We start from the raw sequence: 47,111 nt of genomic DNA, 5'->3' as shown, positions 1-47,111 counted from the left end.
AGCGGCATCGCAACATCCCTTCTTGCCGGACTGGCAGGTGGGATCATCGTGTCCTCACGCATGAAGGTCCTCGGCACCGGCGTCATGGTAGCCTTGGCCTTGATCCCTGCCATGGCGCTTGTCGGCATGGGCTTGGCGACAGGACTTCCGCATCTGATCCTCGGCGGAGCGTCGCGGTGGGTGGCGGAGGTACTCTGCGTCCTGGTGAGCGGCGGCTTGATCATCCTCCTCAAACGCAAGCTCATGTATCGCCGTGTTTCTGACTGATGGCGTCATCAGGCTGAGATCTTTTTCGCGGCATGAAAACCTATCGGTGATGGCGCAGGCCATGATTGACCGCCGTGCTATACTATTCGTGCCGGGGGGCGCTGAAGAAGTCGCCTTCCTTCATGCAGTGAGAAAGGGACCTGGCTTTGGTGGGACGTGAAAGGGAGCTATGGCTCTGCCTTTCTGGAGGCAACGCTCTCGGGGCCTATCATGCTGGCGCCTACGACGCGCTCTCGGCTGCGGGAGCGGCACCTATCCGCATCGCTGGCGCCTCCGTAGGCGCAATCATGGGCGCGATCATCGCGGGAAACGCACCGGAAGACCGCGTGGACCGCCTGCGCCAGTTTTGGGGTCACGCGGCTCAGTATGAGACTGCGCTCCCCATGGCCGGCGCTTTTTCTAGCCATCGTGCAGGGGAGTGGCTGTCGTTGTTGCAGACGCTTGCCTACGGGCGGACCGGCCTCTTTCACCGGACCCTCCCGAGCCTGCTGCCACTTTTGCCGGGCACCCGCTCTTCGGCATACCTGTTCGATACCTCCCCGCTCCGTAAGACGCTAAGTGAACTCGTCGACTTCGGTCGGCTCTCAGATGGCCCCGTGCGGCTTCTTGCAACTGCCGTAGACCTGGAAACAGGCGAGGACGTCACGTTCGACAGCCATTCGGGTGGGATAGAACTCGATCATCTGATGGCGAGTGCAGCCTTTCCCATCGCCTTCCCGCCGGTCAAAGTTGATGGACGTCTCTGCGTCGATGCCGGCGTCTCCGCCAACCTACCGATTGCGCCATTGTTTGCGTCCAACGATGCAGATGATGTGCTTTGCCTGGCGTTCGATCTAGTACCGGCTCGTGGCAGGGCACCAGACTCTCTCGATGACGCCGTGAAACGGGCGCAGGACCTGATCTTCGCGTCACAGAGCCGACATGCCTTGCAGGCTATCACAAGTTCGGCGACATCGGATTCATCGGCAAAGGCAGCGATTGTGCATATTTCCTATGATGGAAACGATCAGGAGATCGGCGGCAAATCTCTAGAGTTCTCTGCGCAATCCATTCGGCGTCGCTGGGCGGCAGGGAAAGCAGAGACCGAGAAGGTTCTCGCCCGATGGGCAGAGTTGAATCAGGGGGACGGCCTTTCGATCTTCCGTTTACAGGACGACCAAGTGAAGCGCCTGCGATGGGACAGTCCTCGTGGAGCGGCTAGCCCCACTTAGGCAGCGATCACGCTGCAGCGCGCTTTACCGTCTGTTACAGGTCGTTGTGAGGTCTGCTTTCGGCAAGTTTCAGAGCTAGTCTCCATGACTGACATGGCGGCGCGAAACGGCCGCAGCGGCACGCTTGATCGAACCGCGGACGATCAACCTGTCCGAAAGCTGGAGGAGTTGCGGCCTCCGGCCTATATCCGGTCTGAGGAAATGCAGCAGGGAAGAGTGAGCCCCCCATGAGCGTTGCCTTCGTCAAGGAAGAGAGTGCGGAAACGGCGGCGGAGACGTTGTTGCCGGACCGGCCGGTCTCGCCGCATCCGAACCTCGTGACGGAGGCGGGGCTGGAGGCGTTGACGCGGCAGCTGGAGGAGGCGCGCGAGGCTTATGGGGCGGCGAGTGCCATCGAGGACGTCAATGAGCGGCGGCGGCAGGCGGCGGGGCCTTTGCGGGATCTTCGCTATTTCACCGAGCGTGTGCGTTCGGCGCAGGTCGTGCCCGAGCCGTTGGCGTCGGAGGTCGTGGCCTTCGGCAGCACGGTGACCTTTTCGCGCGAGGACGGGCGGGTGCAGCGCTACCGGATCGTCGGCGAGGACGAGGCCGATCCCAAGGCGGGCACGATTTCCTATGTGTCTCCCGTCGCCCGGCAGCTGATGGGAAAGCGGGTGGGGGAGGTCGTTTCGGTCGCGGGGCAGGAGCTGGAGCTTGTTGTGATTTCCTGAGACGAGGCGGTGATGCGGTGACCCGGTGACGCCGGCGAGGCTGGAGTGGCGACGCTACAGCATCTTGGCGAGCATGGCGGCCAGTTGATCCTGGGAATAGGGCTTTGCCAGCCTCGCCACGTCGATTTCCACGCCCGACGGCAGGTCGGCATAGCCGGAGGCGAGCAGGATCGGCAGCCCCGGCAGACGATCCCGGGCGGCCTTCGCCAGTTCCGCGCCGGTCATGCCGGGCATGGAATAATCGGTGATCAGGAGGTCGAAGGTGGCGCCGCCATCGATCAGGGCGAGCGCCTCCTTCCCGGAATGGGCTTCCGTCACCTCGTGGCCGAGGTCGCTCAGCATGTCGGCCGAGCTCATCGCTATGAGCACGTCGTCGTCGACCAGCAGGATCCGCTTCGGCCCGGCATCGTCGCGCGGTCCGGCGGGGGCGACATCCGGCTCCTTGTCCTCGATCTGCGTGGTCGACACGGGGATCCAGAGCTCCGCCGTGGTCCCTTGGCCCGGCGCGCTTTTCAGCGTCAAACGACCATCCAGCTGCAGCGCCAGCCCGTGCACCATGGACAGGCCGAGGCCGGTGCCCTTGCCGAGTTCCTTGGTGGAAAAGAAGGGCTCGATCGCCTTCTGCAGCGTTTGCGCATCCATGCCCAGGCCCTGGTCGATGACCGAGAGAACGACATAGCGGCCAGGTGCCAGCGTCTCCGAGTCCGCCGGCTGGTCCGTATCCTTCAGCTCGATGCGGATCGTTCCGCCGTCCGGCATCGCGTCGCGGGCGTTGACCGCGAGGTTGAGGAGCGCGAGTTCCACCTGGTTGGCATCGGCCGACACGGGCGGAAGACGCTCGGGCACGGCCAGTTCGATGGTGATGCGGGGCCCCACCGAGTGCTGCAAAAGGTCCTCCATCTCCGTCACGAGGCCGGCGAGATCGACTGCGCCCACGTGAAGGTCCTGCCTGCGGGCAAAGGCCAGCAGCCGCTGGGTGAGCGAGGCGCCGCGCTGGGCGCCCTGGAGCGCGCCATCGATCAGCCGGGTCGCCTTCACGTCGCCGGCCACATGCTTGCGCAGCAGTTCCAGATTGCCGAGGACTGCCATGAGGAGGTTGTTGAAGTCGTGCGCCACCCCGCCGGTCAGCTGGCCGATCGCCTCCATCTTCTGCGCCTGGCGAAGCTGCTCCTCCGCCCGTTCCCGCTGGCTGACCTCGGCCAGCACGAGCCTGTGGGCCTCCTGCAGCTCGCGCGTCCGCTCGGCCACGCGCTCTTCCAGCATCTCGTTGAGATGCCGCTGCTGTTCTTCGGCCTGCAGCCGATCGGTGATGTCGGCCGAAACGCCCACGAGCTTGATCGGATGTCCGGTCCGGTCGCGGTAAAGCTGCGCCCGGATCTCGGCGCCGTGGACCGAGCCGTCCGGCCAGACGGTCCGGTAGGCGATGGCGTAGTCGGCTCCGGTCTCGATCGTGTTGCGCACCGCGTCTTTCATGCGCGCCACGTCGTCCGGATGGATGGCCTGCAACAGGTCATCATAAGTGAAGTCATCGTCGGGTCCGCGGCCGAAGATGGCCCGGCAGGTGGCCGAGGTGGTCAGGATGTTGGTGGTGAGATCGAGCTCCCACGTCCCGAGGCGGCCCGCCGCCAGCGCCGTTTGCAGGCGACGTTCCCCTTCGTCCAGGGCCTCCATGCGGGCGCTCGCCTCGTATTGCCGGCGTCGTGCCCGCATGGCGGAACGGCCGACACTGATGAAGGTCGTCGGGTGGAAGGGCCGCTCGATGAAGCTCACGTTGCCGAGGACGTCCGAAAGCCGCGCGGCGGCGGGGTTGCGCTCGGGGCCGCCGCCGCGGGCCGTTAGGATGATGAACGGAAGGTCGGACCAGCTCGGCTGCGTCTCGATCCAGGAAACGAGCGGACGCAGGTCGGCAGAGCGCAGCGCCTCTTCCGTCATCACTGCGAAGGCGACGTTCTCGCTGAGGTCCGCCACCAGGGCCTCCAGCGTCGGGGCAATCTTAGCCCGCAGCTCCGCTTCCTGCAGCAAGGTAGCAGCGATCTGCGCGTCGCGGCCGAGCGGAGCGTGGATCAGGCCAAACACATCGCGATCAGGAATTGGTGCCATCCTCGCCGAATTGTTGCAAAAGGGGTTGGCGGTCTCCCACGAAAACAGGGACGCCACGCAGGATCCCCTGGAATCCGGAAAGCGGTTCGCCGAGCGTCAGCCCCTTTGAGCCGATCTTGTATTCGCGGATCGTATCCTCGTGCTGCCCCATGCGCTTCTTGATTACCGAGATGGCCCGGCGAACCCGACCATCCGCCTCGAAGTAGCGCAGCAGGATAACGATATCGGCAAGGTAGGTCACATCCACCGGCGACTTCATGTCGCCGACCAGACCGTGCTGCGCAACCGTGATGAAGGTGTTGGCACCCTGCCTGTTCAGATACTGCAACAGTTCGTGCATGTGCAGGATGAGGGCGTTCTCCTCCGGCATGGAAGCCTGGTAGCCGTTGATGCTGTCAATGACGACGGTCTTGGCATCGAAGCTGGCGACCCTGTCGCGGACGCGCTGGGCAAACTCGCCGGGCGAGAGTTCGGCAGCGTCGAGTTGCTCGATGTGGATCAGGCCCTTGTCGCGCAGGGCTTCAAGATCGAGCTCCATCTGCTTCGTGCGAGCAAACAGCAGCCCCAGTTCCTCGTCGAAAACGAAGATCGCGGCGCGTTCTCCGCGTCGGGTCGCGGCTTCAACGAACTGGAGGGCAAAGAGGCTCTTTCCGGTGCCGGCCGGGCCGATCAGGAGCGTGCTGGAGCCACGCGCGATGCCGCCGCCCAGAAGGTCGTCGAACTCGCTGATGCCGCTCGTCAGCACGGACCGCTCGAACGTCAAGCGGTGTTCCAGGGCGCGCAGCCGCGGGAAGACCGCCACGCCGCCGGTCTTGATGATGAAATCATGATAGCCCCCGCGAAAGGCCTGGCCTCGGTACTTGAGAACCCGGAGCCGGCGACGCTCGGATCCGTACCCGGGAGCGAGCTGCTCGAGATGGATGACGCCGTGCACGACACTGTGGACGGTCTTGTCCGTGGCATCGGATGTCATGTCGTCCAGCAGCAGCACGGTCGCGTCCGAGCGCGAGAAAAAGTGCTTCAGCGCGAGGATCTGGCGGCGGTAGCGCAAAGAGCTCTGGGCCAAGAGCCGAATTTCGGACAGGCTGTCGATCACCACCCGGTGGGGCTTTACGCGCTCGAACGCTTCGAAGATAAGCCTGGTTGTTTCGCCGAGCTCAAGGTCGGAAGAGTACAGGAGGCTCTGCTGCTGTTCGGCGTCCAGTAGGCTTTCAGGCGGAACGAGCTCGAAGATCTCGATCTGGTCACCGATGTCCTTCCCGTGCGAGAGGGCACTGTCCCGCAGTTCTTCCTCGGTTTCCGAAAGGGTGATGTACAGACAGCGCTCGCCGATGCTGGCTCCTTCCAAGAGGAACTGCAAGGCGACCGTCGTTTTGCCGGAGCCGGGCGCCCCTTCGAGCAGAAAGACATGCCGGCGCGAGAGTCCGCCGGACAATATGTCGTCCAGTCCCTCCACGCCGGTCTTTGCTTTTGCACTTGAACTGTCTGTCATACTTCCTCCATGGCGGCCTCTGAATTAGAGTAGCTGCACTGGTTTTGGTAGAAGGAAGACGCGAAATCGACAGGATTCGTTCCGCGAGGCCGTGCCTTGGGCAGGCGCGACAACAGCCGGCATGGCCTGGATGGAGGCGCAAAGCTGTGGCCTCAGTCGCCGGAGCAAGACCGGCACTTTCGTCCGACCCTAGATCCCTGAGCCATCCAGTTCCTCTTCGTCCTGGCCCTCCCAGGCCGACGGCAGGAGGAGCGGCCCGTCATTGGCCGATGGCATAGGCATCCAGCATTTCAGTTCCGGTTCGGCATATTCGATGACCCGGCCGGGGGCGGAGTCGGAGGATCGCCAGGCATCTCCGCCGGACTGATCGGCTTTGGCCCAATAAACAAGATCGACAGCGCCCGGCCCCTGCTCGGAGGGGCGGATGGTGACGAGGATGCGGCTGCCATCCTTCGGTGCGGATCGCATCTGACGCCAGCGGCCCGGTTCTTCCATGAATGTCTCCTTGTGCGACGATGGCGGAGTTTCGCCTCGTGTGCGGCTTCGGTCAACGCGTCTGCCATGTGAAATATCCCGATCCGCCTCTGGTGCTCCTCGCCCGAAGGCTTTAGCTTCCGGCTTTCCCTTGTTCTCTTAATTGTTTGAGGCGTGTCATGGCCGAGCCTTCCCTGTTAGCCCGTCTTGTTGCCCTTGTGGGCGATGTCACCGTTGCCGTCCGTCATTCCCGCGATGGGGCGCGCGCGCCGGTCTACGGCACCGCGCCGGCCATTCCGGAGGCCAAGCCTCAAGGCAAGCTGCCGACCCTGAAGATGCCGACGGCGAAGGGCTGGGAGGGCGACCACAAGCCGACCGCCGCACCGGGGTTGAAGGTCAACGCCTTTGCGCGTGGGCTCGTGCATCCGCGCAACATGCATGTGCTGCCGAACGGCGACGTGCTGGTGGCCGAATCGATGAGCGAGCCGGACAAGCCGGGCGGCTTGTTCGACCATGCGATGACTGCAACGATGAAGCGCGCGCGGGCAGCCGGCGACAGTCCCAACCGGGTGACGCTGCTGCGCGATGCGGACGGCGACGGCGTGGCGGAGGAAAGCTATGCCTATATCGAGAACGTGCGCCAGCCCTTCGGCATCGCGCTGGTCGGCGACACGCTCTATGTCGGGGCGAGTGACGCGCTGCTCGCCTATCCTCACGAGCCAGGCGCAACGAAGATCACCCAGCCCGGCCGCAAGCTGATGGATCTCATTCCCGGCGGGCACTGGACGCGCAACCTGATCGCCAGCAAGGACGGCACCAAGCTTTATGTGGCGGTGGGTTCGCTCAGCAACATCGCCGAGGCCGGCATGGCGGTGGAGGAAAACCGCGCCTGCATCCACGAATACGACATCGCCTCCGGGCGGTCGCGCGTCTTTGCCGGCGGCCTTCGCAATCCGGTCGGCATGGCCTGGGAGCCGTCGCGGGACATGCTCTGGACGGTGGTCAACGAGCGCGACGGGCTGGGCGACGAGACGCCGCCCGATTATCTCACCTCGGTGGTGGACGGCGGCTTCTATGGCTGGCCCTTCTGCTACTGGGACCGGGTTGTGGACGACCGGGTGCCGCAGGATCCGGCCAAGGTCGCCTCGGCCCTACAGCCCGATTATGCGCTTGGCGGCCACACCGCCTCGCTCGGGCTCTGCTGGCTGCCGGAAGGGACGCTGCCCGGCTTTCCGGCCGGCATGGCGATCGGCCAGCACGGCTCGTGGAACCGCTCCAAGCTTTCCGGCTACAAGCTCGCCTTCGTGGCCTTCGAGAACGGCAAGCCGATCGGCATGCCGCGCGAGATCCTCACCGGCTTCCTGTCGCCGGACGAGAAGCATTCCTATGGGCGGCCGGTCGGGGTAGCGCTTGCCGCCGATGGCGCGGTGCTGATGGCCGATGATGTGGGTGATGTCATCTGGCGAGTCACCGGCGCGTGACATGGCGATCGGTCAGGCCAAGGGCCTGACCGTGTCCGCTTGACTCTATGCGCCTTCGAACCTCACCGTGACGCCGCGCTGGCGAAAATAGGCCTGCATCAGCTTGCGGCCAGAGCGGTTGCTCTGCGCGAGTTTGGCCGGGTCGAAGACGGCTTCCTTCTGGCCTTCGCGGGCAAGGGCTGCCTTCAGCGTCGCGATATGCATGTCCAGATCGGCATTGTCGTCTGCCAGCGATTGATAGATGCGGTCGGTGGCCTCGGCCACGGTCAGTTCGGTCACCGTGATACTCCTGTTGGTGTCGTGTGGCGGGCGCTTATCATGTTTTCGCCGGTTGCCATACGGGAAGGGCGATCGACGATCAGCGGAGGAGGCCGTCGAGGTCGAAATCGTCCCAGCCGGCGAGCGGCGGAGCCTCGTTCTTGGTGTTGCCCGCGGTGTCGGCTTTGTCCTTGCCCTTCTTCAGCGAGCGGGTGAGCTTGGCCTTGTAGGCGGCGCGCCGCCGGTTCTCGGCCGCCGTTTCCTTGTCGTGCTCGCGCCACTCGTCGACGGTGCCGTGGTCGAGCAGGTCCTTGACCAGCTTGGGATCGAAGACGTGGAAGGTGATCTGGCGGGCGCGGCCGCGCAGCTTGACAGTGCGGGTGCCGGCGCTTTCGAGGCGTCCGTCCTCCAGCCAGCGGTGGCGCTCGGTGGTGGAGATCGACAGGATGTCCTGGATCTCGCGGGGGATGACCGGGAGGTCTTCGATGTCGTCGAGCGCCTTGGAGACGCTTTCGGCGGTGCGGCGGAATTCAGCCTCGGCGTCCTCGGGCATGGAGAGCGTCAGGGTGGCGACGGTGTAGTCGAGAGACTTGCGCACGGAAACCGGCAGGCGGGCGCGGATTTCGAGGAGGATCCCCTTGGCGCGGACGAGCGACCCGAAGGTTGCCGCCGCCGGCAGGTTCCAGGTTTCGGTGAGCGCCGGGATGTCGGTGTTTTTCTTGCTCTTTGCCATCGCGGCAGCATGTGGCAATCGCGACGACCGGCGTCAATGGAGGAGGGGCCGCCCCGGGGCCTTGCCGGCACCGGAGCGGGAGGTCGTCGTGATCAGATGCCGAGGCCGCCGGCCATGGTAAGCTGCTGGCCGTTGATATAGCCGGCGTGCGGGCCGGCGAGGAAGGCGATGGTTTCGGAAACCTCCTCCAGCGTGGCGATGCGGCGGATCGGGTGCATGTCGAGGATGGCGTCGCGGTTCGGCAGTTCGCCGGAGACATCTGCCGCCATGTCGGTCGGCATGATGCCGGGCTGGATGACATTGACGGTGATGTTGCGCGGACCGAGTTCGCGGGCAATGCCCTTTGCATAGCCGGCCAGCGCCCATTTGGTGCCGGTGTAATCGGCGACGCCGGGGAAGACGACGTGGGAGCCGAGGGCGGAGCCGACGAAGATGATCCGGCCGCCATCCGACAGCCTCGGAGCCGCGGCGCGGGTATTTGCGATGGTGCCGAGCACGTTCACCTGCCACTGACGGTTATAGTGATCCCAGTCGAGCGACGGGTCGTCAACCATCTGGCCCTGGATGGCGATGCCGGCATTGTTGACGAGGATGTCGAGGCGGCCGGACTCGGCAAGCACGGCGTCGATGAGTGGGCGCGCGGAGGAGAGGTCGGCCTGATCGCTCTTGACGGCGATGGCGCGGGCACCTTTCGCCTTCAGCTTTTCGACCACGGCATTCGCCTTGTCGGCGGAGGCGGCATAGCTGATAGCGACGTCGGCGCCATGATTGGCCAGCGTTTCGGCAGTGGCTGCGCCGAGGCCGCGCGAGCCGCCGGTGACGAGGGCGACCTTGCCCTGGAGGAACTGGGATGTGTCTGACATGGGAGTGCCTTTTCTACAAATGGATTGAGCGGCGCGGAGAAGATGCGCCAATTAACGTAACGTCCATTACGATAACGAGCGGTATGATATTTGACCTTGGGCGTCAAGCGGTTTAATAATGGTCGTTATGAAACAGCGTGGATGGATCTGATGGGACGCCATCGGGAATTTGACGTCGAACAGGCCCTGGACGCGGCTCTCTGTGTCTTCTGGCGCAAGGGGTACGAAGGTGCGTCCTATGCGGATCTGACGGCGGCGGCGGGCGTCGAGCGGCCGGCGCTTTATTCTGCCTTCGGCAATAAGGAAGAGCTCTTCCGCAAGGCCTTGCAGCGCTATTACGAGCGGTTCCTGCACTATATGCCGGAGGCGCTGATGCTGCCGACGTCACGCGAGGTGGCTGCGCATATCCTTTACGGTGCTGTCGACCTCAACACGCGCTTCGACGATCACCGCGGCTGCCTTTACATCAATGGCGTTCTCGCCGGTTCGGACGAGGCCGAGCCGGTGCGTCAGGTGCTGATCGAGGGCCGTGCCATCGCGGAGCGCGAAATCCGCGAACGCTTCGAGCGTGCCAAGGCGGAGGGAGACCTGCCCGAAAGCGCCAGGCCCGATGCGCTGGCCGCATTCCTGATGGCGGTCACGCATGGGATTGCAGTGCAGGCCAAGGCCGGCTTCAGCCGCCAGACCCTGGAGGGGGTCGCTGAGCAGGCGCTGATGAGTTGGCCAAGCGCAGACAGCGGGCAGGGCGTTTGAAACGTTCGGCGAGCGATGATCCCCACGATGCCGATGCGGTGCGGTGTCCCGGTCGGGGCCGTTTCCTGGCTGGGGTGAAAGGCGCGGGCGGTAGCTCAAGGCATATCGTCTGTGAACAACCATCTTCCGCAGGCGCACAACGTCGGCATCCATGGTAGAGACCTCGTCCGTGCGGCGAGCGAGTCATCGCCGGCAGACTTGAGCATACGAGGTTAGGCATTGCAGGTCGGTATCGATATGGGGTCCGTGTCCGGGGGCGCTCCGGCCAAGCTCGATATCGAGGAGCTTCTGGCAACGCGCCTTCTGGTGCAGGGCAATTCCGGTTCGGGCAAGTCGCATCTTCTGCGCCGGCTGCTGGAGCAGTCGGCGCAATGGGTGCAGCAGGTCATCATCGATCCGGAAGGCGACTTCGTTACCCTGGCGGACAAATACGGACACATTGTTGTGGACGGTGACCGGACCGAGGTGGAGCTCATCGGCATTGCGACCCGCATCCGCCAGCACCGCGTCTCGTGTGTTTTGACCCTGGAGGGGCTCGATCTGGAGGAGCAGATGCGGGCTGCGGCAACCTTCCTGAACGGTCTCTTCGACGCCGACCGCGAGTTCTGGTACCCGGTGCTGGTCGTGGTGGACGAGGCGCAGATGTTCGCGCCTTCCGTCGGTGGCGATGTCTCGGAAGAAGCGCGCAAGATGTCGCTGGGTGCAATGACCAACCTGATGTGCCGCGGCCGCAAGCGGGGATTGGCGGGTGTCATTGCCACGCAGCGCCTCGCCAAGCTGGCGAAGAACGTCGCTGCGGAAGCCTCCAATTTTCTGATGGGACGCACCTTCCTCGACATCGACATGGCCCGTGCCGCCGATCTTCTGGGCATGGACCGCCGGCAGGCGGAGATGTTCCGCGACCTAAAGCGCGGCAATTTCGTAGCTCTCGGTCCCGCGTTGTCACGTCGGCCGCTGCCGATCGTGATCGGGCCGGTGGAGACGTCGGCGCGCTCCTCCAGCCCGAAGCTGATGCCGCTGCCGGATGCGCCGCAGGACGTCGAGGATCTGATCTTCACGCCCGATCCGGAGGAGTTCACGCGGCCGGTGGTACGGCGGGCGCCGCCGGCGCCCCGGCCGACGACGGATATTCTTTCAGAGCTGTCGCGCTCTGCACCGGCAGCCGGTCATCTGAATCCGGAGCCCGGCCGTCCTGCGCAGCCAGAGCTTTCGCCGGAGGAGCGGGAGGAGCGACTCAAGGCTGTGCTGTCCGAGATCATCGACGACCCGCAGGCCGGTTATCGAACGGACTCCGTACTTTACCAGGACTTCCTTGTCCGCGCCCGCATGCGCCGGCTCCCTGGCCCGCCCATGGGCATGAGCGAGTTTCGCCGGCGCGTGGCCATCTCGCGAGCGGGGGTTGACAAGGAAACGGCCGAGACGGTCGGTTGGCAAACTGCGCTCGAGCTATCGGTTCGCGTTTCCGACGACCTGCAGGGCGTTTTCCTGATGCTCGCCAAGGCGGCGCTGCTTGCCGAACCATGCCCCTCCGATCTGCGCCTCGCGAAGGCCTACGGGACACATTCCGCCCGCCGTGCCCGCCGCCTGCTCGGCTATTTCGAGGAGCAGGGGTTGATCGTGGTGCACACGGACTTCTCCGGCAAGCGTATCGTCGCCTTCCCGGATCTCGACGTCCAGACCTGCCCTGGGGCAGCGGATGCGGTGGATGATGAGCCAATCACGAGGCAAGACGCTGCGGAGTGAAGGCAGGCGTGCTTATCCGCGGCGTCTGAGACATCCAATGAGGCCCAAGCCCGCGGCGGAGCGTCCGCGGGCTTGCTCTTGGGTATTGGTCAACCGTCACCTCAGCCGGCCTGTTGCGGGTCATCGGGCCGAGAGGAGGGTCCTTGTCGGCTCTCGCTGTTGACAATCCCCCCAGTTCCCCCTAAAGACCCCGCCAGCACCGGGTGGCAACGCCCGGTGTTTCATTTGACATGTCCCGTGGTTTTCTCCGGACGCTTTCGTGAGAAACCTGTCAGGACTTCTAAAACGAAGTCCAGAGGAGGGCGTGTTTCCTTGAACCGGCTTGGCAACAAGCTGGTGCAACCTGTTGAGAAGGAAATACGATGAGCAAGCGCGCATCATCCAAGTACAAGATCGATCGCCGCATGGGCGAAAACATCTGGGGCCGTCCGAAGTCCCCGGTCAACCGCCGCGAATACGGCCCGGGCCAGCACGGCCAGCGCCGCAAGGGCAAGCTTTCCGATTTCGGCGTGCAACTGCGCGCCAAGCAGAAGCTGAAGGGCTACTACGGCGACGTCCGTGAAAAGCAGTTCCGCGCCATCTACGACGAAGCCAACCGCCGCAAGGGCGATACCGGCGAAAACCTGATCGGCCTGCTCGAGTCGCGCCTCGACGCGATCGTCTACCGCGCCAAGTTCGTTCCGACGATCTGGGCTGCTCGCCAGTTCGTCAACCACGGCCACGTGACCGTCAACGGCGTGAAGGTCAACATCGGTTCTTACCGCTGCAAGCCGGGCGACGTCATCGAAGTCCGTCAGAAGTCGAAGCAGCTGGTTTCGGTTCTGGAAGCTGTTCAGCTCGCTGAGCGTGACGTTCCGGACTACATCGATGCTGACCACAGCAAGATGACCGCCACCTATGTTCGCGTTCCGAGCCTTTCCGACGTGCCTTACGCCGTCATCATGGAACCGAACCTCGTCGTCGAGTTCTACTCGCGCTAATAAAGAAGGGCCCGCAGAGCGGGCCCCGTTCTCTGGCTTTGGCCGGAATTGAAGCCGCGTCAGCTCGACGCGGCTTTTTTCATGGCGCCGAGGGTCTTGTCGAGTGACTCTCCCGTTGCGACCGGCGCTTCCTTCGGTCCTTCGCCCATGCGGTTCCAAGCGTCGAGGCCGGCGATTTTATAGCCTTCCGCGAGGGTCGGATAGTTGAAGGTGTTTTCGACGAAGTAGTCCACCGTGCCCTTCAGATTGAGGACGGCCTGGCCGATGTGGACCAACTCCGTTGCGCCTTCTCCGACAATGTGGACGCCGAGGAGACGGCGCGTCTTGCGGGAAAAGATCATCTTCAGAAGCCCGGTATCAAGGCCCATGATGTGGCCGCGCGACGTTTCGCGAAAGTGCGCGATTCCTGTTTCATAGGGGATGCCACGCTCGATCACCTCCTCTTCCGTCAGGCCGCAGGTGGAGATCTCCGGCACGGCGTAGATCCCGTAAGGGAAGTATTGCGGCGGCTCGCTTGCCGGTGCGCCGACCGCATGGCGAGCGGCGATACGCCCCTGTTCCATCGAAGTCGAGGCAAGGCTCGGGAAGCCGACGACGTCGCCTGCGGCGTAGATGTGCGGCACCGAGGTCTGGAACGTCTCCGGGTCGACCTTCAGGCGACCGCGGCTGTCGGCTTCCAGCCCGGCGGCCGCCAGATTGAGAGTGTCGGTCGCGCCCATGCGTCCAGCGGCGAACAGGACCATCTCGGATTGGAGCACGCGGTGGTTGCTGAGCTCGATCCGACACTTGCCGTTCTCGTCCTTCTCGATCTTGTCGACAGTCTGGCCGAAGATCAGCTTCATGTTGCGGTCGCGCAGCTGGTAGGTGAAGTCCTCAACGATCTCCTTGTCGATGAAGTCGAGCATGCTCTGGCGGGGCTCCACCACGGTGACCTGCGTATCGAGGGCGCTGAAGATCGTGGCGTACTCGATGCCGATGACACCGGCGCCAACCACGATCAGCGAGCGCGGCACGTGCTTGATCTCCAAGAGTTCATCGCTGTCGATGATGGCGGTGCCGTCGAAGGGGATGTGGGTGGGACGGTATGGGCGCGTGCCGACGGAAAGAAGGATCGACGTGCCGCGGACATGCATCATCTCGCCATCGGTTTTCTCGATCTCGAGCGTGTTGGGGTCGGTAAACTGTGCAGTCCCACGAATGTGCTGGACGCGGTTGCGGGCAAACTGGTGTTCGAGAACCTCGACCTCGTGGTCCAGCGTGATCAGAAGCCGTCGGCGCAGATCATCGGCGCTGATGTCCTGTTTCACTCGGTAGGACTGACCATAAAAGCCGCGCTCGCGCCATCCGGACAGATTGAGAGCAGTTTCTCGTAGCGTCTTGGAAGGGATGGTGCCGGTGTGCACGGAGACTCCGCCGACGCGGCGCCCGCGCTCGATCACGAGGACGCTCTTATCCAGTTTTGCAGCCTGGATGGCGGCGCGGCGTCCGGCCGGTCCGCTGCCGACGACGATCAGGTCGTAGTGGTTCATGTTTGCTCCGCTTGGTCATTCCGGCGGCGCGCCGCCGCTGCTGCATAAGTATCAGGCTTGTCTTACGGTTTGATTGAGGCAACGGGAGGAAAACCGACGAAGGCGACGTTTGTTCGTCTGATGGTTGGCGAAGGGCAGGGTAGCCGCCTCAGATGAGCCTAAGGCCCTTAAGACTGGCGTGCCCGTCCTTGCCGATGATGATGTGGTCGTGGACCGTTATGCCGAGCGGCTTGGCCGTCTCGACGATCGTGCGCGTCATGTCGATATCGGCCCGCGACGGGGTCGGGTCGCCGCTCGGGTGGTTATGCACGAGGATGATGGCGGTGGCGGACAGCTCGAGCGCGCGACGGACCACTTCGCGGGGATAGACCGGGGTGTGATCCACTGTCCCGCGCCCCTGAATTTCGTCCCCGATCAGGGCGTTCCGCTTGTCGAGGAAGAGGATCCGGAACTGTTCGCGCGATTCATACGCCATGGCCGCGTGGCAATAATCGATGACGGACGACCAGGAGGACAGAACCTGCTTGCCGCGAAGTTCGCTTTTAAGCATCCGGTGAGCAACGGTCGAGACCAGTTTAAGGTCGAGGGCGACGGTTTCACCGATCCGATCCACCTCCTGAAGAAGCGAGGTGGGGGCACCGAAGACGCCTGCCAATGTGCCGAAGCGGTCAATAAGGGCTTTTGCGATCGGCTTGGTGTCGCGTCGGGGAATCAGGCGGAAGAGCAGCAGTTCCAGGAGTTCATAGTCGGCAAGGGCGCCATCTCCATTCTCCCGATATCGCGTCCTCAGTCGATCCCGGTGCCCGTGATAATGTGCCTGCTTGTCGTCTGCTTTGGCCGGCACGCCCCGCTTCAGGGTCGCCGACTTCGGCGTCTGCTCCGCAAAGAAGCCGCGTTCGTCCGGGCCCTCGTCCATGGCTGGCATTACGCCGTCATCGGGAGGGGCGGGACGATTGCTCATCGGCTATCTCTTCAGCGGCGGCAGGCCAGGCCGATCGAGGCCGGCTGGCGAAAGAGTGAAGACCTCGCAGCCGGTCGCGGTGACGCCGACTGCATGCTCGTATTGCGCAGACAGCGAGCGGTCACGCGTCACCGCCGTCCACCCATCCGAGAGAACCTTCACATGCGGCTTGCCGAGATTGATCATCGGCTCGATGGTGAAGATCATGCCTTCGCGCAGCTCCGGCCCTTCATCGGCGCGACCGTAATGGAGGATGTTCGGCGTGTCGTGGAACAGGCGTCCCACGCCATGACCGCAGAAGTCGCGGACGACCGAGCAACGTTCTGCTTCCGCATAGGTCTGGATCGCCTGGCCGATGGCACCGGTGCGTGCGCCCGGACGGACGGCCTCGATACCACGCAACAGGCATTCGTAGGTCACCTCCAGCAGGCGTTCTGCGGCCCGCTTGATCTGACCGACCGGATACATGCGGCTTGAATCGCCGTGCCAGCCGTCGAGGACATAGGTGACGTCGATATTGACGATATCGCCTTCCTTCAACGGCTTGGCATCGGGCATGCCGTGGCAGACGACGTGATTGATCGAGGTGCAGACCGAGTACTTGTAGCCCCGATAGTTCAGCGTCGCCGGTAGCGCGCCGTGCTCCATGCCAAACTCGAAGACGAAGCGATCGATCTCGTTCGTCGTGACGCCAGGTTTGACGATCGATGCAAGCTCGTCCAGGCAGCGGGCTGTCAGCAGGCTGGCCTTGCGCATGCCGGCAAAGTCATCCGCGCTGTAGAGGCGGATGGCGCCCGTGTTCTTGAGCGGCGCCGCCTCCGCGTCGATATAGTTCACCATTTGCTCTTTCTCGCGCTCTGTCCGTTCATAACGCACCCGGACGCAGTTCGTCTATTGTGACAAGGTCGGTAGCGACAACTTCCGAAGGCGACACTCGGCAGCGGAGTGCGTAGGCTTCCACGCCATGTTTTGCCGCGCGCCGGAAGGTCTCCACATAGGTCGGGTCAAGGTCTTCGCAAAGGCGCAGTGCGTCGCAGTCGGATCTCTGGATGACGTAGAGCATGACGGCGCGGTGGCCCTGCGAGACCATTCGAGCCATCTCGTCCAGATGCTTCGTGCCACGTTTCGTGACGGTATCCGGAAACTCCGCAAGCCCCGGCTCGCGGATGAAGTGCACGTTCTTCACCTCCACATAGGCATCGGGCCGGCCAGGCTCCGACAGAAGAAAGTCGATGCGGGAGTTCGTGCCGTACCTCTGCTCGCGGCGAAGGGTTCTGTAGCGATTGAGCGACGGCAGGAGGCCCGCGCGGATTGCCTCTTCAGCCAGGCGGTTCGGCAGCCCGGTGTTGATTCCGACCAGCGTCCCCTCCGCCTCCACCATCTCGAGCATGTGGCGGTATTTTCGCGTTGGACTGTCGTGGAGCGATAGCCAGATGCGGGAGCCCGGCGTCGTCAGCCCACGCATCGAACCGGTATTGGGACAGGAGCCGGTGATGGCAGTGCCATCGTCGAGGACGGCGTCGAAGAGAAAGCGCTTGTAACGCTCTACGAGGGTTGCAGGGACGAGCGGCGGGTGAAATAGCATTGACCGCGGCTACACCCGCTCCAGAACGAATGTGCCAGGCGCATCGCCGATGGCATTGAGCGCATCCCCGCCCGGTTTGCGAGCAGCCACGCGGGACCGGTTGCGCTTCTCGATCCAAGCATGCCAGTGCGGCCACCAAGACCCTTTCGTTTCACGCGCCTTCTTCAGCCATGCGTCGAACTCGCCGACCGGCTTTCCGTTTGTCCAGTACTGGTATTTCTGCTTTTCCGGCGGGTTGACGACGCCGGCGATATGGCCAGAGCCGCTCAGCACGAACTCGACACGCCCGCCGAAGAGCGAGGAGCCCTTGAAGACGGAACGAGGCGGCGCGATGTGATCCTCGCGGGTGGCCAGATTGTAGATCGGGATCTTGACGTCCTTCAGCGAGATGACCTCGCCTGCGAGCTTCATCTCGCCCTTGCTCAGCGTGTTGTCGAGGTAGCAGTTGCGCAGATAGAACGCGTGATTGGCGGCAGCCATGCGGGTGGAATCGGCGTTCCAGTAGAGAAGGTCGAAGGGCATCGGCTCTTTGCCCATCAGGTAGTTGTTGACGACATACGGCCAGATGAGCTCCGAGGCGCGCAGCATGTTGAAGGCGGTGGCCATTTTGGACCCGGACAGATAGCCGGTCTTGTGCATCTGCTTTTCGATCGCCGCCAGTTGTTCCTCGTCGACGAAGACTTTGAGGTCGCCTGCCAGCGTGAAGTCGACCTGGGTCGTCAGGAAGGTGGCGGAAGCGATCCGGCTGTTCTTCTGACGGGCATGGAGAGCGAGAGCTGCCGCAAGAAGCGTGCCGCCGACACAATAACCGATGGCATTGACCTTTTCCTCCCCTGTCGCCTTCTCCACCGTCTCGAGGGCGAAATCCAGCCCTTCGTCAATGTAGGCCTCCCAGTCCTTTGCCGCATGGCGGGTATCGGGGTTCACCCACGAGATCACGAATACCGTGTGGCCCTGGTCGACGCACCATTTGATGAAGCTCTTCTGCGGCGTCAGGTCCAGAATGTAGAACTTGTTGATCCACGGCGGCACGATCAGCAGGGGCCGCTTCAGCACGGTTTCAGTGCTGGGGTCGTACTGGATGATCTCGCACAGATCACTCTGGGCGATGACCTTGCCGGGGGTGAGAGCGAGGTTCTCACCGATCTTGAATTTGGTATGGTCGGTGTGCCGCAGGCGCAGTTCGCCCCCACCAGCCGCGACATCTTCCGCCAACATTCGCATGCCGTGGACGAGATTTGCGCCGCTGCTGGCCACCGTCTCGCGGTACACCTCCGGATTGGTGAGCGCGAAGTTGGCAGGCGACAGGGCAGCAGTCATCTGCTTCACGTAGAAGGCAGCCTTGTGACGCGTTTGTTCGTCCAGCCCCTCCGCTTCACCCACGAGCTTTTCAGCCCAGGACGCGGTAACCTGATAGGTCTGCCGAAGGAAGGCGAAGAAGGGGTTCTTGACCCACTCCTCGTGGGCAAAGCGCTTGTCGCGGGGCAGGTCTTCGGGTTCCGAAACCTCCTGTCCGGCGAACTTGGAGAGCGTTCGCGTCCAGATTCCCATGTAGCTGGAAAAGAGCAGCGACTGCGCCTCCAGCGTCCGCTTCGGATCCGAAACCCAATACTGTGCCACTTCCGAGAGCGTCTTCACCATGTCGGTGACGGGATCGGCCGAGGGATCGACAGGGTCTCCGGCCTCGCGAGCGTCCAGCCATTGGGATGCCGCCTGGCCGACGTGTTCGAGCGCACGCGCCAGGTTGACGGCGAGCGCAGCCGGATCCTTGACCATATAGGATTCGACGGACTGTGGGTCGAAGCCGGGAAAGCCCTCTTCGCCTGTCTGCTTCTCCTCCCTCTTGTCGGCCAACCGCTCCTCCGCAACAGAAATGTTCTTGTGGTTTGATTTCCTTTGTACATAGTGCCGGAAAATGCTTACAAGTGCCAGCGAATGACGCTGCAGGCGTCGACTTTTTGAACGCCGGAGAATGGTCGGGGACGATGGACGAACTGAGGCGTCGGGCGGCTACGCTGCCTATACTTCTGAGTGTTGCGACGATGCCTGTGCTGCTTGCGGGGTGCAACAGCTTCGCTCTGGATGATGGAATTCCCAACACGGCACCTCAGGCGACGGTCGTTTCCGCTGCCTCGGGTGCCGAGCGGCGCCCGATGGCCAGACGAGACACCGGCACCTATCCAACGTTCGACGGTCCTTTGACGGCCGCAAACACGCAGATTGCCGACGAAGAGGCAGCGACGACGGAGGCAGGGCTTTCGGCGTTGGCCAACGCTCGGGCCAATGGCCACGTCTCCGAAGCCGAGTACCAGCGGCGCGTGGCGGAACTGCGCAGGCTGGCGGCGCAGCACGGTGCCGAAGCCGAGGCGGACATCACCAATTAGCGCTTGCCTTTGGGCGGGTTTGGTTTCAAACCACGAAACGCCGATTTGGGCAAAATCCCCGCGCGGTCGCGTGCCGCGCGTGCTTCCACGGGGAGAGTCATGGAAGAGTTCCACAAGGTCCGCCGACTGCCGCCTTACGTCTTTGAACAGGTTAACCGTTTGAAGGCGAGCGCACGAGCGGCGGGTGCCGACATCATTGATCTCGGCATGGGCAACCCTGACCTGCCGACACCCAAGAATATCGTCGACAAGCTCTGCGAGGTGGTCCGTGATCCCCGCACGCATCGCTATTCCTCGTCGAAAGGCATCCCTGGGCTGCGCAGGGCACAGGCGGCCTACTACGCGCGGCGGTTCGGCGTGAAGCTCAATCCGGAGACGCAGGTCGTCGCGACCCTTGGTTCCAAGGAAGGCTTTGCCAACATGGCGCAGGCCATCACAGCGCCAGGCGACGTGATTCTGTGCCCCAACCCGACCTATCCGATCCACGCCTTCGGCTTCCTGATGGCGGGTGGCGTCATCCGATCGATGAACGTCGAGCCGGACGACAGCTTCTTCGGGCCCCTGGAGCGGGCAGTTCGCCACTCGATCCCGAAGCCGCTGGCGCTGATCATCAATTACCCATCCAACCCGACGGCCCATGTGGCGTCGCTGGATTTCTACAAAGACGTGGTCGAGTTTGCCCGGAAGAACGAGATCATCGTGCTTTCGGACCTGGCGTATTCGGAGATCTACTTCGACGAGAACAATCCGCCGCCATCGGTTCTGCAGGTGCCGGGCGCGATGGACGTCGCTGTGGAATTCACCTCCATGTCGAAGACCTTCTCCATGCCCGGTTGGCGCATGGGGTTTGCCGTCGGCAACGAGCGGCTGATCGCGGCGCTGACGCGTGTGAAGTCCTATCTCGACTATGGCGCGTTCACGCCGATCCAGGTGGCCGCGACGCACGCGTTGAACGGCGATGGTTCGGACATTGCCGAAGTGCGCAATGTCTACAGGCGCCGGCGCGACGTGATGGTCGAAAGCTTCGGCAAGGCGGGCTTCGAGGTGCCGCCACCGGCGGCGACGATGTTCGCCTGGGCGAAAATCCCCGAGAAGTTCCGCCACCTCGGATCGCTGGAGTTTTCCAAGCTTCTCGTCGAAAAGGCGGACGTGGCCGTCGCGCCGGGCGTTGGCTTCGGTGAGATGGGCGACGACTACGTGCGTCTGGCGCTCGTTGAAAACGAGCACCGCATCCGCCAGGCCGCCCGCAACATCAAGAAGTTTCTTTCCACGGCGGACGAGACCATGCACAACGTGATTTCACTCAATACCCGCCGTTAATCCATGCGGCCGCAATCGCGGCCGCCACTCCCCTTCAGTCCAGGAAGAATATTATGGCAGATGCCCTGAAAATTGGCATTGCGGGTCTTGGTACCGTCGGTGCCTCGCTGGTCCGGATCATTACCGAGCGGGCAGAGGAGCTTGCGGTCACCTGCGGCCGAGCCATCCAGATCAATGCTGTCAGCGCCAGGGATCGCAGTCGCGATCGCGGGGTGGATGTATCCGATATCGCCTGGTTCGACTCGCCGGAAAAAATGGCCGCTGAGGCTGATATCGAGGTCTTGGTTGAACTGATCGGCGGAGCGGAGGGGCCCGCCGACCAGGCGGTCCGGGCAGCGCTCGCACGTGGCCTTCACGTCGTGACGGCGAACAAGGCGCTGCTGGCGCAGCATGGTGTCGAGTTGGCGTCTCTTGCGGAGGAGAAGGGCGCACTGCTCAACTTCGAAGCTGCCGTCGCCGGCGGCATTCCCGTCATCAAGGCTCTGCGAGAATCGCTGACCGGCAACAAGGTCTCCCGCGTCTACGGGATCATGAACGGGACCTGCAACTACATCCTGACCCGGATGGAAAAGGAAGGCTTGACCTTTCAAGGATGCCTGACGGAGGCGCAACGCCTGGGGTACGCGGAGGCGGATCCGACCTTCGACATCGAAGGAAACGACACGGCCCACAAGCTTGCCATCCTGACGACGCTGGCGTTCGGAACCAAGATTGCTGCAGATCAGATCTATCTGGAAGGCATCAGCAATATCTCCATCCAGGACATCGAGGCGGCGGCCGAGCTCGGATACCGGATCAAGCTCCTCGGCGTCGCGCAAAGGACTGAAACCGGTGTGGAACAGCGGGTTCATCCGACCATGGTTCCCAGGGATACGGTGATTGCGCAGGTTGACGGCGTGACCAACGCCGTCGCGATCGAATCCGACATCCTGGGTGAACTGCTGATGGTTGGACCAGGTGCTGGTGGCGATGCCACCGCCTCGTCAGTGTTGGGGGATATCGCCGACATTGCAAAGAGCCGCCCGGGCGAGCAGCGGGTGCCCGTTCTCGGCACTCCGGCGAAGGCATTGGCGCCATACGTAAGGGCGCGAATGAGAAGCCACGAAGGCGGCTACTTCATCCGGTTGACGGTCGCTGATCGAACCGGCGTTTTCGCCAGCGTTGCGAGCCGTATGGCTGAAAACAACATCTCGCTTGAATCGATCGTCCAGCGCAGCACGTCTCGTGCAGGCGCGGCCGAATCGAAAACCATCATCCTCGTCACGCATGCCACCACGGAGGAGTCGGTGCGTAGCGCCGTTACTGCCATCAAGGCCGAGGCGTATCTGGCCGGCGAGCCGCAGGTGATACGGATCGAACGTCCAAAAGCGTTTTAGGTCGGAGCGCGCAGCGGTGGCGACAGAGGTAGGCAATCTGAGACGTGCGATCATGCTCGTCCGAAAGTGATTCCGTTGCAGGGGGCAATGAGGTACTAAGGCTGCATGACAGTCCGGCAGCTCCCCAGTATTCCGTCGGCCGACACACAGGTCGACCCGGTTCCCCGCGCGTTCCTGAACGTGGAACGCTCCGCCTGCGGACAACGCTGGGTCTCGCGTCTCGATCAAGCGGCGCAGAACCGGGCGCTTGCCATCTCGCAGGTCCATGGCATTCCTGATCTCGTCGCACGCGTGCTTGCGGGGCGAGGCGTGGAACTCGACAAGGCACTTGCTTTCCTTGACCCTACAGTCCGCTCCCTGATGCCGGAGCCGTTCACGCTGACCGACTGCGAGAAGGCGGCAAAAAGGCTGGCGGATGCAGTCAGGCGTCGTGAAAGGGTCGCGATCTTCGGCGACTACGACGTAGATGGTGCATCATCCTCAGCGCTTCTCTATCGGTTCCTTGTCCACTTCGGGGTCACAGCGGAAATCTATATCCCGGACCGAATCTTTGAGGGATATGGCCCCAACCCTGCCGCCATTCGTCAGTTGATCTCCAATGGGGCCAGCCTCATCGTCACCGTCGACTGCGGCTCCACCAGTCATGAAGCGCTAGCGGCGGCGCAGGGCGCAAACTGCGACGTGGTCGTTATTGATCATCACCAACTCTCTCACGCGCTTCCCCCCTGCCATGCGCTTGTCAACCCGAACCGGGAGGATGATCTGTCGGGGCAGGGGCATCTCTGTGCTGCCGGTGTAGCCTTCATGGTGCTCGTGGCGACCGCCCGGATGCTGCGGGAGCGGGGAGATCCGCGCGCGGGCTCGCTCGACCTCCTGCGCTGGCTGGACCTGGTGGCTCTCGCGACCGTTTGCGACGTGGTGCCGCTCAAGGGTCTCAATCGCGCATTCGTTGTGAAGGGGCTGATTGCGGCCCGCCACATGAACAATGCGGGGCTAAGTGCCCTGTTCAAGAAGGCGGGTCTCGGCGGTCCCGTGACGCCCTATCACCTCGGCTTTCTCGTCGGCCCCCGCATCAACGCCGGCGGTCGAATCAGCGACGCAGCCCTCGGCAGTCGGTTGCTGACGCTCGACGATGCTGCCGCGGCTGAGGAGATCGCCGGTCGGCTCGATGACCTCAACCGCGAGCGCCAGGCGATGGAGCAGGCGATGCTGGCGGAGGCCGAAGCCGAGGTGATGGCCGAATATGGCGACGGCGAAGCAGCCAGCGTGCTCGTGACGGCCCGCGACAACTGGCATCCGGGGATTGTCGGACTGCTTGCAGCGCGTCTGAAGGAAAAGTTCAAGCGCCCTGCTTTCGCCATCGCTTTCGATCCGTCGGGCAAGGGCACCGGCTCCGGTCGATCGATCAATGGCTTCGACATGGGCAAGATGGTGCGCGCTGCCGTTGACCAGGGCCTGTTGGTGAAAGGTGGTGGCCATGCCATGGCCGCCGGCCTGACGGTGGAAAAGGCGAAACTCGGCCTCTTGCGCGCATTCTTCGAAGAGGCTGCTGCGGAGGTTGTTCCCAGGCTCGTGGCCAGTCACGTGCTGAAGATCGACGGGGCGCTCTCCGCCTCCGGCGCAACGCTCGCCCTTCTCGATCAGCTGGAGCAGGCAGGTCCTTACGGTTCCGGCCATCCTCAGCCGATCTTTGCCATGCCGGCCCATCGGGTCAAGGAGGCACGCCTGATCGGCACCTCCCACGTGAAAGCCGTGCTTCAGGCGGCAGACGGTACCTGTGTCGACGCGATTGCCTTTCGAGCAGCCGAAACACCGCTTGGCAACCTGCTCCTGAACGGGCGCGGCAGCCAGCTGCATGTGGCAGGGTGTCTGAGCGGAGATCAATGGCAGGGAAACCGGCGCATACAGCTGCGCATCCTAGATGCCGCGCCGGCCGCTTAATCGTTAGATTTATGATAAGAAGTGGCACGCCCTAGGGGAGTCGAACCCCTCTTTCCAGAATGAAAATCTGGCGTCCTAACCGATAGACGAAGGGCGCGTGCGCGGTGTGGCGCCCTTATAGTCAGGGCTCAGATTCCCCGCAAGCGAGAATTTGCAGTTTCCGTCACAAAAAGACAAAAAACCCAGGTGGAAAAGAAGGAGTCGGCACGTTATGGCCGATCCGCAAGAGGCAGGTGATATCAATGACTTGAAGAAAGGAGATGGCACGCCCTAGGGGAGTCGAACCCCTCTTTCCAGAATGAAAATCTGGCGTCCTAACCGATAGACGAAGGGCGCGTGCGGTGAGCGCTCTTATAGTGGGGTGATTTGGAACCCGCAAGCGCGAAATCACCATTCTCTTCAAAAAAATGAGCGTTGAATCGCTGCCCGAAAAGCTGAGTTAAATCGCCTAAATTCAGCAGTTTAGCGGCGTTCCCTCGACCGTCCCGCAGGAGGGCGTGGCGGGCATTGCCCCTGGCGCCGGCGCGCTGAAGACACTGCCGGCCGTCGCGTTGACGCGTCCGGGAGCCGCTGCGGCGGGGACCGTTGCCGTGGTAGGGGGAGCGGCATTGGTCGCCGCGCTGCCGGAGAAGATGCTGACGCTGCCTGCGCGAATGCCGGTGGGCTGCGCGACAAGATCCGCGAAACCCGGCTCTGGCTGTGACAAGGATGCGTCTGCCGGGGAGCCGGATTCGGCAACGGAGGCGGCGGACACCAGGGCCGGATCCACGTAGCCGTTTGAGGCGGTGGTGCCTCCTTTAGCGAGCGCGCCGGCTGCCGAGGAGGCGGATTCGGCCCCGCTGGACGTGCCTTCTCCCTCCTGCTTGGTGCTGGTCGCGCATCCGGCCAGCGCCAGCGTGATCAGGCCGTGGACCAGCAGCTTGCGAGGGTGTCTTCTCTGCCGTGTCTTGCGCATTGTCGTTTCCCATCCGGCTGCATCGCGAATCGTCAGAGGACGGTGCTCCGGTCGCCGTGCAAGAGCAAGCGACCGGAGAGCGGATGCTACCAGCTGCCGGTGTTTTCCATGGAGGACCAGGGTTCGGTCGGCGCAAGGGCAGGGCCCTTCTGGAGGATCTCGATGGAGATTCCGTCGGGGGACCGGATGAAGGCCATGTTGCCGTCGCGCGGCGGGCGGTTGATGGTGACGCCATTGTCCATCAGCTTGCGGCAGTAGGCGTAGATGTCGTCCACCTCATAGGCCAGATGGCCAAAGTTGCGGCCACCCGTATAATCTTCCGGGTCCCAATTGTAGGTCAGTTCGAGGCAGGGAGCCTTGTGTTCGCGCGCCGCGGCCACGTCGTCGGGCGCAGCCAGGAAGATCAGCGTGAACCGACCCTTCTCGTTCTCTATCCGCCGGACCTCTTCGAGGCCCATAAGGTCGGTGTAGAATCGCATCGAAGCATCGAGGTCTTTCACGCGGACCATTGTATGAAGGTAACGCATCGCTTTGTGGTCTCCTTTCTGAGGAAGCTTTATGTGGCAGCCCACCAGTTCGGGACAAGCCTCAGAACATAGAAAGAACCGGAGAAATCCGAAGCGGGGACTTGCAATGGAGGGTTAGCAGGATGTTAATCTACCTTCCAGAATCAGTTGACCGAGGCTGTAGCGCGTAATCGAGGGGCCGACCCAAATGGCTGACAGGGTGTCATTGAAGAGCATGACCGAGATCGATGATCTCGCTGGCGAGCCTGTTGATCTGATCGAGATAACCGGCGTCGTCAAATGGTTCGACGTTGCAAAGGGGTTCGGTTTCATCGTTCCGGACAACGGAATGCAGGATGTGTTGCTTCATGTGACGTGCCTGCGCCGCGATGGCTACCAGACCATTCTTGAAGGCACGCGGATCGTTGCGCTCATTCAGCGGCGCGATCGCGGCTACCAAGCATTTCGCATCCTGTCCATGGATCAGTCGACGGCGGTTCATCCCTCGCAGATGCCGCCCGTGCGGACGCATGTACAGGTCACGCCGACGAGCGGCCTGGAGCGGGCTCTGGTGAAGTGGTTCAACCGCACCAAGGGCTTCGGCTTCCTGACGCGCGGCGAGGGGACGGAGGACATTTTTGTTCATATGGAGACGCTGCGCCGGTTCGGGTTGACGGAACTTCGACCGGGCCAGGTGGTGCTCGTGCGCTTCGGACCCGGCGACAAGGGGCTGATGGCTGCGGAAATACATCCTGACAATCCCAACCCCATCAGCAGGGCCCATTGATGACAATGCTTCCCTTCGTGACGAAAAGCGCCTTCATGGCGCTTTTTCTGTTCCTGGCGGGCGCAGTTTCGGCGCAACTGCATTTCGACCGCCAGGAGCTCCTCATCCAGACAAAGGACGGCAGGACGCACCAATTCGACGTCGAACTTGCCTTAAGCCCGCAGCAGCGGTCTCAGGGGCTGATGCATCGGGAGACAATGCCGGCTGACCATGGCATGCTCTTCGACTTCGGCGAGAGCCGTCCTGTCTCGATGTGGATGAAAAACACACCCTTGCCGCTCGACATGCTGTTCATCCAGCGCGACGGGATCATTTCGCACATCCATGAGCGGGCGGTTCCTTTCTCCGAGAACATCATCGATTCGCGCGGCCCCGTCGCCTATGTCCTCGAACTGAACGGTGGGCGCGCCGATGAACTCGGCATCCAGCCAGGGGACCGTGTTGTCAGCGAGCGCATCGACGCGGGGAAATGACGGCCGGACCGCTTCTCGCAGTAACCTTCGATTTTGCAGTTGCAGGCCGGTGGGGAAGCGTGTATCTCGCTCGTCATCGTGAGCACGGAGTGTAGCGCAGTCTGGTAGCGCATCTGGTTTGGGACCAGAGGGTCGGGAGTTCGAATCTCTCCACTCCGACCACGTTGTAGCCCTTGAAACGCTGAAGAGGCCGGTTTTCAGGGACTTAATGCCAACTTTCTGTTACAATCGACGTAACAAAACGGAAGTTGGAAATGCCTGCCAAACATCGTCACCTACTTGACCGCGATGGCCGATTCTTCGCCCGCATCGTTATCCCGAAAGACCTCCGGCCCTTCCTCGACAACAAGCATGAGCTTCGCGAACCGCTAGGCCCGGATCGTCGCACGGCTATCGCTCGACTGGCGACGGCTGTTGCTGGCCTACAGGCGCGGATCGCAGTTGCAGAGCGCAAGGCGCGACTTGCTAAGGGTGAGGCGGTCCGCCCTGGCCGTTATCTGCTTCCGGTGAATGAGATCGTGCTGAGGCGCTATAACGATCAACTCGCCTTCGATAGCGAGATCCGGAATTCTGACGCCCGATATGCGAATATGGAGCCGGATGATAGCTTAATCCCGGTTTATCGAGACGGCATTGCCGGCAAGCTATCCGACGAATCTCTCCGTATGTTGCTCGGTGACGTGATCGAACGCTATCGCGGCCTCGGCAACACCACCGCCGAATTCGGCACGACTGAATGGCGGACGCTGGCGCAGGCGCTTTGCGTTGCGGAGCTTGAAATTCTCGGTCGAGTGATGGAGCGGCATGAAGGCGACTTCACCGGGAAGCCTGAACATCCCGTTCTTGTGAAGGCGATTGAAAGTGATCCTGTTGCAGCTGAAGTCTCCGAGTCGGAATACAACCGGCTCACCTTCAGCGAGATCATTGAAGAGCAAGAGCGCGTAACGAAGATGGGGTTAGGCGGCTTCGAGAAATCGGAAGCGACGCTGAAGAAGTATCGCCAGACCGTCTACGACTTCGAACGTTTCCGGCGCTCCAAATACGCGGCGACCGTAACCCTTGAGGAAGGGGAGGCATGGCGTAACGCTATGCTTGCTGAGGGTAAGCTGTCTCGAAAGACGATCCGCGACAAGCTGGCGTCGATTCGCGCAATCCTCGCCTGGGGGCAAAAGCAGTGCCGGGGAAAGCTCTTTCCCAACACGCCCAGTAAGACACCCTTTGAGTTTTTGGAGATGCCGAACGCTGAGGTGAAGGACAGCGCCGAACGCACCTATTCGTTAAAGGATGCTCGGCACTTTCTAGAGTTCGCTCGAACCGCTACCCGCGCGAGCTTCCGCTGGATACCTTGGATTATCGCTCACACTGGCGCGCGTGTGAATGAGATCACGCCGCTAGAGAAGCGCGACGTTTTTGAAGTGGAAGGACACTGGTTCATTCATATTCGCGTCGGCGGCGGGCGTACGACAAAAACCCGAAAGGCTAGAAAAATTCCTGTTCACAAGGCGCTGGTGGCGGAAGGCTTCCTAGACTGGGTAAAATCACAACCGGATGGCAGGCTATTCCCCGGCCACAAGGACCAAGACAACAACCTTCGAGAATGGATTCATGAGAAGGTGTTTCCGGGCCGGAACGATCTGCCGCCGCCCAACCACGGGTTCCGTCACCTCTTTGAAGATGCCTTGTTTGCTGATGTGAGCCATAAGGCGGCACTCTACATCACCGGTCGTTCTTCAGGTTCATCGGCAGACGACTACGGCGGGAGCGACCTGCGGCTTATCGAGATAGCAAAGCAGATGGAGAAGGTTCGCGACATACTCTGAAAATAATCCTAACAAATAGGATTATTTTCAGTTGAGGGATTCACACGAGATTCCAGTCGTGAGATACTATTGTCCAAGTTGAGAAGCGAGGACGTGGTAGTTGAATCTTTCCCTCCCCAATATCCTGAAGAAAGCATTCGGCGCCTCGGCAGGTCAGAAAGCACTCCCGCTTAATGACCCTGCTTTGTCTGAAGTCTTTGGCGTCCGCCAGACCTATTCCGGTGCTGCCGTCACCAGTCGGACGGCTATTGCTGTCCCGGCTGTTCTTCAGGCTGTTAGGCTTATCTCTGAAACCATTGGCTCGCTTCCTTGCAAGCTTTACCGCGAGACTGAAGCGGGCAAGGAAGCAGCCAAGGATCACTCCGCTTATCGGATCACCCATCGCCGGGCGAACGAATGGACCGGTGCTGGCGATCTTCGCACCCGCCTGACTGCTGATGCACTGTTGCACGGCGGCGGCTTTGCCCGGATCGTGCGCTATCCAGATGATGGCCGGCCGTTCGAGCTTATCCGCATCAAACCTGAGAAGGTGACGCCTCTTGAAGACGATGTAACCGGCGCTCCGGTCTATCGTGTCTCTGAGGCGACCGACACCCGCGACTACCCGTTTTCCGAGATCCTTCACGTACCTTCATTCCTCGGCACGTCGCCACTATCTCACGGCCGCGAAGCTATCGGCATCGCATCCGTTCTTGAGCGCCACGCGGCCCAACTGTTCAAAGGTGGTGCACGACCGCCTGCCGTCATTCACCGTGAAAAGGCGATCCCTTCTGACGTTGCTGTAGGTGAAGCCAGCGTGAAGAGCCTTCGCGCCCGCTTCCAAGCATCATCTGCCAACGGCTTCGACGTGCCGCTGATCCTGGACGACGGTTGGCAATATCAGCAGATGGCCTTCTCTTCGACCGACAGCCAATTCCTCGAGAACCGCGTCGAACAGATCAACGAGATCGCCCGCATCTTCGGCGTCCCGCCGCACATGCTCTACCAGCTTGATCGGGCGACCTGGAGCAACGCGGAACAGATGGCCGCAAGCTTCCTTCAGCTTTGCCTCCGGCCGTGGCTAGACCGTTGGCAGGATGCTTACGCAACGGTTCTTCTGACTGAGGAAGAGCGCGACAGCCACTACTTCGAATTCGTCATCGATGACCTTCAGCGCGCCGATTCCGCAGCCCGCGCCGAAATCTTCAGCAAGCTTATCGCGGCCCGCGTCATGACGCCGAACGAGGTTCGCGCAGCAATGAATATGCCGCCGCTTCCTGGTGGTGATGAGCTTGCCAATCCCTACACCTCCAACAGCACACCGGCAGGCAATGAGCCGCCGAAGGGAGCAGCCTGATGCAGCACACCGCCTTTTTTGGTGATGGCGAAAAGACCTTCGCCTTCACTCGCGAGATGCTTCTGGAACTAGAGCGCAAGACCGGCCACGGCATCTTTGCGCTCTTTACCCGCATCCAATCTCGGCAAGCGTCCTTCGCCGACATGACCGAGACGATCCGGCTCGGCTTGATCGGTGGCGGTGCTACTCCGGCTGAAGCCGCCGCCCTGGTTAACACCTACGCTGTTGCGCGCCCGCTAGGTGAAAGCCTTGCTGTCGCCTTTGGCATCCTCACGGCGCTGTTCTTCGGTCCTGAAGAACCTGAAGGCGACAGTCAGGACGATCTCAATGAAGCCGTCAACGACGCCCCGAAGCAGGTGGCGGCATGACGGAACGGCTTGAAATCAAGGCGGCGCTCACGGTTGACGAGGCCGGCACTATCACCGGTATTGCTTGGCCTTTCGGCTCCCCAGATCGCGTTGGCGACGTGATCGAGAAAGGCGCTTTCACTTCCCCTGAAACCCTGCCGATGCTGTTCGCTCACGATCAGGGGCAGGTGATCGGCGTTTGGGACGAGATCAGCGAAACGGCCGAAGGCATCACCGTTAAAGGCCGCTTGCTTGTGGACGATGTAGAGCGCGCCCGCGAAGTGCGCGCCATGATCCGCAGCAAGGCCGTCTCCGGTCTCTCCATTGGTTTCGTCACTAAGGCCGCAAAGCCTCGCACTCGTGGCCGCACGATCACGGCCCTCAACCTTCACGAAATCTCAGTTGTCGCGGTCCCGTGCCATCCGGGCGCGCAAATCACTTCGATCAAAGCCGCCGATGGCACGGCACCACGAAAGGAAACCTCTGTGGAAAATGAACTTGAGAATGCACCGGAAGCCAATGGTGATCCGGTGATCGACCAAAAGGCTTTTGACGCCATGAAGGCTGATATCGCCACGTTGAAGGCGAAGCTCAACCGACCCACCGCCGCCATCAATAATCATCCGGCAGCCGCGAACGACAACGACCTGAAGGCTCTCGACATCGAACTGAAGCGGACCCTTCTTGAACAGAAGGCGCTCACCATCGCCGCGCCCGGCACCGGCTCCAATCTGGTCAATGACACGCTCATGACGCAGATCTTGGAAAAGCTCGGCAAGAGCAATCCGATCCGACAGCTTGCGAACTCTATCCAGCTAGACACCGGGCTTTTGAAGATCCCGCGTCTCGTTGATGGCGTGGCGCCCGGCAGCGTTACTGAGACCGGCACTAAGCCGGAATCTACACCTACTTTCGAGCAGATCAGCATCGAACCTTACGCTATGGGCGCACAGGTTCTTGTCTCCCGTTCGCAACTTGAAGATAGCGCTGTCAATCTTGTCGGATGGATCTCCAGCCATATCGCAAACCGGTTTGGCGAGCTGGAATCCTCATGGTTCGTGACTGGCAACGGCACCACTCAGGCCGAAGGAATTATGACCTCGACTGAAGTGCAGGAGATCCAGTCTGCCGCAGCAATCCTGGGTGTAGATGACCTTCTGGACCTGTTCTATTCGGTGAAGTCATCCTACGCCAACGCCGGCGCCTGGGTGATGAACCGGAAGACAGCGCGCCTTATTCGCGGCCTGAAGGATAGCGACGGTAACCTCATTTGGGAGCGCAGCCTTCAGGCAGGGGAGCCGGGCCGTATCCTCGGTCAACCGGTCTACATGGCGGATGACATGCCCGACCCGATCGCCGGTAACGCACCGATCATCTTCGGCGACTTCTATCGCGGGTATCTCATCACAGACCGCGTAGCCTTTGAGCCCTCCGTTGATTACGCGAAGTTCTCCGAGAATGACATCGTGCAGTTTGTCGGCCGCCGTCGCGTCGGTGGCAAGGTGGTCATGGGTGAAGCCCTGACGAAGCTGAAGCTGGCAGCCTAATCATGACCCTTCAGCGGCCCGGATACGAGGAAGTGACGATAGCTCACGGTGGTAGGACCGTAAGCCTTCGCCCGACCTTGCGGGCCGCTGTCGACCTGGAGCGACTTCACGACGGCTTCCCGGCTCTTTTCCGGCGCGTCGATGAATTCCACCTTGGCGCCATTTCTGAAATCATCTTGTCGTGTTCCTGTTCTCGGCAAGATGCGGCGGCTCTCGTGTTCGGCATTTCACGAGGGCCGCTATTTCCCTTCATGTTGGCGGCGCGTGAGCCGCTTGCACAGCTTTGCCGCTCATTCATGCCCGCGCCGGAGAAAACATCTGGAAAGGCTCCCGGCAATCCTTTGCCCTGGGCAGACTATTATCGTGAGCTATACCGCACCGCGACCGGCTGGCTTGGCTGGACTCCGGAAGTGGCCTGGAACGCGACGCCGACTGAGATCAACGAAGCAGCAGCCGGCAAGTTTGCCATGCTCCGCGCCATCCACGGCAGCGGCGAAGACGACAAGCCGATCCGTGATCCCCTCGCACCCGTCCCACCTGAGAAGGTGAGGGAAGGTATTGCTCGGCTCCGCTCCCTTTCAGGGAAGGCCCGCTAATGCCGAAGCCACCACGCCTTTGCAGTTGCGGCAACATCGTGCCGCACGACCAACGTTGCGAGTGCCAGCGCAAGCAAGATCGCGAGCGCAAGGCGCGCCATGACCGAAACCGAGCTTCAGCACGCGAGCGCGGCTATGACCATAGATGGCGCAAGGCCCGCGCCGAATACCTGACACTTCATCCTTACTGCCGGATGTGCGGCAAGTCCGCCTCCGTCGTGGATCACGTCATTCCGCACAAAGGCGACCCGCGTCTGTTCTGGCACCGCGCTAACTGGCAACCGCTCTGCCAGCCCTGCCACGACTGCCACAAGCAACGGCAGGAGCGCAGCCAATGACCTCACTGCTGAAGTCGGTCCCTCCGCTCCATAAGAAGCTCATGCTCGACAAGCCGCCTGCCAGCGTCGGTGAGGCCGTTCCCCTCAGTAAGGCCAAGCTCCCTGAACCTTCCTTCCATCTCCGGTGTCAGGTTGGCGCTCTCGTGTCTGTAGAGCGTCACGAGGCTGTTCCATTCGTTGTAAGTGAAGTCTCGCCTAGCAACCATGTCATGCCTCTCCCTATTGAACCCTTTGAAGATAGCACGGTTTTGCAATTCGGCGGCATTAGCCAAGCTGTTTCCGAGTGGGCGCTAGATTACGGGATTACACCCGGCATCATCATTGCTCGCCTTCAGTCGGGCGTGTCCGTTGCCGACGCAATCACCACGCCTATGCGCGTGGGCTTCGCTGGGCAACGCCTGCCGAAGTTCCACAAGCAGCAGATCGGTCGCCTCAAAGTTCGGCCCAACGCCACAAAGGCGAACCTTCACGTACACGACGGAAGATCACTCACCCTCGGTCAATGGGCGAAAGCCTACGGCATGACAAAGGGAACTCTTCGCAGCCGTCTTAGGGGAGGATGGACGCTAGAAGAAGCGCTGACGACGCCTATTCGTCCGCTTCGCAAGGCAGACACCGGCATGACTGCAGAGGGGGCGGGGGTATCTGCCGACTTTGCACCCTTTGAGGGGACCGGCGCGGGGAGCACCGCGCAAGAGACACCGAATTTAACTTTTTCAGGAAATGACGCATGAGCACCGTCTCACTTGCGCTTGCGAAGGCGCATCTCAACATTGATCACACTGCCGATGATGAGCTTATCCAGCACTACGCCGATGCGGCCGAAAGCTGGATCTCGGATTTCATCGGGAAGCCGATCACCGACTTCAATCCTGTTCCGGCATCGCTGAAGCAGGCCGTGCTTCTGCTGGCGGCACACTTCTATGAGAACCGCGAAGGCGTTCTTGTCGGCATCAGCGCCGCCATGATCCCGTTCGGAGTGCTGGACCTTATCCGGTCGCACCGTGAAGGCGGGGGCATTCTCTGATGACTAGCCAGAATGATGGCGGCCTAGGCAATGTCATGGCCGCGATGGATCGTCTGAAAGCGGAAGCTCGTGCTGCCGTGATGGAGTCCCTGACAAAAGGGGCGACACATATTGCTGTGACGGCGCGAACCTTCGCGCCCGTAGACAGCGGCGATCTTCGCGACAGCATCGAAGTCACACCTCCCGGCGCACACACACCGCCCTATAGCCAGCCGGGCGGCTCCCGCGTGGCAGGCGAGAATGAAGTCATTATCACCGCCGGCAATGAGGACGTGCGCTATGCACACCTTGTCGAATACGGCACCGCAAACGCTGAAGCGCAGCCCTTCTTCTGGCCTGCCTATCGCCTCAACGCCGCGAAGATCAAACGCAATGCCGCAAGCCTGTTTAAGCGCCGGCTCAAGAAGGCTTGGAAGCCATGATTGAGCCGACCCTTGCCCTACAGACGGCCATCCGCACCCGGCTTGTCACGAATGCGACGATCACGGCGCTTGTGCCGGCCGCTCATATCCGTGCAGGAAGCACCCGCCCGGACAAGACCCCGTGCATCATCATGAGCGACGGCAGCACGGCGCTCCACGGCCATGACTATACCGCACAACGCGCCGCCTGGGTCTACATGGACTTGCATGTTTGGACACTCGACGCTGGCGAGGAAGCGGCGAAAGAGATCGCTTTTACTGTCTCAAACATCCTCGACAAGCGACTTCCGATTGATGACGGCTATTGCGATCACTTCCGCATAACCTCTTCCCGGTTCCCGCGTGATCCAAACCCCGCTCACGGCCACGGCATCTTGTCGGTGGAAGCTCTTCTTCGGTGGGTTGTCTAATGCGTGCCGGGAAGCTTGATCGCACCATCATCATTGAACGGCAGACCGAAACCGTGAAGCCGTCCGGCGCGGTTGTTATCGCCTGGACGGAAGTTGCCACCATGCGCGGAGAGATCGTGCAGCAGTCGGCAACCGAGTTTCTGACGGGCTACGGCGAAGCTGAGAACGGCACCGTCATCTTCCGCATTCGCTACCTGCCGGGCATCACCACGAATGACCGCGTGAACTTCGGCGGCGTGATCTACGACCTGAAGGAGATCAAGGAACTCGGGAGGCGGCGCGGCCTTGAGCTTCGGGCGGTTGCCACGTCATGACGCATCTTCGCGGCGTGAAGCCAGCCATCGAACGCGATGGCAATCCTTTGAAGAAAGCACCGGCAGCACCGAAACACCTTTCGCCTTATGCCCGCGCCGAATGGAAGCGGATCATGCCTAGCCTTATTGAGCGCGCCATCATCACGGCAGCAGACCTTGGTGGCGTGGAGGACTATTGCCGCGCACGCGGCCTTGTGCGCGAGATCGAAGATGCTCTTCGCGCATCTGGCGAGATCGACCTGAAGCTTTGCCGTGCACAGGATAAGGCAATGCAGACGGCCCGGCAACTCGCCGCCGAATATGGCTTGTCGCCTGTCTCACGCGCTCGTGTCGGTAGTGCCGCAAATGACGATGACGACGACGACAACCCGCTTGCCATCGGTAGGAACCGGCAGTGAGCAAGAGCGCATTCCCGCATTGGATCTATGACGGCAGCCCTATTCCTGACCCGCTCGGCTATGGGCAAGATGCCGTCGATTTCATCCGCGCACTAAAACACCCCGCAAGCACCATCCCGAAGGGCAGGTTTCAGCTTTACGATTTTCAGGAGCGTATGACGCGCCGGATCTATGGTCCGCGCAACCCGGACGGCAGCCGGATCATCCGCACTGTTTTCCTGATGTTGCCGCGAGGAAACCGGAAAACCAGTATCGCAGCAGCCTGGGCGCTTCTCCATACCGTTGGCCCGGAAGCTCGCCAGGCAGGACAAGCTATTTTCGCCGCGTCCGACCGCGAACAAGCAGGCATCGGCTTCAAGGAGGCTGCGAACATCGTGCGGGAAGACAAGCGGCTTGTTCGTGCCACCCGCATCTATGACGCGCACAACTCCGCAAAGAAGATCATTTCTCGGCAGAACAAGGCCGAACTTTTAGCAGTCTCGAGCGACGGCGCGGCACAGCACGGCAAGACGCCCTCTTTCGTCCTTGTGGACGAGATCCACGCTTGGAAGGGCCGCGAACTCTGGGAAGCGCTGAAGTCCGGTATGGCGAAAGTTCCCGACACCCTCATGATCATAGCCACGACAGCAGGCCGGGGGCAGGAAACCATCGGCTTTGAACTCTATGACTATGCCCGGAAGGTTGCGACTGGCGAGATCGATGATCCTTCCTTCCTGCCGATCATCTTCGAAGCCGAACCGGGCGACGATTGGCGAGATGAGGACGTTTGGCACAAGGTGAATCCCGGCCTGAAGCACGGCTTCCCCGACCTCGGCGGCTTGCGCACCATGGCGCGGGAAGCAGAGCACCGCCCCGCCGAACGGTTCGCATTCCAGCAGTACCATTTGAACGTCTGGCAAGCGGCGTCCCGTGATCCGCTCTTTGATATGGCGGTATATGACGCCGGGCATGATCCTAACTTCGACCTTGGCGACCTGGAAGGATTGCCCTGCTATCTCGGCGTTGATTTGTCACGCTCCGGTGACTTGACCGCTATCGTTGCCGCCTTCCGGCACGAGGATGGCCGGATCTCGGTGCATCCTTGGTTCTTCCTGCCATCTGAGGGCTTGGAAGACAAAGCCAAGGTTGAGCAGGTTCCTTACATCCGGTGGAGCGAGGACGGCCAGTTAGACGTGATCGAAGGCCCGGTGATCGAACCGGACGTGATCGCCAGCAAGATCATCGATCTTTGCGGCACCTTCGACGTGCAGGAAGTCGTCTTTGATCCGTCGCTTGCCGGGCCGCTCATGTCGAAGCTGATAGATCACGGCATCAACGTCCTACAGGTTCCTCAGACGGCGAAGCACATGCACGGCCCGATTTGTGACCTAGAGCGCGTCGTGAATGGTCGCCGGATCCGGCACGGTGCGCACCCGATCCTTCGCAACCATTTTGACAGCGTCGTGGTGAAGCGGGCGACCAGCGCCAGCGAACTGACCACGATGCACAAGGGCACCCGCCACAGCAATCATATCGACGGAGCTATCGCCGCCGCCCTGGCTGTCTCACGCGCCGCCGCTGGTGAACAACGTGGCTCCTATCTCGACACCGCCAATTTTGAAGAACTCTGGAATGAGGCCGCATAGCCATGGACGACACACAACGCCTTCTGATCTCCCTTGAAGGGCGGTTCAACAAGTATGAGCGCGATCTAGACCGCACGAGGAACCGCACCCGCACCAACTTCCGGGCGATGGAGAAGCAGGCGGCGGATAGCGCTCGAAAGATGGACAGCGTCATGTCCGGCGCACTTAAGAGCTTCGGCAAGGGACTGATCGGCGGCGCTATCGGTGGCCTCGCCATCGGTGGCCTTGACCAGATCGTGTCACGTGTTGGTGACATCGCCAAGGGTATCGCCAGCATCGGCAATGAGGCGAAGCGGGCCGGTCTCAGCACCAAAGCTTTCCAAGAACTTTCTTACGTCGCGCAGCAGAACCGGATCCAAGTTGACGCGCTTGTAGATGGCATGAAGGAGCTAAACCTTCGTGCAGACGAATTCATTGTGACAGGAAAGGGTAGCGCCGCCGAAGCATTCCAGCGGCTCGGCTACTCAGCGCAAGACCTGAAGCGCAAGCTCCAAGACCCTTCCGCCTTGCTCGTGGAGATCATCGGCCGGCTTCAGCAGTTGGATCGGGCGGCACAAATCCGCATCGCTGATGAGATCTTCGGCGGAACAGGTGGCGAGCGCTTCGTTGAACTAATCGACCAGGGCGCTGAAGGCATCCGCCGCACGATCAAAGAGGCCAATGATCTCGGCATCGTTATGGATGATGACCTTATCCGGCGCGCCGACGAATTGGACCGGAAGTTTCAGGCCATCGGCACCACGATCAGCACCTATACAAAGCAGGCCGTGGTTGGCCTTGTCGGTGCAATGGATGACTTTCTAGACCAGTTCAACAAGATCGAAGAGCAGTCAGATCGGAACGTTCAAGATCAACTGCTAGACCTCTACAGCGACATTGCCGCTGAGAAGCAGAAGCTTGCGGACCTTCAGCAGATCAGCCTTGGCACGCCTGCCGACGTGATGAACATCACCGCTTCACAGAAAGAGATCGAACGGCTCACGGCTGAAGCTATGCGCCTTCGCGACATCCTGGATCGGCGTAACGGCTACAGCGAGGACTTCATCTATAAGACCGGCGAAGATGCGAAGTATGCGAAGCCGCCCCTCGACAACCTCAACAATGCTCTATCCGGCACCGGCAGCGCGGCAGGGGCAGGCGCGAAGGGCTTGGACAGCTTCGCGAGCGCCGTGCGGGCGCTGAAGGATGAGGTTCCCGATCTCGCCAACGGCCTAGCTCAACTCGACGCGCAAACCCGGATCGATCAAGCCTATCGCGCCGCACTAGGCCAAGCTCGCACCATGGGCGAAGTCTATCTCGCCAATGAGCTTCGCGGGAACGCCCTTTCGGCTGTTGCCGTTCGCTCGGCTACCGATGATCCAACCCGCTACCTGACCAACGTGCTCGCCTCCGGCAAGTCGCAGGCGCATATCAACGGCCTTGCCAGCACCTTCGCTGAGAAGCTGGCGAAGATGTTGGCTTCGATGCCCGACGACTTGAAGGGCAGCGTCACCATCAATTCCGGCTATCGCTCGGTTGAGCGGCAGCAGCAGCTTTGGCTTCAGGCTCTTCAGAAGCACGGTTCGCCAGAAGCCGCTCGCAAGTGGGTTGCACCGCCCGGCAATAGCCAGCACAACAAGGGGAACGCTGCCGACCTCGGTTATGGTTCGGATGCTTCCCGGCAGTGGGTGCATGGAAACGCTTCCCGGTTCGGCCTGTCGTTCCCGCTCTCGAACGAGAACTGGCATATCGAGGACGCTGAAGCTCGGCAGCAGATCAACACGCAGGAGATGGAGCGGAAGATTGCCGTCGCGACTGAGCAGGCGGATGCCTATCGTCAGATCACGACAGAGGCCCGGAACTTCATCCTTGGGCAGCAGACGGAACGGCAGGCGCTCGCATTGACGACTGATGCCGCCGCTAAGCTACGCTACGAACAAGCCATGCTTGCGGAAGCGCAGCGGGCGGGCATCACCCTAACGGACCAGCAGCGGCAGGAGATTTCGAAGCTTGCTGCTGGCATGGCAGGTGCTGAAGGCTCCGTGCAGTCTTACGTGCAGACGCAAGAGCAGGCAGCGGCAGCCGCGCAGTTCTTCGGCCAGCAGGCCGTCGATGCTCTCTCTGGCCTTCTGACTGGCACCACGACCGCCGAACAGGCTTTGCAGCAGTTGTTGCAGACCCTGGTGAAAGCAGCGCTTCAGGCGGCTCTCTTAGGGGAGGGGCCGCTTGCTGGCCTCTTGGGTGGCAAACCGAAGGCACCGACCGGCAGCGGCGGCAGCAGTAAGAAAGGGCTTGGCTCTATCCTCGGCGGCTTCCTCGGCTTCGAAAGCGGCGGCTACACCGGCCACGGCGGCAAGCATGAGCCGGCAGGCGTGGTGCATCGTGGCGAGTACGTCATGAGCAAGCGCGCCGTAGGTAAGATCGGCATCGGCAACCTTGAAGCGCTCCACCAATCGGCGCTGCAGGGTTATTTCGGTGGTGGTCTCGTTGCTGGATCGCAGTTCGCCTCGGCCGCGAAGGAAGCCAAGATCAACGACAACGCGCCGCAGATCACCATTTCCGCACCCGTAACGGTCAATGCGAGCGGCGGCACACCGGAAGCCAACGCTGATCTTGCGAAGCAGGTTTCCCGCGAAATGGAAGCGACGATGCGCGGCGTGGTCGTGTCGGAAATCCAAAAGCAGATGAAGCCCGGCAATCTCTTGAATGGCGGAAGAGGGCGGTAAGGGCCGCTTGCCAATGTTCCGCTTCGGAACTGCTATATCACACTTGGAAAAAGAAACGCCTGCCGTGTGTAAGACGACAGGCGTTAGACAAGAGAAACAACCACCGCTGTAAAGGTAATTGCATGTTTGATTATAGCAGAATCGCCGCTGCACTTCGAAGAAAAAACGGCGAGCCGGTAGATTTTGTTTTCGCGGAACTAGTCGAGATCGCGAAAGGCTCTTGTGCTTCTTCACGTGAAGCCAGCGCTGCCGATCAAGCCTCACTTTCTGAGCTTGAAGCCGTTGCTTTCGACGATGCACCAAAACCCGATTTTGCAACCAAATCGGACCCCTCAGATCATCCTCAAAGCCTTGTGGGGCACCGACTTCCGGCATCTGTTGATGTTGAGCCTATAGTATATACACCGCCCCAACACTCTACTAGCTCTACTAACTCCACCAGCTCCACCCTTCTCACCAACGCTACATCCTCACACCCGGTTAGCTCCACTACAGCGACACCATCCAACGGTAGCGCCGAAGGCGCAGCAAGGCCGAAGGCCGCGCAGGTCGAGCGAAGCGAGACAAGCACCACTGACCCGAAGGCCATCCGCCTCCAGACTATTCGGGAACGGGTTGCCAGCAACAAGGGTAGGGGAAGGCATAAGCCGCGCCACAACGCCGTTCGTTGCTTATCCGAAAGCTACACCCGAGACGAGCGGCGGCAGCGGACAGCGCTTCATATCAGCCTCTACCCGGCCTATGCCTTTAGTTTGCTTCTGTCGCATGAGCAGGCCGCTTACCTCTCAAATTTGAAGGACCGAGATCCGGCCCGTGCCTTTAGTCAGTCTTTCTACCGGAAATGCAGGAAAGTCCTCGGCAGAACCCTATGGCTGACGTTTCAGTTTGAATCCTCGGAAGAAGGGACGATGCACCTCCACGGCGCGATCATCCCCGAGGATGTGCACGAACCAACACTCCGGCTCATCCTGAAGCAGGCGGCTGGCGTCATCCATGGCCCGGCAGCAGCATTCCAGCTTGAGTGGAAGCCGCTTCGAGACCGCCACTGGTATACCTATTGTGTGAAGGCGGCAGCGCAGTCGGCTGAAGCTTTTGGCACTGACAAGCTCTACCACGCCTCCGAAGGCCTGAAGCGGGAAGCAATGGCCCACAATGACAAGCAGCGCCGCCTAGAGCGGGCTTATCCGCATCCGGCCCTCAGCAGACGTGCGAAAAGCAACTAGTTTGTTCGCGGTCGGCGCCAATGCTTTCCACAAGCTCGGCGGTGGTTGTGGAGATCGGCGTATCTACAACTCTGAGAGCGGCTGGCTGTTGACACTCCCCCTGGGTGCAAGCAGCATATTTGAAGTTGTCCCTCACTGATTCGATTTTCGTTTTGGTGAAAGGACCGACGATGAAGCAGCGCAGCAGGCTTTCCCTCAGCTTTGGCAAGTTCAAGGTCTCCGGCACTGGCTGGGCCATCGGCTTCGCTTTCCTCCTAGCAGTGATCGGTCTTCTCCGACCCCTGCTGATCTGGGCAGTGATCACCCTGGCACCCATTTGGCTCCCGGCTATTGGCATTGACGTTCCCATCGGATCACCGGCACTTGTCGCGTGATCTGCTGGCAGCCTCTTTCCGACGCGCTTCTCGCCACAGCCGAAGCTCCCGCATCACTCCCGGCACAACCGGAATGATCAGCCCCGCCAGCAACAGCCAGTCCATCTTGCTCATTTCGATCTCCTTCAACTGCATGTCGAGCGCATTGTAGGGGCCGAATGGTTGCCGTGGATTCTCGGATGTTGATAAGTCACCGGTGACTTACTATAACTATTTATAATCGTTGAATAATTTGTGTAGACGGCGATTCGCAAATCAGTCACAACGTCCCCGTCAACATACCTTTAGGACGGGTTGAAAATGCAAATCGAGACTACCGAAGTTTACCTGCCGACTGCCACCTATGACCGGCTTATTGCCGCCCTCATGACCGCACCACGGGAATGCGCCTGGACCGGCGCACCGGATGCCGACCAGATCAAGATCGCCTTAGGGGAGGTGGCGGACATATGGCCCGCTTCGATTGCGCCACAAGCCAATTGACAAAGCGCATGGTGTTATGTATAAGACACCAACACTAAAACCGCTGATAGGACGTTTATGGCACTCACGAACGCGGAGAAGGTCCGGCGCTACCAGCAGCGTCAAAAGGAGAAAGAACGTCGACTTCCTGACGCGACTGATGGTTTCTTGAAGAAGCCTTTTTCTGATGGAGATCGATGGTCTGCAATGGATTGGTATCTTGAGACGGCAGGCATAGCCATTCCTGATTATGCCGTTGCCGGCGACAGTGATCCGGAATGGAAGGAAGAGGACGGTCCTAACCGTGGCTCTATCGGCCGCGCCGAAAGGATCGTTGGTTTGCTGCTAGACGCGGCGGGCGCGCTGGCAGGACAAATCAACCAGTACAAGACAGACGAGATCAACGCCCGGATTACAGAGCTTGAACAAGCTGACCTCAATGATCCGGACGTAAGGAAACAGGCGTTGGCGGATATCGTGACGCTTACGAAGATCCGCGACCAGCTACAGAAGCAGGTCCGGTGGACCCTTCCACAGTGGAGGGTGAAGAGTGACTAGCTACGACAGGAGAGAAAATGAGTAGCACCCAAAACGAAGAAAGCAGCGTGGCTCGGTCGCCAAACTTCCCCACGCCGCTTTCCGTAAATCCCAACAGCAATGAAGCCGAAGGAGGCTCTATGAATACCACGGTCACAACGCCAGCCGCAATGCTCACTGAACAGGAGCTTTGGGAGCAGTTCTCACAGATGACCATCGAACGGCGGGACAATCTTTCCTTCGAGGCGAAAAGCTATCGGGTTATCGATCTTGTAGAGGATTGCGGCTTCAACGGTTTCATCTCGGACTTCTCGCAACACGTCGCTGCTGACATTGCCAATAGCGACAATCCGTCAAGTGAGCTTGATTGCTGGATTGATGACCTTGAATGCTGGCTGACAAGCCTCAAGCAAGTCAGCCACGATTTCGAAAGACTAAGGGCTGCGCACCAGTTCACGCCAGAAGAGCCGGATGGGTCAGCTGACGACGAGACCTATGCGAAGTGGGAACAGGCCGCGAATGAGGCTGATACAAACCCTCGCTATCGCTCACCTTCTACGCCCCTTGTTGGTATCCTATTGGAAGAGATCGCAAGCTTGCGAGCACGAGTAGCGGAGTATGAAGCCGTTCCTGGGGAGACCGCGTGATGCCGATTATCCCGATCAGAGAGACCGAAGAAATCGATCCGCGTCAGCTACTGGAATACGAGATCACGGAGATCATCAATGATGCCTTGCTCAGCCAAGAGGACATTACTCCGCTGGATGTCACATGGTCGATTCTCGCGGCTGTAGATCAGAGCGGGGTTTTTATCACGGCACCGCTTGCGTCTGCCGACGTGGAACGCGCTAAGTCCGAAAATGAGGCGGCAGAGCGGGCCGGCAAATACCTTGATCTTGACGCGCTCCCGAAGCGGGAAGGGGAACGGACTGTTGCCGATCTTCGGAAGGACGGCGGCACCCCTGAAGAGCGTGAAATCGTCCGGAGCGCGATCCGGGACACCAAGAGAGCGATGGACGAACAGGCCCTTCGTGGTCTTGGCCTGATGTGACTGTTAGCTGTTAGAAGGCCGCCGCCTTCCGGGGCGGCCTTTTTGCTATCGGTTACGTGGCGTATGATCCAGTCCACGGCCATAGATATACTTCTTCAGGCGGCATTCCGTCGTACAGCTTTGGATCAACGAACCCTACTTCAAACCCTGTGTCTCTCGATACGTGGTAGACGAATATGGTGTGATGTAGATCCTCATCAAAGATCGTGTGATACGTAACGCAGCCCACTATGAATTCTGGGATCTCACTCGATGTGTGATAGAATTCGTTAGTCATGGTGGTATGAAACATCCACCGCCGTTCAACCACGCCGTTGGGCGCCAGCATAATCCCATTGATCTTGAGGTGAGCACCGGACTCCTTTCTGAGATAGGAAACGGCTCCTCCTATCTCATCCAAGGACGCTGCGATCACATTAGTAGACACGTTGAGCGCTGGCGTTTTACCCGCGTTTTTATTTTCGATGACAATCGGTAGTCCCCAATTTCCATCCGGGTCTAGAGTGATATGGCTCATAGGCTTCACTCTTGAAACGATCCATGCCCGTTCAGAAGTTTCATTGGAAGTTCGCGTGATCTCGTTCGCTTCACGTGCTGCCTCGGCGGTTCCACGAGTTGCAAGTAACGTTTCTCTCACCCAGTAGAGACCGATAACGCTGAAGCCTACACCTATCATAGACGTCAAAAGCAGTCCAAAGGTCCAATCTGCTATTTCGCGATCAGACCCCCCATAAGGAGAGTTGTTGTAGTAGAGCTTAAGATTGACAGCATAGATTGTAAGTGCGGAAATGACGACAAAGCCGAGGAAAAACATCAGTGATACTAGGCGTCGCATTCTACAAATTCTCCACGATTCGACGCCGAAGTTACCGTAGTTATCGGGAATATGCACTCCGGTTCCCAATCCTCCCCCGTTGTTCCCAGGAGCGGCTGACGCTTAGAGAGATCCTGATTAGCCACAGTGGAAGGTTATCGAGTGGTGCGTCGCTCGCCTAGAGCTTACACGTCAGCCGACGGCATCTACTGGAAGATTTCGCGACTTTCGGTATTGATATAGATTCGGTTCGAAACCGTCGCTCCCCCGCAATAGGTGAAGTAGACCGGCTTTGGCTTGTGGGCCACGGAGCGGGTCCAACCACCCCAATAGTTAAGATCCTGCTCGGTGCAGGTGCCCTTCTTTACGAGCTTTGCCGATGCTGTTTGAAATGCTTCCTTATACCGGAGATAGTCGTCGGACTTGAGGATCGCCGGCGCGATCTTGGCCCGGTCGGCATCTGTGACTGTAGTGTCGGCGCATCCCGAAAGACCTAAAAGGCCCACTAGAAACGTTGATACCATCTTGTGCATGTGAAAGGCTCGCTTTGATCGCCACGATTTTCCAAAGGATAGCCTAGGTCTGTTAACGGCCCTTTGTCGCCTGAACTTAAATGCGTTCAGAGCGTATGTGCGGGGGAGGCGGAAGTGAAGGGTAGTTGCCTTTCCGCAGGATGCGGACTATATCCATGTCGAGAACGGAATGTTGGCTGTTACGGCGTTACAAAGAGCGGGAAGTAGTCGTTGTAATTCAACGAGCTATGGGAATTCGAATCTCTCCACTCCGACCACGATTTTCCCGCGAAATCTATGACGTCAGCGTTCCTGCGTAGCCAGGCCTTGCCCTGTGAGCACAGTGGGAAGTCCCTCAGGCCGTACGGTAACCTCGCGACTGCGTTCGCCTCAATGCGGCTCTTGGCGATGCTCCTCGCGGTAATGTTCGATCTGCGTCACCGTAAAGTAATAGACCCCAAGGCCTAAAGCCACTGCGACGAACGGCATTCCCAACAGAGCGTAGGCTGCGATCCAACTCATAGGAGCCTCCCTTACAGGTTTGCCCCCTCTCTGGCTCCATAACGGCCCTTCGTGGCTCACAGTTCCTACACTGTGCCGTGATGCGGATAACCGCTGCAGCGCCGTATTGCTTCCATGCCATTGACGCCCGATCTTGCCCTGCGGGCAATGCATCGCAGTACGTCCTTGCGCTAATCCCTCACCGAAGCTGGGGAATAGAAAGTGAAAAGAAATATGCCGAGCAACCCGACAACTGCTGTCGTTTCGAGAAGGAAAGCCAGGTCCAGGCCGTCCATCCGGATGTTCCCGTAGAACCCACGCCTGAAGAGAATCACCAGATGCGTGATCGGGTTCATCAGGACGTAGTCGCGGTAGGGCAGCGGTAGGCTGCTTGGGAGATAGAAAACGCCGGAAACAAGAAGCAGAGGTCGCATAAGGATGTCATAGAGCTTCTGGTAGATCGGATAGCGGGGAAAAAGAGATGCGTTCACCATCGCCACCGAGGCTCCCAGACACAAGCCTATCGCCAATGCCAGAAGGAGCGGTTCCCAGTTCAGATAGATCGGCTGTCGCGTCGTTAGGACGAGTGGACCCAGGATGATCGTGGAAACGACAACGAAGGTCATCGCCTGCAGAAACAGCCTGGCAACGAGTGGGTCGAAAGGCGCCACCACGGGGTAGGTGAGGAGGTTCTTGTTCGCGCTGATGGCAGGTGTGGCATAATCGGCCGTTCCCCTGAACAAATGATAGCCGAAATACCCTGTCGCGAAGAAAAGGGTGAAGCCTCCGGGCAGATTGGTGCTTCTCGCAATCGCGTGGAACAGGATGCTCATCATGATGATGTATCCGAGCGGTTCTCCCAGCGCCCAGAAGTAGCCGCCGGGGCTTTTCCCGTACCTCGTAGACATCTCCCGAAGGCAAAATGCGCTCGCGATGCGCAGGTGAGTCAGGATGAAAGACAAGGGCAACTCGTTGCTTCAGGGAGATGACAGCGAGGTTTGCATAACCCTTCTGGCTCCTGAAGACAACGCGCAGCCTCAGAGAGGGGTGGCGCGTGACGGGGCAACCAATGTCGCGCCCTGCAGATCCATTCGGCGTCGTCGCAAACGAAATCTCATCCGCGGCGCTCGACGCACGGCTGCCGGGCATTTCTGGCGCCGACGCCGCTCTTCCGCTCCGCCTGCCCGGTCCTCCGATGCAGTCTGCTGTCTCGAGCGGTTCTCATTTGTTCTCTTTGCTTTCGCCAGGAATTGCCGCTATAGAGCCATCGATACGGATTGCTTTGGCCGGCTCGGGTCAGAGGGCGGGGTTCAACCCTTCCCACGCTGACGACGCGCCGGAGCCAGTCCGGCCATTCAGGGAGCGTCGTCGCGAATGTCCGCCAAGATTTATCGTCCCGCACGAAACGCCATGCAGTCTGGCAAGGCGAAAACCCATCTCTGGGTCCTGGAATTTGACCAGGAGGCGCCGCGACGGATCGATCCGGTTCTTGGATACACATCTTCATCCGATACCCGACAGCAGGTGAGGCTGACCTTCGAAACGCAGGAGCAGGCGGAAGCCTATGCCAAACGCGAAGGGATCGAGTATCGCGTCGTTCCGCCGAAGGAAGTGGTCCGGCAGGTCGTCTCCTATACGGACAATTTCCGGTACAACCGCATCCAGCCCTGGACGCATTGACCGGTTTTGGCGCCCCGGCGCCCGTCGGCCCCGTAGCTCAGCTGGATAGAGCATTCGCCTTCTAAGCGAACGGTCGCAGGTTCGAATCCTGCCGGGGTCGCCATTCCGTTGGGTGTCCGACCCGGACACATAGGTAACGGTTTGTACCTAAGACATGGGTGACAACCTCGTGCCGAACGGATTGTCGATG

Annotated in this window: 53 protein-coding genes and 4 tRNA genes; 36 read left to right on the top strand and 21 right to left on the bottom strand. The window is 60.7% G+C overall.

Going from position 1 to position 47,111, the window contains the following annotated elements; translation table 11 throughout:
* The 3 genes from LXM96_RS19455 to greA form a co-directional block, all read left to right on the top strand.
* A partial coding sequence (locus LXM96_RS19455; protein ID WP_240000227.1) for a DUF389 domain-containing protein occupies positions 1 to 267 on the top strand: 267 nt, incomplete at its 5' end.
* A gap of 149 nt (positions 268 to 416) precedes the next feature.
* Entirely contained in the window at positions 417 to 1,478 is a 1,062-nt protein-coding gene (locus tag LXM96_RS19450) for a patatin-like phospholipase family protein (protein ID WP_240000226.1), read from the top strand.
* Between the two features lie 227 nt (positions 1,479 to 1,705).
* Positions 1,706 to 2,188, top strand: a complete 483-nt coding sequence (greA, locus tag LXM96_RS19445) for a transcription elongation factor GreA (protein ID WP_240000225.1) — start codon at positions 1,706 to 1,708, stop codon at positions 2,186 to 2,188.
* Between the two features lie 54 nt (positions 2,189 to 2,242).
* Here greA and LXM96_RS19440 read toward each other — a convergent pair whose 3' ends face one another.
* From LXM96_RS19440 to LXM96_RS19430, 3 genes are all read right to left on the bottom strand, one after another.
* On the bottom strand, positions 2,243 to 4,288 hold the full coding sequence (locus tag LXM96_RS19440) for a hybrid sensor histidine kinase/response regulator (RefSeq protein WP_240000228.1): 2,046 nt from the start codon (positions 4,286 to 4,288) through the stop codon (positions 2,243 to 2,245).
* On the bottom strand, positions 4,272 to 5,780 hold the full coding sequence (locus LXM96_RS19435) for an ATPase domain-containing protein (RefSeq protein ID WP_240000224.1): 1,509 nt from the start codon (positions 5,778 to 5,780) through the stop codon (positions 4,272 to 4,274). The genes LXM96_RS19440 and LXM96_RS19435 overlap by 17 nt, the downstream gene beginning before the upstream one ends.
* 189 nt (positions 5,781 to 5,969) lie before the next feature.
* Positions 5,970 to 6,275: a hypothetical protein gene (locus tag LXM96_RS19430; RefSeq protein ID WP_240000223.1), complete on the bottom strand. Its 306-nt coding sequence runs from the start codon at positions 6,273 to 6,275 to the stop codon at positions 5,970 to 5,972.
* 158 nt (positions 6,276 to 6,433) lie between these two features.
* Between LXM96_RS19430 and LXM96_RS19425 the strand changes: the two genes are divergently transcribed.
* Entirely contained in the window at positions 6,434 to 7,735 is a 1,302-nt protein-coding gene (locus LXM96_RS19425; protein WP_240000222.1) for a PQQ-dependent sugar dehydrogenase, read from the top strand.
* A 45-nt stretch (positions 7,736 to 7,780) separates the two neighbouring features.
* Here the strand turns inward: LXM96_RS19425 and LXM96_RS19420 are convergent, their stop codons facing one another.
* The 3 genes from LXM96_RS19420 to LXM96_RS19410 all read right to left on the bottom strand — a co-directional run bounded on the left by LXM96_RS19420 (position 7,781) and on the right by LXM96_RS19410 (position 9,589).
* Complete coding sequence (locus LXM96_RS19420) at positions 7,781 to 8,014, bottom strand: hypothetical protein (protein ID WP_240000221.1); 234 nt, start codon at positions 8,012 to 8,014, stop codon at positions 7,781 to 7,783.
* 79 nt (positions 8,015 to 8,093) lie between these two features.
* On the bottom strand, positions 8,094 to 8,726 hold the full coding sequence (locus LXM96_RS19415; RefSeq protein WP_240000220.1) for a hypothetical protein: 633 nt from the start codon (positions 8,724 to 8,726) through the stop codon (positions 8,094 to 8,096).
* A 92-nt stretch (positions 8,727 to 8,818) separates the two neighbouring features.
* Positions 8,819 to 9,589 (bottom strand): SDR family NAD(P)-dependent oxidoreductase, encoded by a 771-nt coding sequence (locus LXM96_RS19410; protein WP_240000219.1) that lies wholly within the window; start codon positions 9,587 to 9,589, stop codon positions 8,819 to 8,821.
* A gap of 150 nt (positions 9,590 to 9,739) precedes the next feature.
* Here LXM96_RS19410 and LXM96_RS19405 point away from each other — a divergent pair, with 150 nt between their 5' ends.
* The 3 genes from LXM96_RS19405 (at position 9,740) to rpsD (ending at position 13,065) form a co-directional block, all read left to right on the top strand.
* Positions 9,740 to 10,342, top strand: a complete 603-nt coding sequence (locus LXM96_RS19405) for a TetR/AcrR family transcriptional regulator (RefSeq protein ID WP_240000218.1) — start codon at positions 9,740 to 9,742, stop codon at positions 10,340 to 10,342.
* Between the two features lie 219 nt (positions 10,343 to 10,561).
* A complete protein-coding gene (locus LXM96_RS19400) occupies positions 10,562 to 12,085 on the top strand; it encodes an ATP-binding protein (RefSeq protein WP_240000217.1) in 1,524 nt (507 codons plus the stop codon).
* 362 nt (positions 12,086 to 12,447) lie between these two features.
* Positions 12,448 to 13,065: a 30S ribosomal protein S4 gene (gene rpsD / locus LXM96_RS19395; RefSeq protein ID WP_240000216.1), complete on the top strand. Its 618-nt coding sequence runs from the start codon at positions 12,448 to 12,450 to the stop codon at positions 13,063 to 13,065.
* A 59-nt stretch (positions 13,066 to 13,124) separates the two neighbouring features.
* On the opposite strand, the gene sthA is transcribed toward rpsD, so the two are convergent.
* The 5 genes from sthA to LXM96_RS19370 all read right to left on the bottom strand — a co-directional run bounded on the left by sthA (position 13,125) and on the right by LXM96_RS19370 (position 18,994).
* Positions 13,125 to 14,594, bottom strand: coding sequence for a Si-specific NAD(P)(+) transhydrogenase (gene sthA / locus LXM96_RS19390; RefSeq protein WP_240000215.1), 1,470 nt, complete (start codon positions 14,592 to 14,594; stop codon positions 13,125 to 13,127).
* A gap of 148 nt (positions 14,595 to 14,742) precedes the next feature.
* On the bottom strand, positions 14,743 to 15,555 hold the full coding sequence (gene radC / locus LXM96_RS19385; RefSeq protein WP_240000214.1) for a RadC family protein: 813 nt from the start codon (positions 15,553 to 15,555) through the stop codon (positions 14,743 to 14,745).
* A gap of 3 nt (positions 15,556 to 15,558) precedes the next feature.
* Positions 15,559 to 16,395, bottom strand: a complete 837-nt coding sequence (gene map, locus LXM96_RS19380; RefSeq protein ID WP_240000213.1) for a type I methionyl aminopeptidase — start codon at positions 16,393 to 16,395, stop codon at positions 15,559 to 15,561.
* A gap of 25 nt (positions 16,396 to 16,420) precedes the next feature.
* Positions 16,421 to 17,140, bottom strand: coding sequence for a DNA/RNA nuclease SfsA (gene sfsA, locus LXM96_RS19375; RefSeq protein WP_240000212.1), 720 nt, complete (start codon positions 17,138 to 17,140; stop codon positions 16,421 to 16,423).
* A 9-nt stretch (positions 17,141 to 17,149) separates the two neighbouring features.
* Positions 17,150 to 18,994: a PHA/PHB synthase family protein gene (locus tag LXM96_RS19370; protein ID WP_240000211.1), complete on the bottom strand. Its 1,845-nt coding sequence runs from the start codon at positions 18,992 to 18,994 to the stop codon at positions 17,150 to 17,152.
* A gap of 71 nt (positions 18,995 to 19,065) precedes the next feature.
* Between LXM96_RS19370 and LXM96_RS19365 the strand changes: the two genes are divergently transcribed.
* From LXM96_RS19365 to recJ, 4 genes are all read left to right on the top strand, one after another.
* Positions 19,066 to 19,524, top strand: coding sequence for a hypothetical protein (locus LXM96_RS19365; RefSeq protein ID WP_240000210.1), 459 nt, complete (start codon positions 19,066 to 19,068; stop codon positions 19,522 to 19,524).
* A gap of 99 nt (positions 19,525 to 19,623) precedes the next feature.
* Positions 19,624 to 20,844 (top strand): LL-diaminopimelate aminotransferase, encoded by a 1,221-nt coding sequence (locus LXM96_RS19360; RefSeq protein WP_240000209.1) that lies wholly within the window; start codon positions 19,624 to 19,626, stop codon positions 20,842 to 20,844.
* Between the two features lie 53 nt (positions 20,845 to 20,897).
* Positions 20,898 to 22,220 carry a homoserine dehydrogenase gene (locus LXM96_RS19355; protein WP_240000208.1) on the top strand — a complete coding sequence of 441 codons (1,323 nt, stop codon included), beginning with the start codon at positions 20,898 to 20,900 and terminating at the stop codon, positions 22,218 to 22,220.
* Positions 22,221 to 22,325: 105 nt separating this feature from the next.
* On the top strand, positions 22,326 to 24,161 hold the full coding sequence (gene recJ / locus LXM96_RS19350) for a single-stranded-DNA-specific exonuclease RecJ (RefSeq protein ID WP_240000207.1): 1,836 nt from the start codon (positions 22,326 to 22,328) through the stop codon (positions 24,159 to 24,161).
* A 22-nt stretch (positions 24,162 to 24,183) separates the two neighbouring features.
* Here recJ and LXM96_RS19345 read toward each other — a convergent pair.
* From LXM96_RS19345 to LXM96_RS19330, 4 genes are all read right to left on the bottom strand, one after another.
* Positions 24,184 to 24,258 (bottom strand) — tRNA-Glu (locus tag LXM96_RS19345).
* A gap of 164 nt (positions 24,259 to 24,422) precedes the next feature.
* Positions 24,423 to 24,497, bottom strand: a tRNA-Glu gene (locus LXM96_RS19340).
* Positions 24,498 to 24,615: 118 nt separating this feature from the next.
* Positions 24,616 to 25,116, bottom strand: a complete 501-nt coding sequence (locus LXM96_RS19335; RefSeq protein ID WP_240000206.1) for a hypothetical protein — start codon at positions 25,114 to 25,116, stop codon at positions 24,616 to 24,618.
* 86 nt (positions 25,117 to 25,202) lie between these two features.
* Entirely contained in the window at positions 25,203 to 25,643 is a 441-nt protein-coding gene (locus tag LXM96_RS19330; protein ID WP_240000205.1) for a VOC family protein, read from the bottom strand.
* A 187-nt stretch (positions 25,644 to 25,830) separates the two neighbouring features.
* Here LXM96_RS19330 and LXM96_RS19325 point away from each other — a divergent pair, with 187 nt between their 5' ends.
* The 7 genes from LXM96_RS19325 (at position 25,831) to LXM96_RS19295 (ending at position 31,932) form a co-directional block, all read left to right on the top strand.
* Positions 25,831 to 26,409, top strand: a complete 579-nt coding sequence (locus LXM96_RS19325; protein ID WP_240000204.1) for a cold-shock protein — start codon at positions 25,831 to 25,833, stop codon at positions 26,407 to 26,409.
* Complete coding sequence (locus LXM96_RS19320) at positions 26,406 to 26,882, top strand: DUF192 domain-containing protein (RefSeq protein WP_394802002.1); 477 nt, start codon at positions 26,406 to 26,408, stop codon at positions 26,880 to 26,882. Before LXM96_RS19325 ends, LXM96_RS19320 begins: the two co-directional genes overlap by 4 nt.
* Before the next feature lie 85 nt (positions 26,883 to 26,967).
* Positions 26,968 to 27,044 (top strand) — tRNA-Pro (locus LXM96_RS19315).
* 92 nt (positions 27,045 to 27,136) lie between these two features.
* A complete protein-coding gene (locus LXM96_RS19310; protein WP_240000202.1) occupies positions 27,137 to 28,702 on the top strand; it encodes a site-specific integrase in 1,566 nt (521 codons plus the stop codon).
* 100 nt (positions 28,703 to 28,802) lie between these two features.
* The gene (locus tag LXM96_RS19305) at positions 28,803 to 30,038 is read left to right on the top strand and encodes a phage portal protein (RefSeq protein WP_240000201.1); all 1,236 of its coding nucleotides are present in this window, start codon (positions 28,803 to 28,805) and stop codon (positions 30,036 to 30,038) included.
* The gene (locus LXM96_RS19300) at positions 30,038 to 30,406 is read left to right on the top strand and encodes a gene transfer agent family protein (protein WP_240000200.1); all 369 of its coding nucleotides are present in this window, start codon (positions 30,038 to 30,040) and stop codon (positions 30,404 to 30,406) included. The genes LXM96_RS19305 and LXM96_RS19300 overlap by 1 nt, the downstream gene beginning before the upstream one ends.
* Entirely contained in the window at positions 30,403 to 31,932 is a 1,530-nt protein-coding gene (locus tag LXM96_RS19295) for a phage major capsid protein (RefSeq protein ID WP_240000199.1), read from the top strand. Before LXM96_RS19300 ends, LXM96_RS19295 begins: the two co-directional genes overlap by 4 nt.
* On the opposite strand, the gene LXM96_RS19290 is transcribed toward LXM96_RS19295, so the two are convergent.
* Complete coding sequence (locus LXM96_RS19290) at positions 31,929 to 32,084, bottom strand: hypothetical protein (protein WP_240000198.1); 156 nt, start codon at positions 32,082 to 32,084, stop codon at positions 31,929 to 31,931. The two genes, LXM96_RS19295 and LXM96_RS19290, sit on opposite strands and share 4 nt — an antisense overlap.
* A gap of 63 nt (positions 32,085 to 32,147) precedes the next feature.
* Between LXM96_RS19290 and LXM96_RS19285 the strand changes: the two genes are divergently transcribed.
* From LXM96_RS19285 to LXM96_RS19225, 12 genes are all read left to right on the top strand, one after another.
* A complete protein-coding gene (locus LXM96_RS19285; RefSeq protein ID WP_240000197.1) occupies positions 32,148 to 32,528 on the top strand; it encodes a hypothetical protein in 381 nt (126 codons plus the stop codon).
* The gene (locus tag LXM96_RS19280; RefSeq protein ID WP_240000196.1) at positions 32,528 to 32,866 is read left to right on the top strand and encodes an HNH endonuclease; all 339 of its coding nucleotides are present in this window, start codon (positions 32,528 to 32,530) and stop codon (positions 32,864 to 32,866) included. The genes LXM96_RS19285 and LXM96_RS19280 overlap by 1 nt, the downstream gene beginning before the upstream one ends.
* Positions 32,863 to 33,600 carry a hypothetical protein gene (locus tag LXM96_RS19270; protein ID WP_317208279.1) on the top strand — a complete coding sequence of 246 codons (738 nt, stop codon included), beginning with the start codon at positions 32,863 to 32,865 and terminating at the stop codon, positions 33,598 to 33,600. The genes LXM96_RS19280 and LXM96_RS19270 overlap by 4 nt, the downstream gene beginning before the upstream one ends.
* Complete coding sequence (locus LXM96_RS19265; RefSeq protein ID WP_240000193.1) at positions 33,597 to 33,893, top strand: head-tail connector protein; 297 nt, start codon at positions 33,597 to 33,599, stop codon at positions 33,891 to 33,893. Before LXM96_RS19270 ends, LXM96_RS19265 begins: the two co-directional genes overlap by 4 nt.
* The gene (locus tag LXM96_RS19260) at positions 33,893 to 34,315 is read left to right on the top strand and encodes an HK97-gp10 family putative phage morphogenesis protein (RefSeq protein WP_240000192.1); all 423 of its coding nucleotides are present in this window, start codon (positions 33,893 to 33,895) and stop codon (positions 34,313 to 34,315) included. Before LXM96_RS19265 ends, LXM96_RS19260 begins: the two co-directional genes overlap by 1 nt.
* Positions 34,312 to 34,725: a DUF3168 domain-containing protein gene (locus LXM96_RS19255; RefSeq protein ID WP_240000191.1), complete on the top strand. Its 414-nt coding sequence runs from the start codon at positions 34,312 to 34,314 to the stop codon at positions 34,723 to 34,725. The genes LXM96_RS19260 and LXM96_RS19255 overlap by 4 nt, the downstream gene beginning before the upstream one ends.
* The gene (locus LXM96_RS19250; RefSeq protein ID WP_240000190.1) at positions 34,725 to 35,039 is read left to right on the top strand and encodes a phage head closure protein; all 315 of its coding nucleotides are present in this window, start codon (positions 34,725 to 34,727) and stop codon (positions 35,037 to 35,039) included. The genes LXM96_RS19255 and LXM96_RS19250 overlap by 1 nt, the downstream gene beginning before the upstream one ends.
* Positions 35,036 to 35,437, top strand: coding sequence for a phage terminase small subunit P27 family (locus LXM96_RS19245; RefSeq protein WP_240000189.1), 402 nt, complete (start codon positions 35,036 to 35,038; stop codon positions 35,435 to 35,437). Before LXM96_RS19250 ends, LXM96_RS19245 begins: the two co-directional genes overlap by 4 nt.
* On the top strand, positions 35,434 to 37,062 hold the full coding sequence (locus tag LXM96_RS19240) for a terminase large subunit (protein WP_240000188.1): 1,629 nt from the start codon (positions 35,434 to 35,436) through the stop codon (positions 37,060 to 37,062). The genes LXM96_RS19245 and LXM96_RS19240 overlap by 4 nt, the downstream gene beginning before the upstream one ends.
* A gap of 2 nt (positions 37,063 to 37,064) precedes the next feature.
* Positions 37,065 to 39,767 carry a D-alanyl-D-alanine carboxypeptidase family protein gene (locus LXM96_RS19235; RefSeq protein ID WP_240000187.1) on the top strand — a complete coding sequence of 901 codons (2,703 nt, stop codon included), beginning with the start codon at positions 37,065 to 37,067 and terminating at the stop codon, positions 39,765 to 39,767.
* A gap of 122 nt (positions 39,768 to 39,889) precedes the next feature.
* Entirely contained in the window at positions 39,890 to 40,990 is a 1,101-nt protein-coding gene (locus tag LXM96_RS19230; RefSeq protein WP_240000186.1) for a hypothetical protein, read from the top strand.
* Between the two features lie 170 nt (positions 40,991 to 41,160).
* Positions 41,161 to 41,364 carry a hypothetical protein gene (locus tag LXM96_RS19225; protein WP_240000185.1) on the top strand — a complete coding sequence of 68 codons (204 nt, stop codon included), beginning with the start codon at positions 41,161 to 41,163 and terminating at the stop codon, positions 41,362 to 41,364.
* Here the strand turns inward: LXM96_RS19225 and LXM96_RS21680 are convergent.
* Positions 41,344 to 41,478 carry a hypothetical protein gene (locus tag LXM96_RS21680; protein WP_262913768.1) on the bottom strand — a complete coding sequence of 45 codons (135 nt, stop codon included), beginning with the start codon at positions 41,476 to 41,478 and terminating at the stop codon, positions 41,344 to 41,346. The genes LXM96_RS19225 and LXM96_RS21680 overlap by 21 nt on opposite strands.
* Positions 41,479 to 41,664: 186 nt before the next feature.
* On the opposite strand from LXM96_RS21680, the gene LXM96_RS19220 reads away from it, so the two are divergent.
* The 4 genes from LXM96_RS19220 to LXM96_RS19205 all read left to right on the top strand — a co-directional run bounded on the left by LXM96_RS19220 (position 41,665) and on the right by LXM96_RS19205 (position 43,414).
* Entirely contained in the window at positions 41,665 to 41,847 is a 183-nt protein-coding gene (locus LXM96_RS19220; protein WP_240000184.1) for a hypothetical protein, read from the top strand.
* A gap of 186 nt (positions 41,848 to 42,033) precedes the next feature.
* Entirely contained in the window at positions 42,034 to 42,384 is a 351-nt protein-coding gene (locus tag LXM96_RS19215; RefSeq protein ID WP_240000183.1) for a hypothetical protein, read from the top strand.
* A 17-nt stretch (positions 42,385 to 42,401) separates the two neighbouring features.
* Positions 42,402 to 43,010 (top strand): hypothetical protein, encoded by a 609-nt coding sequence (locus LXM96_RS19210; protein WP_240000182.1) that lies wholly within the window; start codon positions 42,402 to 42,404, stop codon positions 43,008 to 43,010.
* Complete coding sequence (locus tag LXM96_RS19205) at positions 43,010 to 43,414, top strand: hypothetical protein (RefSeq protein WP_240000181.1); 405 nt, start codon at positions 43,010 to 43,012, stop codon at positions 43,412 to 43,414. The genes LXM96_RS19210 and LXM96_RS19205 overlap by 1 nt, the downstream gene beginning before the upstream one ends.
* A gap of 52 nt (positions 43,415 to 43,466) precedes the next feature.
* Here LXM96_RS19205 and LXM96_RS19200 read toward each other — a convergent pair whose 3' ends face one another.
* The 4 genes from LXM96_RS19200 to LXM96_RS19190 form a co-directional block, all read right to left on the bottom strand.
* Positions 43,467 to 44,249, bottom strand: coding sequence for a hypothetical protein (locus tag LXM96_RS19200; RefSeq protein ID WP_240000180.1), 783 nt, complete (start codon positions 44,247 to 44,249; stop codon positions 43,467 to 43,469).
* A 185-nt stretch (positions 44,250 to 44,434) separates the two neighbouring features.
* Positions 44,435 to 44,761 (bottom strand): CCDC34 family protein, encoded by a 327-nt coding sequence (locus tag LXM96_RS19195; RefSeq protein WP_240000179.1) that lies wholly within the window; start codon positions 44,759 to 44,761, stop codon positions 44,435 to 44,437.
* Between the two features lie 369 nt (positions 44,762 to 45,130).
* Positions 45,131 to 45,262 carry a hypothetical protein gene (locus tag LXM96_RS21675; RefSeq protein WP_262913767.1) on the bottom strand — a complete coding sequence of 44 codons (132 nt, stop codon included), beginning with the start codon at positions 45,260 to 45,262 and terminating at the stop codon, positions 45,131 to 45,133.
* Between the two features lie 170 nt (positions 45,263 to 45,432).
* Positions 45,433 to 46,203: an ABC transporter permease gene (locus LXM96_RS19190; protein ID WP_240000178.1), complete on the bottom strand. Its 771-nt coding sequence runs from the start codon at positions 46,201 to 46,203 to the stop codon at positions 45,433 to 45,435.
* A gap of 412 nt (positions 46,204 to 46,615) precedes the next feature.
* Between LXM96_RS19190 and LXM96_RS19185 the strand changes: the two genes are divergently transcribed.
* Complete coding sequence (locus LXM96_RS19185; RefSeq protein WP_240000177.1) at positions 46,616 to 46,921, top strand: ETC complex I subunit; 306 nt, start codon at positions 46,616 to 46,618, stop codon at positions 46,919 to 46,921.
* Between the two features lie 26 nt (positions 46,922 to 46,947).
* A tRNA-Arg gene (locus LXM96_RS19180) sits at positions 46,948 to 47,024 on the top strand.
* The last annotated feature ends 87 nt before the right edge of the window (positions 47,025 to 47,111 follow it).

This window comes from Rhizobium halophilum, from assembly GCF_021648825.1.
In the GTDB taxonomy this organism is placed as follows: domain Bacteria; phylum Pseudomonadota; class Alphaproteobacteria; order Rhizobiales; family Rhizobiaceae; genus Neorhizobium; species Neorhizobium halophilum.
The sequence above is the reverse complement of the archived record's forward strand: the minus strand, read 5'-3'. Positions and strand labels throughout refer to the sequence as shown.

What these genes read in the sequence shown, in the direction of transcription:
- greA (WP_240000225.1), top strand. Translation starts at nt 1,706, where the DNA reads ATGAGCGTTGCCTTCGTCAAGGAAGAGAGTGCGGAAACGGCGGCGGAG.
- LXM96_RS19440 (WP_240000228.1), bottom strand. Translation starts at nt 4,288, where the DNA reads ATGGCACCAATTCCTGATCGCGATGTGTTTGGCCTGATCCACGCTCCG.
- LXM96_RS19435 (WP_240000224.1), bottom strand. Translation starts at nt 5,780, where the DNA reads ATGACAGACAGTTCAAGTGCAAAAGCAAAGACCGGCGTGGAGGGACTG.
- LXM96_RS19430 (WP_240000223.1), bottom strand. Translation starts at nt 6,275, where the DNA reads ATGGAAGAACCGGGCCGCTGGCGTCAGATGCGATCCGCACCGAAGGAT.
- LXM96_RS19425 (WP_240000222.1), top strand. Translation starts at nt 6,434, where the DNA reads ATGGCCGAGCCTTCCCTGTTAGCCCGTCTTGTTGCCCTTGTGGGCGAT.
- LXM96_RS19415 (WP_240000220.1), bottom strand. Translation starts at nt 8,726, where the DNA reads ATGGCAAAGAGCAAGAAAAACACCGACATCCCGGCGCTCACCGAAACC.
- LXM96_RS19410 (WP_240000219.1), bottom strand. Translation starts at nt 9,589, where the DNA reads ATGTCAGACACATCCCAGTTCCTCCAGGGCAAGGTCGCCCTCGTCACC.
- LXM96_RS19405 (WP_240000218.1), top strand. Translation starts at nt 9,740, where the DNA reads ATGGGACGCCATCGGGAATTTGACGTCGAACAGGCCCTGGACGCGGCT.
- rpsD (WP_240000216.1), top strand. Translation starts at nt 12,448, where the DNA reads ATGAGCAAGCGCGCATCATCCAAGTACAAGATCGATCGCCGCATGGGC.
- sthA (WP_240000215.1), bottom strand. Translation starts at nt 14,594, where the DNA reads ATGAACCACTACGACCTGATCGTCGTCGGCAGCGGACCGGCCGGACGC.
- radC (WP_240000214.1), bottom strand. Translation starts at nt 15,555, where the DNA reads ATGAGCAATCGTCCCGCCCCTCCCGATGACGGCGTAATGCCAGCCATG.
- map (WP_240000213.1), bottom strand. Translation starts at nt 16,395, where the DNA reads ATGGTGAACTATATCGACGCGGAGGCGGCGCCGCTCAAGAACACGGGC.
- sfsA (WP_240000212.1), bottom strand. Translation starts at nt 17,140, where the DNA reads ATGCTATTTCACCCGCCGCTCGTCCCTGCAACCCTCGTAGAGCGTTAC.
- LXM96_RS19360 (WP_240000209.1), top strand. Translation starts at nt 19,624, where the DNA reads ATGGAAGAGTTCCACAAGGTCCGCCGACTGCCGCCTTACGTCTTTGAA.
- LXM96_RS19355 (WP_240000208.1), top strand. Translation starts at nt 20,898, where the DNA reads ATGGCAGATGCCCTGAAAATTGGCATTGCGGGTCTTGGTACCGTCGGT.
- recJ (WP_240000207.1), top strand. Translation starts at nt 22,326, where the DNA reads ATGACAGTCCGGCAGCTCCCCAGTATTCCGTCGGCCGACACACAGGTC.
- LXM96_RS19335 (WP_240000206.1), bottom strand. Translation starts at nt 25,116, where the DNA reads ATGCGCAAGACACGGCAGAGAAGACACCCTCGCAAGCTGCTGGTCCAC.
- LXM96_RS19330 (WP_240000205.1), bottom strand. Translation starts at nt 25,643, where the DNA reads ATGCGTTACCTTCATACAATGGTCCGCGTGAAAGACCTCGATGCTTCG.
- LXM96_RS19325 (WP_240000204.1), top strand. Translation starts at nt 25,831, where the DNA reads ATGGCTGACAGGGTGTCATTGAAGAGCATGACCGAGATCGATGATCTC.
- LXM96_RS19310 (WP_240000202.1), top strand. Translation starts at nt 27,137, where the DNA reads ATGCCTGCCAAACATCGTCACCTACTTGACCGCGATGGCCGATTCTTC.
- LXM96_RS19300 (WP_240000200.1), top strand. Translation starts at nt 30,038, where the DNA reads ATGCAGCACACCGCCTTTTTTGGTGATGGCGAAAAGACCTTCGCCTTC.
- LXM96_RS19295 (WP_240000199.1), top strand. Translation starts at nt 30,403, where the DNA reads ATGACGGAACGGCTTGAAATCAAGGCGGCGCTCACGGTTGACGAGGCC.
- LXM96_RS19280 (WP_240000196.1), top strand. Translation starts at nt 32,528, where the DNA reads ATGCCGAAGCCACCACGCCTTTGCAGTTGCGGCAACATCGTGCCGCAC.
- LXM96_RS19270 (WP_317208279.1), top strand. Translation starts at nt 32,863, where the DNA reads ATGACCTCACTGCTGAAGTCGGTCCCTCCGCTCCATAAGAAGCTCATG.
- LXM96_RS19265 (WP_240000193.1), top strand. Translation starts at nt 33,597, where the DNA reads ATGAGCACCGTCTCACTTGCGCTTGCGAAGGCGCATCTCAACATTGAT.
- LXM96_RS19260 (WP_240000192.1), top strand. Translation starts at nt 33,893, where the DNA reads ATGACTAGCCAGAATGATGGCGGCCTAGGCAATGTCATGGCCGCGATG.
- LXM96_RS19255 (WP_240000191.1), top strand. Translation starts at nt 34,312, where the DNA reads ATGATTGAGCCGACCCTTGCCCTACAGACGGCCATCCGCACCCGGCTT.
- LXM96_RS19250 (WP_240000190.1), top strand. Translation starts at nt 34,725, where the DNA reads ATGCGTGCCGGGAAGCTTGATCGCACCATCATCATTGAACGGCAGACC.
- LXM96_RS19245 (WP_240000189.1), top strand. Translation starts at nt 35,036, where the DNA reads ATGACGCATCTTCGCGGCGTGAAGCCAGCCATCGAACGCGATGGCAAT.
- LXM96_RS19235 (WP_240000187.1), top strand. Translation starts at nt 37,065, where the DNA reads ATGGACGACACACAACGCCTTCTGATCTCCCTTGAAGGGCGGTTCAAC.
- LXM96_RS19230 (WP_240000186.1), top strand. Translation starts at nt 39,890, where the DNA reads ATGTTTGATTATAGCAGAATCGCCGCTGCACTTCGAAGAAAAAACGGC.
- LXM96_RS19225 (WP_240000185.1), top strand. Translation starts at nt 41,161, where the DNA reads ATGAAGCAGCGCAGCAGGCTTTCCCTCAGCTTTGGCAAGTTCAAGGTC.
- LXM96_RS21680 (WP_262913768.1), bottom strand. Translation starts at nt 41,478, where the DNA reads ATGAGCAAGATGGACTGGCTGTTGCTGGCGGGGCTGATCATTCCGGTT.
- LXM96_RS19220 (WP_240000184.1), top strand. Translation starts at nt 41,665, where the DNA reads ATGCAAATCGAGACTACCGAAGTTTACCTGCCGACTGCCACCTATGAC.
- LXM96_RS19215 (WP_240000183.1), top strand. Translation starts at nt 42,034, where the DNA reads ATGGATTGGTATCTTGAGACGGCAGGCATAGCCATTCCTGATTATGCC.
- LXM96_RS19210 (WP_240000182.1), top strand. Translation starts at nt 42,402, where the DNA reads ATGAGTAGCACCCAAAACGAAGAAAGCAGCGTGGCTCGGTCGCCAAAC.
- LXM96_RS19205 (WP_240000181.1), top strand. Translation starts at nt 43,010, where the DNA reads ATGCCGATTATCCCGATCAGAGAGACCGAAGAAATCGATCCGCGTCAG.
- LXM96_RS19200 (WP_240000180.1), bottom strand. Translation starts at nt 44,249, where the DNA reads ATGCGACGCCTAGTATCACTGATGTTTTTCCTCGGCTTTGTCGTCATT.
- LXM96_RS19195 (WP_240000179.1), bottom strand. Translation starts at nt 44,761, where the DNA reads ATGCACAAGATGGTATCAACGTTTCTAGTGGGCCTTTTAGGTCTTTCG.
- LXM96_RS21675 (WP_262913767.1), bottom strand. Translation starts at nt 45,262, where the DNA reads ATGAGTTGGATCGCAGCCTACGCTCTGTTGGGAATGCCGTTCGTCGCA.
- LXM96_RS19185 (WP_240000177.1), top strand. Translation starts at nt 46,616, where the DNA reads ATGTCCGCCAAGATTTATCGTCCCGCACGAAACGCCATGCAGTCTGGC.